This is a genomic window from Frankiales bacterium, from assembly GCA_016125335.1.
Classification (GTDB): Bacteria; Actinomycetota; Actinomycetes; order S36-B12; family CAIYMF01; genus Longivirga.
Window position 1 is genome coordinate 1 of the sequence record WGLY01000037.1, and the last position, 40,832, is coordinate 40,832.

Here is a 40,832-nt window from a genome sequence, read left to right on the forward strand (position 1 = left end):
GGCTGCACCACCCGCGCGACCTCGCGCCTGGAGATGGACCACGCCGTCCCGTTCCCCGACGGCCCGTCCTCGGCCGCCAACTGCGGCGGCCTGTGCCGGCGCCACCACCAGCTCAAGACCGCCCACCTGGCCGACCTCACCAACTCCACCGCCGACGGCTCCGCCACCTGGACCACCGCCTGGGGCCAGACCGTCACCCTCACCCCCCGCCCCTACCTCCCCGACCCCGCCGACATCCACCCGCCCCCGCGCCCGAACCCGGCGCGCGAGCTCGAACCCGAGGACCCCGACCCGCCCGACGAGGCGCCTCCCTTCTGATTCCCGGCTCGGCCTGCCGCGTGTCGAACGGCTCATCGATCCTGAGCCTTGATCAGGAACAGGGAGGGCGCGCCCCTACGGCGTGGCGCGCAGGTTCCGGATCTGCGGGTCGAGCAGGCCGAGGCATGCCGCCGCCCCGAGCCCGGCGCACAGCCACAGGGCCCCCTGCAGCCCCAGCCAGGTCGCGAGCGGTCCGGCGAGAGCGAGGGCGACCGGGGTGAGCGCCAGCGAGCCGAACCAGTCGTAGGAGGACACGCGCGACAGGGACTCGTGCGGCACGTGCTGCTGCAGCGACGTGGTCCACATGATCTCGAAGACGTCGACGCCGACCCCGCACACGAACGACACCGCCACCAGGACCGGGAGCGAGGTCGGCACCGCCATGGCGACCAGCGGTGCCGCGATCACCACCTGGGCGAGCATCCCCACCAGCAGCGGGTGCTGGGGCTTGAGGCGCATGGCCACGACGACACCGACGAGCGTGCCGAGCGAGAACGAGACCAGCACCGCCGCCCAGCTCGACGCGCCCTCGAACGCCTCCAAGGACAGCACGGGACCGAGGACCCCGATGGCTGCGGTGAAGCCGAAGTTCGACAGGGCGAACAGCAGAACGATGAGCCACACCCAGCGCCGCGAGGTGAACTCGCGCCAGCCGTGGAGCAGGTCGCCGAGCATCGAGGTGCGGGCCTGTGCGGGCTCGCCGGTGCGCACCCCGGCGCGCACCAGGCTCAGCAGCACCGCCGACACGGCGTAGGTGGCCGCATCGACGACGAGGCCCCAGCCGGGTCCCACGACGGCGACGAGGACGCCCCCCGTGGCCGTGCCGAGGATGCCGGCGATGCTGGTCGACAGGCGCATCAGCGCGTTGGCCGACTGCAGGTCCTCGCCGGTGGCGAGGTGGGGGACCAGACCGGTGCTGGTCGGGTAGTAGACCGACGCCGCCGATCCGCCGACGAACGCGAGCACGGCGAGCGCGGGCACCGTCGCGTGCCCGCTGATGAACAGCAGGCCGGCGACGAGGTGGGCCGCCCCCGCTGTGGCCTCGGCGCCCGCCATCAGGCGTGCCCTGCTGCGGACGCGGTCCGCGATCACCCCGCCGAGCAGCAGGAACACGACTCGCGGCAGGGCGGCGCACAGCAGCACCACCCCGAGCGAGCCGGCGTCGCCACCGGACAGCGCGAGGACGCCGAACGCGAGCGCGATCGGCGCGATGCCGGTGCCGAAGTCCGAGACCAGGCGCGAGACCAGCACCAGGCCGAGGTCGCGACGGCGCAGCAGCCGGAGGTCGTCGCGCCACGCCCGTCTGGCCGGCCGGGACGCAGCCTCCCCGTCCGCCCCGGTCACGTCGTCACCCTGCCACGCCGTGGTCCCGAGCCGCCGCAGGGATTCGCCGCGGCCGGACGGACCCTCGGCGTGCAGGACCTGCGTGCGGCATCATCGCGACGAGTCGGACAGGCACGGGCCGCGCCGCGCACCGGCCCGGCGGCGGGTGCGGGCGACGTGGGAGGAACCGTGGGCGAGTACTCGGTGCGGGCGCTGGAGCCGGGGACGTGGGACGCGTTCGCGCGGATGGTGGAGCGGCACAACGGCGTGTTCGGCGGGTGCTGGTGCACGTGGTTCCACACCATGAGCTCGGAGAAGGAGCGCAGCTACGACGCCAACCGCGCGCTCAAGTGCCGCCTGGTCGACGAGGGCCGCGCCCACGCGGCGCTGGTGATGCACGAGGGCGAGGTGGTCGCCTGGTGCCAGTTCGGGTCGCCCGAGGAGCTGCCGAACATCTACCACCGCAAGCAGTACGAGCAGGAGCTCGACGTCCTCCCGGACTACCGGATCACCTGCATCTTCGTCGACAAGGCCCACCGGCGGCGGGGGCTGTCGATCCTCGCCCTGCGGGGCGCGCTCGACCTGATCGCCGACGCCGGCGGCGGCCTGGTCGAGGGGTATCCGCACGACGCGGGCGGGAAGCGGAAGTCGGTGCTCTACGACGGGACCCGGGAGCTGTTCGAGCGGGCCGGCTTCGAGTACGTCCGCAGCAAGGGCAGCGGCAACTGCGTGATGCGCCGCTCCGTGGAGCCGGTCGCGGCGCCCTGACCGCCGGGGGAGCCGGGACAGCCGCGGGACGCGGCCGGGTCAGCGGCGGCCCAGTGCAGCAGTCACGGCGGTCACCGAGTTGGCCCGGTGCGCGTGCTGCGCCGCGACGGCGGCCTCGGCGTCGCCGGAGCGCAGCGCGGCGAGCAGCGCGCGGTGCTCGTGCCGCACCCGCCGGCGGTTGGTGACGCCGGCGAAGTAGACGCTGCGGTAGACGTCGGTGGCGTCCCACAGCTGGCGCAGCGTGCGCGAGAGCCGCGGCATCGCCGCCGCGTCGAACAGCAGGAAGTGGAACTGGCGGTTGGCGACCGTCATGGCCCCGAGGTCGCCGGCGCTGCCCGCGGCGTCGACGTCGGCGGCCGCGGCGGCCAGCGCCGCGAGGTCGGTCGAGGTCAGGCGCGGCACCGCGACGCGGATGGCCTCGGCCTCGAGCAGCTCGCGCAGGCGGTAGACCTCCACGAGGTCGTCCACCGACAGCTCGCTCGCGACGTAGCCGCGGCGTGGGAGGTAGCGCACCGAGCCCTCGCCCTCGAGCACCTTGAGCGCCTCGCGCAGCGGCACCCGGGAGACGCCGAGCTGCTCGGCGAGCGCCTCCTGCCGCACGGGGGACCCGGGCGCGATCTCCCCGGTGACCAGCATGCGGCGCACGGCGTCGAGCACCGCCTCGGTCGTGGTGGGCGGGCGCACGGAGGCGGTGCTCACCCGTGCTCCCCGAGCGCGGGGGGCGGCAGCCGGTAGGCCGCCGGCGTCCCGGACAGGCGCAGCGGGTTGGCCACCTGGGCCACCTCGCTGCCGGGCACCCGCACCACGGGGTCGAGGCCGAGCGACTCCGCGAGCGCGAACGCCTCGCGCAGGTCGTTCACCGGCCCGCACGGCACGCCGGCCGCCGTGAGACGCGCCTGCCAGTGGTCGGCGCCACGGGTGCGCAGCACCTCCTCGAGGGCGGCGCGCACCTCGTCGCGGTGGGCGACGCGCTCGGGGTTCGTCGCGTAGCGCGGGTCGTCGGCCAGCGGCGCCACGCCCAGCACCTCGGCCAGGGCGCGGAACTGGCGGTCGTTGCCCACTGCCAGCACGAGCGGCCGGTCGGCCGTGGCGTAGACGGCGTAGGGCGTGATCGAGGGGTGGTCGTTGCCGAGGATCCCCGGCACCACGCCGCCCGCGGCGTAGGCCGAGGACTGGTTGACCATGGCGGAGAGCAGCGACGAGAGCAGGTTGACCTCGACGTGCTGCCCGCGACCCGTGCCGACGCGGTGGTGCAGCGCGGCGAGGATGCCGTAGACCGCGTGCAGCCCGGTGACGACGTCGACGAGTGCCACGCCCACCTTCGTCGGCTCGCCCGGCGCCGGCCCGGTCACCGACATGAGGCCGCCCATCGCCTGCACGAGCAGGTCGTAGCCGGGCAGGTCGCGACCGGCCCCGGAGCCGAAGCCGCTGACCGAGCACAGCACGAGGCCGGGGTTGTCCCGGGCGAGGTCGTCGTAGCCGAGGCCGAGGCGCTCGAGGGTGCCGGGCTTGAAGTTCTCGACCATCACGTCGGCCCGCAGGGCGAGGTCGCGCGCCCGCGCCAGTCCCTCGGCGGTGCCGAGGTCGATCGCCACCGAGCGCTTGTTGCGGTTGACGCCGGTGAAGTACGTCGCCGTGCCGTCCGCGGCGTACGGCGGCCCCCAGTGACGGGTGTCGTCGCCCGCGCCGGGGCGCTCGACCTTCACGACGTCGGCGCCGAGGTCGCCGAGCAGCATCGTGGCGTACGGACCGGCGAGCACCCGGGAGAAGTCGGCGACGAGCAGGTCGGACAGCGCGCCCGCGCCGGCGGTGCCCGTCATCAGCGGTAGGCGGCGATGCCCGTGAGCGCCTCGCCCACCACGAGCGTGTGCATCTCGTTGGTGCCCTCGTAGGTGAACACCGACTCGAGGTTGTTCATGTGCCGGATCACCGGGTACTCGAGCGTGATCCCGTTGCCGCCGAGGATCGACCGGCACTCACGCGCGATGGCCAGCGACTCGCGCGCGTTGTTGAGCTTCCCCACGCTCACCTGCTCAGGGCGGAGGGTGTGCGCGTCCTTGAGCCGGCCGAGGTGCAGGGCGAGCAGGAACCCCTTGTCGAGCTCGAGCGCCATGTCGGCCAGCTTCTTCTGGGTCAGCTGGAACCCGGCGATCGGCTTGTCGAACTGCTCGCGGTCGATCGCGTAGGAGATCGCCGTCTCGAGGCAGTCGCGGGCGGCGCCGAGCGTGCCGAACACGATCCCGAACCGCGCCTCGGACAGGCACGAGAGCGGGCCGCGCAGGCCGCGGACGCCGGGGAGCACGGCGTCGGCGGGCAGGCGCACGCCCTCGAGCACGAGCTCGGCCGTCACCGACGCCCGCAGCGAGAGCTTCTTGTGGATCTCCCGGGCGCTGAACCCCGGCGTCGACGTGGGCACCACGAACCCGCGGATCCCGTCGTCGGTGCGGGCCCACACCACCGCGACGTCGGCGACGGTGCCGTTGGTGATCCACATCTTGGTGCCGTCGAGCACCCAGTCGTCGCCGTCGCGCTTGGCGTAGGTGCGCATGCCGCCGGGGTTCGAGCCGAAGTCGGGCTCGGTGAGCCCGAAGCAGCCGATCGCCTCGCCGGTGGCCATGCGGGGCAGCCACTCCTGGCGCTGCTCCTCGGAGCCGAACGCGTGGATCGCGTACATGGCCAGCGACCCCTGCACGCTCACCAGCGAGCGGATGCCGGAGTCGCCCGCCTCGAGCTCGAGGCAGGCCAGGCCGTAGGACACCGCGTTCGTGCCGGCGCAGCCGTAGCCCTCGAGGTGCATCCCGAGCAGCCCCATGCCGCCCATCTCGCGGGCCAGCTCGCGCGCGGGGATCGACCCCGCCTCGAACCAGTCGCCCACCTCGGGGCGGATGCGGTCCTCGACGTACTGGCGCACCACGTCGCGGATCGCGCGCTCCTCGTCGTCGAGCAGGCCGTCGAGGTCGAGCAGGGCGAAGGGGGACTGCGGTGCGGGCGTCATGGCGGCTCCTCGGCTGGGTGTGCGCCCGAGGCTAGGCATATTGGATCCAATATTCAAGCCTCGGGCGCGCGCCCGTGGCTCAGCTGCCGACGCACACGTAGGTGAACGACACCGGGGCCTCGCCGCTGAGCGCCGTGACGCGGAACTCCGCACCGCTGGTGTAGCTGACCTGCACGGGGTTGAGCGCGTCCGAGGACGACACGGCGCAGAAGTACGACGACGCGCCGGTGAACGCCGCCGCGCCGGACAGCGGGACGTACGAGATGCCGGAGGGGACGCCCGTGCCCCCGGAGCCCGTGACGACGTGCTGGTCGGTGCGCAGCGTGCCCGCCGGGGCGTAGACCGGCCCCGCGGCGCCCGCCGGACCGGCCGGCCCCGCCTCGCCCGTCGCGCCGGTGGGCCCGGCCGGTCCCGACGGCCCGGTCGGCCCGGTGGCTCCGGTCTCGCCCGGCGCTCCCTGCGGACCCGCGGGTCCGGTGGGCCCGGTCGCGCCCGCCGGCCCGGCCGGTCCGGTCGGTCCGGTCGCACCTTCGGGCCCGGCGGCGCGGGTGACGGCGTACTTCGTCGCCCCGGCCGGGCAGGCGGTGAACGACCACGCGAGCGAGAGCGCGCGGCTGCCCGGGGCGGCGCACACGAACAGGGTGCCGAGCGGGTGGGCGGTGCTCGCGGCGGTGGCCGCCTCGCCGCGGGAGGCCGCGAGCGCGGGCGCGGCGAGCGCGCCGGCGGCGAGCAGCACCAGGACGCCGGCCGCGAGGCCGCGGGAGCGGGGGAGGGCGGGGCGGCGGGGGCCCGCGCCGGGGTCGGCGGGCTCGGTCCCGGGCTGCCGCAGGGGGTGGACGTGCATGACGGATCCCTCTCTGCGCCCCGCCGACGACGGTAGGGGCCGCGTCCGAGCCCGTGCGCGGCGAGTGACCGGAGGACGACGGGAAGTGACCGAACGGCCGACCCCGACGGCGCGACGGCGCGCGTCGCACGGTCCGCGCGGCACCGGCGGTAGCGTGCGCCGCATGGGCGGCGCGGACTCCGTGACGAGCGGTGCCGGCCTCGCCTCCGCCCGGCCCGGCCCGTCCGCCACGGACCCCGACCGGGACCCGGACACGCCCGGCGACCGGCGCCGGCCGGGGCGGCGCGCCGCCGCGCTCGTGCTGGCCGTGGTGCTGCTCGCGGTGGTCGGCGTCCTGGGCTGGACCTGGGCGTCCTCGCGCGGCGACGGCCCGGCGGCGCCGTCGTCGTCCGGGCCGGTGCTGCTCACCCACGACGGGCTCGCCGGCGTCGTCGCCTCCTCCGGCCACGCGGTCTACTGGGCCGGGCCGCGCGGCCTCGCGCGGTGGGAGGTCACCGTCGACGGCACCGACGTCTACGTGCGCTACCTGCCCGAGGGCGAGCGGCCCGGGTCGCGCACGCCCTACCTCACGATCGGCACGTACGAGAACGCCGACGCCTACGCCGTGGTGCAGGCGGCCGCCAAGGCCGCGGGGGCGCAGTCGCAGAGGCTCGCCGGCGGCGCGCTCGTGGTGGCCCCGGCGGCCACCCCGGACTCGGTGTTCTTCGCCTTCCCCGGCACGCCCCTGCTGATGGAGGTGTTCGACCCCACGCCGGGGCGGGCGCTCGCGCTCGTGCGCTCCGGCGACGTGCAGCCGCTGGCCTAGCCGGCCTGGTGGCCGGCGTCGGTCAGTGCCCGCCGAGGAACGGCGCGAACAGCTCGGCCCGCCGCGACGGCTTGCCCGTGCGCTCCTCGGCGCCGTCGGCCGAGCCCATGACCCGCAGGCCCAGGTTGACGCCGAGCCAGCGCAGCGGCTCGGGCTCCCACGCGGGCGAGCGGTGGTTGACCCACGGCAGCCGCGTGATGTCGCTGCGCTCGCCGCGCACGAGGTCGGCGAGGGTGCGCCCGGCGAGGTTGCTCGAGGCCACGCCGTCGCCGACGTAGCCGCCGGCCCAGCCGATCCCCGTGGTCTCGTCGAGGCCCACGGACGGGAACCAGTCGCGCGGGATGCCCAGCGGGCCGCCCCACGTGTGGGTCACGGCGTGGCCCTCGACGGCGGGGAACAGGTCGCGCAGCACGCGCCAGAGCTCGGCGAACACCGCCGGCTCGCGGTCGAACTCGGGCCGGATGCGCGAGCGCAGGTGGTAGGGCGCGCCGCGGCCGCCGAACACCAGGCGGTCGTCGGCGGTGCGCTGCCCGTAGATGATGAGGTGGCGGTGGTCGGCGAAGGTCTCCCCGTGGCGCAGCCCCACCTCGTCCCAGAACGACGCGGGCAGCGGCTCGGTGGCCAGCACGAGGGAGTACACCGGCGCGACGTCGCGGCGCGATCCCGGCAGCTGCGACGACCACGCCTCGGTGGCCCGCACGACGCGCGCGGCCACGACGTCCCCGCGCGTGGTGCGCACCACCCCGGGCTCGATCGACGTCACCCGGGTGCCCTCGTGGACGACGACGCCGAGCCGCTCCACCGCGAGGGCCAAGCCACGGACGAGCCGGGCCGGGTGGATCGAGGCGCAGTCGGGCGTGTAGGTGGCGCCCAGGACGTCGGTCGCGCCCAGCCGCGCCCGGGCCGCGTCGGCGTCGAGCAGGTCGAGCCGCTCGGGCCCGAACCCCCACGAGCGCTGCTCGGCCACCTCGGTGCGGGCCCGCTCGAGCTGCACGGGGGTGCGGGCCAGCACGACGGTGCCGCCCTTGCGGAAGTGGCAGTCGATGCCCTCGGCCGCGGTCGCGCGGCCCACCTCGTCGACGGTGTCCACCATGGCCCGGTCCAGCGCCACGGCCGCCTCGCGGGACGACGCGGCGGCCACCTTGGCCAGGCTCGTCGGGAACAGGGCCGAGGCCCAGCCCCCGTTGCGCCCGCTCGCGCCGAACCCCGCGGTCTCCGCCTCGAGCACGACGACCTTCAGCGACGGGTCGGCCTTCGCCAGGTAGTACGCCGTCCACAGGCCGGTGAACCCCGCGCCCACGATCGCGACGTCGGCGACCATGGGGCCCGGCAATGCCGGCCGCGGCGGCCCGGCGAGCTCGTCGGGCAGCGAGTCCCACCAGAACGACAGGCCGCGGTAGCCCGCTGCGCGCGCGCTCACCGCCGCCACTCCCGCACGTAGGCGGGCACCGGGAACGCCGCGCCGCGCTCGTCGGGCTCGGGCTCCCCGAACACCTCGCGCAGCGGGACGACGCCGGCCCACACCGGCCGGTCGACGTCCTCCTCGGCGTCGTCCGGCGGCCCGGCGCTCACCTTCACGCTGGCCTCGTCGAGCGGAAGGGCGAGCACCAGCGTGGCCACCCGCTCCTTGCGCGACGGCGGCCGGATGTCGTCCCAGCGGCCCGGCAGGAGGTGGTCGGAGATGAGGCGCAGTGCCGCGTCCTTCTCGGCGTCCTCCAGCACCGTGGCGGTGCCGAGCACCATGGCGCCGCGGTAGTGCATGGAGCTCTCGAACGCCGACCTCGCGAGCACCAGGCCGTCGAGCAGCGTGACCGTGAGGCACGTGGGCGCGCCCTCGGCCAGGGAGCGGAACAGCCGGGATCCCGTGCTGCCGTGGAAGAGCACGCGCTCGCCGTCGCGGGCGTAGGCCACCGGCACCACGAACGGCTGGCCGTCGTCGACGACGGCGACGTGCGCGACCAGGCCGGCGTCGAGCACGTCGTGCAGCGCCTGCCGGTCGGTGCGGGCCTTCTCCGGCAGCCGGCGTACGCGCGTGCGCTCGCTCGACCCGAGCGGCGGCGGCGTGGGGGTGCTCATGGCGTGGTCCCTCGGGTCGTGGCGTGGGCCTGCGGGTGGTGCGGTGTGCGAGAAGGGGCCCGCCGTCCTGGCGGACGCGGACCCCTTCCGGCGGGTGCTAGAGGATCCGCATGCCCTCGGTGAGCACCGAGCGCAGGATCTGCTCGATCTCGTCGAACTGCGGCTGCTCGAGGATCAGCGGCGGCGCGAGCTGGATCACCGGGTCGCCGCGGTCGTCGGCGCGGCAGTACAGCCCGGCGTCGAAGAGCGCCTTGGACAGGAACCCGCGCAGCAGCCGCTCGGACTCCTCCTCGTCGAAGGTCTCCTTGGTCGCCTTGTCCTTCACCAGCTCGATGCCGTAGAAGTACCCGGCCCCGCGGACGTCGCCGACGATGTCGAGGTCGAGCAGGCGCTCGAGGGTGGCGCGGAAGGCGTCCTCGTTGTCGCGCACGTGCTGGTTGAGGCCGTCGCGCTCGAACAGGTCGAGGTTGGCCAGCGCCACCGCTGCGGACACCGGGTGGCCGCCGAAGGTGTAGCCGTGCGGGAAGTAGGTCGTCCCGTGCCGGAACGGCTCGAACAGCCGGTCGCTGACGATCATCGCGCCGATGGGCGCGTAGCCGGAGGTCATGCCCTTGGCCGTCGTGATGATGTCCGGCGTGACGCCGAAGCGCGACATGGCGAACATCTCGCCGATGCGGCCGAAGGCGCAGATGGTCTCGTCCGCCACGAGCAGCACGTCGTAGCGGTCGCAGATCTCGCGGACGCGCTCGAGGTAGCCGGGCGGCGGCGGGAAGCAGCCGCCGGAGTTCTGCACGGGCTCGAGGAAGACGGCGGCGACGGTCTCCGGGCCCTCGAACTCGATCGCCTCGGCGATGCGGTCGGCGGCCCAGCGGCCGAAGGCCTCGATGTCGTCGGCGTGCTGCTCGGCGCGGTAGAAGTTCGTGTTGGGCACGCGGAAGGCGCCGGGCACCAGGGGCTCGAAGTACTTCTTGGCGTCCGGGATGCCGGTGATCGACAGGGCGCCCTGCGGCGTGCCGTGGTAGGCCACGGAACGGCTGATCACCTTGTGCTTCATGGGCTTGCCGGTGAGCTTGAAGTACTGCTTGGCCAGCTTCCAGGCGGACTCGACCGCCTCGCCGCCGCCGGTGGTGAAGAACACGCGGTTGAGGTCGCCGGGGGTGTAGTGCGTGAGCCGCTCGGCGAGCTCGATCGCCTTCGGGTGCGCGTAGGACCACAGCGGGAAGAAGGCGAGCTCCTGCATCTGCTTGGCCGCGGCCTCGGCCAGCTCGGCGCGGCCGTGGCCGGCCTGCACGGTGAACAGGCCGGCGAGGCCGTCGAGGTAGCGGCGGCCCTGGTCGTCCCACACGTAGGCGCCCTCGCCGCGCACGATCACGGGGACGTGGCCGCCGTTCTCGTAGACGGAGTGCCGCGTGAAGTGCATCCAGAGGTGGTCGCGCGCCCGGTCTGCCAGGGCGTCGGCGCCGGACTCGGTGACGTACTGCGGTGTGCTGGTCATCTGGTACCCCAGGTGTAGATCTGCTTGCGGAGCTTCAGGTAGACGAAGGTCTCCGTGTGGCGCACGCCGGGGATGGCCCGGATGCGGCGGTTGACCACCTCGAGGAGGTGGTCGTCGTCCTCGCACACGACTTCGGCGAGGATGTCGTGCCCGCCCGCGGTGATGACGAGGTAGTCCACCTCGGTCATCGCCGCCATGGCGTCGGCGACGGCCTCGACGTCGCCCTCGACCCGGACGCCGATCATCGCCGCGCGGGGGAACCCGACCTGCAACGGGTCGGTGACGGCCACGATCTGCATGACGCCGGACTCGATGAGCCGCTGGACGCGCTGGCGCACCGCCGCCTCGGACAGGCCCACGGCCTTGCCGATGGCGGCATAGGGTCGTCGACCGTCCTCCTGGAGCTGGTCGATGATCGCCTTGCTCACGTCGTCGAGGCCGACATGAGCCATCCGTTCGCGGGTCACCACGCCCAGCATCGTGAATCATCCGGACACCTGCTGGCAAGTGATTCCGTGGTGAACGTGTCGTTTCGTTGCGGATTCTGTCGTGCCGGGTGCTTCGGTCTATCGATAACCGAACCTCGGGGGCTAAGGTGAGGGAGCGTGCCAGCCCGCTGCGCGGACCCGCCGGGCGAGCACCACCCCGTGGCACTCGACATCGAGAGGAACACCCCCATGGCCGACTACGCCGTCGTGAACCCCGCGACCGGCTCCGTGCTCAAGGAGTACCCGACGATCGGCGACGCCGATCTCGACAGCGCCGTGGCCCGGGCGCACGCCGCCCGTGGCCCGTGGGGCCGCGACACCACCGTCGCCGAGCGCGCCGCCCTGATCCGGCGGGTGGGCCAGCTGCACGAGGAGCGCAAGCAGGAGCTCGGCGAGATCATCTCCCGCGAGATGGGCAAGCCCGTCGCGCAGGGCGTGGGCGAGGTCGAGTTCAGCGCGGCGATCTACGAGTACTACGCCGACAACGCCGAGAAGTTCCTGGCCGACGAGCCGATCGAGCTGCTCGCGGGCGAGGGCACCGCGGTCATCCGCCGCAGCCCCGTGGGCGTCCTGCTCGGGATCATGCCGTGGAACTTCCCCTACTACCAGGTCGCCCGCTTCGCCGGCCCGAACCTGATCATCGGCAACACCGTGCTGCTCAAGCACGCGCCGCAGTGCCCGGAGTCGGCGGCGGCGATCGAGCAGATCTTCCGCGACGCCGGCGTGCACGCCGACGCCTACATCAACATCTACGCGACCAACGACCAGGTCTCGAACCTCATCGCCGACCCGCGCGTCCAGGGCATCTCGCTCACGGGCTCCGGCCGTGCCGGCGCCGCCGTCGCCGAGCAGGCCGGCCGCCACCTCAAGAAGGTCGTGCTCGAGCTCGGCGGCAGCGACCCGTTCCTCGTGCTGGCCACCGACGACATGGACTCCGTCGTCGAGGCCGCGGTCACCGCGCGCATGGACAACGCCGGGCAGGCCTGCAACGCCGGCAAGCGCTTCATCGTGGTCGACGGCCTCTACGACGAGTTCGTCGCCAAGTTCACCGCCGCGGTGACGGGCATGCAGTACGGCGACCCGTCCGCCGAGGACACGGCCTACGGCCCGCTGTCCTCCGCCCTCGCGGCCGACCGGCTCGAGCAGCAGGTCGCGCAGGCGGTCGCCGACGGCGCCGAGCTCGTGGGCGGCGAGCGCGAGGGCAACTTCGTGCGCGGCGGCGTCCTCACCCAGGTGCAGCCCGGCAACTCCGCCTACGGGCAGGAGCTGTTCGGCCCGATCGCGCAGGTCTACAAGGCCGCCGACGAGGCGGACGCCATCCGCATCGCGAACGACACCGAGTACGGCCTGGGCAGCTACGTGTTCACCAACGACGCCGAGCAGGCGACCCGCGTGGCCGACCAGATCGAGGCCGGCATGGTGTTCGTCAACTGCGTCGCGGCCGACGGCGTCGAGCTGCCCTTCGGCGGCGTGAAGGCCTCCGGCTTCGGCCGCGAGCTCGGCCGCTACGGCATGGAGGAGTTCGTCAACAAGAAGCTCATCCGGATCAACGCCTGAGCGACCCGGCCGGCACGGCTGCCGGCCCCGACCCGACGCGACGCGGGCCAGCACCCTTCCCGGTGCCGGCCCGCGTGCGTGTGCAGGGGGTCAGACGCTCACGGAGTAGACCGGCTGCGTCGTCGGCTGCGGCGAGCCGCCGTCCGGCTCGACCGTGACCCCCACGGCGCCGGCCGACCCGAGGTCGCCCGCGAGCAGGGTCGCGGTGTGCTCGCCCGCGGGCACGAAGCCGGCGGGCGACGCGGCACCGGAGTCGGTGATGAACCAGATCTGGTAGGTGCGCCCCGCGGGTGCCGGCGGCAGGCCGTCGGTGACCAGCACGGCGCGGCCCTGCGAGGCCGAGGACACCACTGCGGCTCGGCCGCCCGTGGCCACCGGTGCGCTCACGGTCGTGGCGTCCGGGGCGGTGAGCACCGCGGTCACGTCGGCGGCGGCCGCCGTCACCGAGCCCAGCTGGCGGTCGAGGCTCACCGCGCGCCAGGTGGCGCCCACGGACAGGACCGCGAGCAGCGCGGCCGCGACCTGGAGCCACCGGCCGGGGCGCCGCTGCGCGCGGCGCAGGGGGACGGGCGCGTCGCCCGGCCCGGCGTCGTCGGCCGGCTCGGCCGGGCTGCCGGCCTCGCGAGGACCCTCGACGGCGGTCGTGTCCTCGGGAGCACCGGCCTCCACCACGGGCGGCAGCGGCCGCACGTCGCGGATCCCGCTGAGCACCGCGGCCCGCAGGCTGTCGGGCGGCGCGGTGGCCGCGTCCTGGGCGAGCGCCGCGGTGGCGGCGCGGAACGAGGAGACCTCGTCGCGGCAGGACGCGCACGAGCGCAGGTGGTCCTCGAACGCGGCGCGCTCGTCAGGGTCGAGCGCGTCGAGCGCGTAGGCGCCGGACAGCGCGTGGATGTCCGGGGAGTCGCCGGTCATGCCTCCACCCCCAGGGTGTCGCGCAGGCGGATCAAGCCGTCGCGCATGCGGGTCTTGACGGTCCCGAGCGGCACGTCGAGCAGCTCGGAGACCTCGCGGTGCGTGTAGCCCCCGTAGTAGGCGAGGGTCAGCGCCTCGCGCTGCACCTCGGTCAGGGTGGTCAGGGCGCGGCGCACCCGCGCCGCCTCCAGTGTCGTCTCCGCGACGCTCGCGACCACGTCGTACTCCGGTCCCTCGCCCAGGGCGGCGAACCGGGTGTCGCGCTCGCGCGCCGACTGGGCGGACCGCACCCGGTCGACGGCCCGACGGTGCACGATCGTGAGCATCCAGGCGAGCGGGCCGCCGCGGGCCGGCTGGTAGCGGGCGGCCTGGCGCCAGATCTCGAGGTAGGCCTCCTGGGCCACCTCCTCGGCCTGCGCCGGGTCGCGCACCACACGGCGTGCGACGCCGTAGACGCGGGAGCTCGTGCGGTCGTACAGCTCGGCGAAGGCCGCCTCGTCGCCGCGGCTGGAGCGGGTGAGCAGCGAGGTGAGCAGCGCTGCCTCGTCCTCCCCCGGCGCGGGGCCGGGGGAGGACGAGGCGGGTGTGGGACGCATCGGCATCAGCGTGTCAGAGGTCGGCCGGTCACTTCGGCAGCAGCACGCCGTCGATGAGGTACACGGTCGCGTTCGCCGTCTGGACGTTGCCGCACACGACCTTCGCCGAGCCGTTGACGGTGAAGCTGTCACCCGAGCCCGTGACGTCGAGCGTCGCGCCCTCGAGGGTCTTGTGCATCCCGTCGAGCTGCGACGGCGAGAGGCGGCCGGGGACGACGTGGTAGGTCAGCACCGTGGTGAGCAGGCCCTTCGGGTCGCCGAGCGCCTTGTCGAGCGTGGCCTTGGGCAGCTTGCCGAAGGCGTCGTTGACCGGGGCGAACACGGTGATGCCGTCCGCGCTGTTGAGGGAGTCGACCAGGCCGGCCTTCGACACCGCCGAGACGAGCGTCGAGAGCACCGGGTTGTGCGACGCCGCGGTCGCGACGGGGTCGACCGCCATGCCGTCGAAGCTTCCGGGGCCGGAGGCCGGCACCGCCGAGCAGGCCGACCCGAACACCGCGTCGGCGGCCGACGGCGCCGCGGACGACGTCGCGGGCGCGGGGGAGGACGACGCCGGCATCGGCGTGCTCGCGGCCGGCGTCGAGGCCGTGGTGGTGCTGGCCGACGAGCCGCAGGCGGCGAGGGTGAGGGGGAAGGCGACGGCGGCGGTGGCGATCGCCGCCCGGCGACGCAGGACGGTGCGGGTCATGAGCTGCTCCCTGTGGGGGTCTCGGGGACGCGCTGGGCGCCCGGTCCGCCCGGGTGGGCGGACACCCCTCGTTCGGAGCCGCGGCCGGTCCGGATGGGTCGGATCGGGCCGGGATCGCCGTGCGGCGCGCGTCGGCTCAGCCGGCGAGCATCTTCTGGACCGCCTGGCGCGACACGCCGAGCTCACGGGCGAGGTCGGCCTGGCTGTGCCCGCGGGCCGTGAGGGTCTCGAGCAGGCGCCGCCGCTCGGCGTGCAGCCGCTGCGCCTCGGCGTGGTGGCGCAGCGCCTCCGCGCGCACCTCCACCAGCCTGCGCAGCAGCTCGTCGTCGGAGAGTCGAGGTGTCATGCGCTCACGGTGTCAACCAGGGTTGTCATCTGTCAACCCTGGTTGTCGATCGGCGGCGTCAGGGGGAGAGCGGCGCGGCCAGGACGTCGTCCAGGCTCGTGCAGGGGACGCCGGGATACCGGTCGCGCACGTCGGTGAGCCCGGCCGGGCGGTCGCCGGCGTCCATCGCCAGGGCGGTGCCCAGGACGCGGCCCAGGCTGGGCACGATCCGGCCGGCGCTGCCCGCGACCACGCGGATCACCGCGGGGGGCACGGTGCGCGGCGCGGCGCTGCGGCCGGCCGAGCGCTGCACCGCTGCGGCCAGCTCGAGCAGGGTGAGGTTCTCCGGGCCCGTCACCGGCAGGGTGCGCCCCCGCGCGTCCGGGTCCGACACCACCGCGTCGACCAGGGCCGCGACGTCGAGCACGGAGACGAAGTTCACCCGCGAGCGGCCGCGCCCGAGCACCACGGGACGGCCGCCGCGCCGGGCCGACGTGGCGAGCAGGTCGATCCACATCTCGAGGTAGGCGGTCGGGGCCACGACCGTCGCGGGCACGCCGCTGGCGCGCAGGTGCGCCTCCGCGGCGTGCTTCATGCGGAAGAGCTCCACCGGGCTGTCCGGCGCCGCCCCGAGCACCGAGACCAGGACGACGTCGGCGCCCACCTGCGCGGCGGCGTCGACGAGGTGGCGGTTGCCGTCACGGTCGACCGCCCGGGGGCCGCCGGGGGAGGTGAGGCCGTGGACCGCGGACACCACCACCTGGGCGCCGTCGAGGCCGCGCCTCACCGCGGTGGCGTCCCGCACGTCGGCCGCGACCAGCTCGACGCCGTCGTCGAGGCCGGAGACCCGTCGCGGGTCGCGGGTGAGCACGCGGACCCGCTCGCCGCGGGCGGCCAGCCGGCCGACGAGCAGCCGGCCCAGCCGGCCCGTGCCGCCGGCCACGACGATCACGGTGCGGCCCGCCCCGCGACCGTCGTGCGCACGACCTCGTCGATGCCCGGGCCGCCCGCCACCACCGGCTCGAGGTAGAAGCGGGCCCATGTCGCACGGGTGTCCGGCACGCCGAGCACCAGGACGCCGCGCATGAGGTGCGGCGAGCCGTCCGGGCGCGTGCCGCGGTGCTCCATCTCCGCCCACACGGTGTCGCCGTCGACGGCGCTGCGGATCACCTCCGCGTGCACGTCGGGCACGGCGGCGAAGATCTGGGTCCAGTTGCGCCGCACCTGGTCCGCGCCGGTGAAGCCCCGCTCCGGGTGCACCGGGGTCTCGTTGACGTAGTCGGGCGCGAAGCAGTCCACCAGCGCGTCGAGGTCGTGGGCGTTGGTCGCCGCGGTCAGCCGCTCGAGCAGCGCCGCGGGGCGCGGGTCCGTGGTCATGGTCGGGATCCCCTCCAGTCGTGTGTTACTGTTCGCTGTATCGGATACAGCACTATGGAACAGAAGGAGGACGCCGTCAACCCCCCGCAGGAGAAGGCGTCGCCGGGCCCCCGCCGCTACGACTCCCGGGGCCGGCGCGCGCAGGCCGAGCGGACTCGGGCGCGCATCGTGGAGGTGGCGCGCGAGCGCTTCCTGCGCGACGGCTACGCGACCACCACCGTGGCCGCGATCGCCGGCGACGCGCAGGTGTCGGTCGAGACCGTCTACAAGGCGTTCGGCGGCAAGCCGGGGCTGGTGCGCGCGATCGTGGCGGCCGGGCTGGAGGGCGCCGGGCCGGTGCCGGCCGAGCGGCGCTCCGACCACCTCACCGCCACCGAGGCCGACCCGCGCCGGATCATCCACGGCTGGACCAGGCTGGCGATGGAGGTGGCGCCGCGCGTGGCCCCCGTCGAGCTGCTGGTGCGCGACGCCGGCGTCGGCGACCCGCAGATGGCGGACCTGTACGAGGAGATCGAGCAGGCCCGCCTGGACCGCATGACCGACAACGCGCGGCGCTTCGCCGAGGGCGGCCACCTGCGCCCGGGCCTGACCGTGGACGACGCGGCCACCGTCATGTGGACCTACACCGCACCGGTGCTCTACGAGCTGCTGGTGCTGCGGCGCGGCCTGACCGTCGAGCAGTACGCCGACTTCACCGAGTCGGCCCTGGTGTCGGCGCTGCTGGCCCCCTGACGCGCCGGAGCTCAGGAGACGGTGACGACGATCTCGTGCCAGCCCTGGGCTCCGCTGGGGAAGGGCGTGAGCCGGGCCTGCGGCTGCGTCGTCCCGGTGGCGTCGGTGGCCCGGGCCCGCAGGGTGTGGCGCCCGGGGGTGGCGTCCCACGCGATCGCCCACTGCCGCCACGTGTCGTCGCTGGGCACCGCGCCGAGCCGGGCCGGCCGCCAGTCGCCGTCGTCCACCTGCACCTCGACGCCGTCGATGCCGCGGTGCTGGGCCCAGCACACGCCCGCGACGGCCACGCGCCCGGCGGGCACCGTCGACAGCGGCCGCGGCACGTCGATCCTCGCCATCGTGCGCACCGGGGCGTCGGTGGCCCAGCCGCGCTTGGTCCAGTACGCCTGGTCCGCGGCGTACGTGGTGGCGGTGAGCCCGGTGAGCCACTTCGTCGCCGAGACGAACCCGTAGAGGCCCGGCACGACCAGGCGGGCGGGGAACCCGTGCTCGGCGGGCAGCGGCTCGCCGTTCATACCGACGGCGACGATGGCGTCGCGTCCGTCGGTGGCGGCAGCCATGGGGGTGCTCGCGGTGAAGCCGTCCGAGGAGCGGGAGAGCAGCATGTCCGAGCCGGGGCGCACGCCGGCGCGGGAGAGCAGGTCGGTGAGCCGGACGCCGAGCCAGCGCGCGTTGCCGGCGTACGGGCCGCCCACCTCGTTGGACACGCACGTGAGCGTGAGGTCGCGCTCGATCATGGGCATCGCGAGGAGCTCGTCGAACGAGATCGTGAAGGGCCGCTCGACCATCCCGTCGACCTCGAGGCTCCAGCTGCCGGGGTCCAGCGTCGGCACCACGAGGGCCGTGTCCACCCGGTAGAAGTCCGCATTGGGCACGCGGAACGGCGTGACGCCCGGGACTCCGACGTCCACGCCCGCGGGCAGGGGCCGCTCGGGGTCGACGGGAGCGGGCAGGCGCACCGCCGCCCGCGCGGCACCGACGTCGGACCGGCGGCGGCCGACGACCTCGCCCAGGCCGCCCACGAGGAGCGCGGCGCCGGCCAGTCCCAGCACCCCGGCGAGCACGGAGCGCCGCCCCGGGGTGGGCGCGTCGCCCACGCCGCTGGGGTCGTCGCGCAGGGGCGTGCGCCTCGGCCGGGTGAGCCAGGCCAGCGACGCAGCGGCGATCGCGGCCCCGGCCAGCGACGGCAGGGTGTCGGCCGGGCTCGCGCCGGGACGGCTCAGCGCGGCCACCGCCGGCACCGCGCCGAGCGCTGCCGCGAGGACGACGGCGGTGCGACGTCGCCATGTCGCCAGCAGGCCCACCAGCGCGGCCGCGGCCAGGAGCAGCACCGAGATGGTGGCGAGCAGCACCGTCTTGTCGGCGGTGCCGAACGTGGCGACGGCGAACTCCTTGAGCCACGTCGGCGTCAGGTCGATGAACGCCGCCCCCACCGCCACGAGCGGCGAGCTCGCCGGACGGGTGAGGGCCGCGAGCAGGTGGGCCGCCGCGACACCCGCCCCCACGGCGGCCACCCCCGCCCCCGCGGCCGCCCACCGCGACAGCGCCGGCAGCGGTCCGGTGGGCACGACGGCACTGGGTTCGGTGCGGGTCCAGGTCCTCATGACCCGGGTTCGGAGCCGGCGGCCCGGCGGATGGGGAGGAGCCCGCGGGAGGTGGACGTCCCGGAGGCGTCAGCGCCGGAGCGAGTCGAGGCCGAGCAGGGCGACGTGCAGCGACAGGCAGGACTCCACGGAGTCGAGGTCGACCGAGAGCACCCGCTCGATGCGGTGCAGCCGCTCGTAGAACGACGGCCGGGACAGGTGCGCGGCGTCCGCGGCCGCGGACTTGTTGCGCCCCGCGGCGAGGTACACGCGCAGCACGCCCACGAGGTCGCTGCCGTGCTGCGCGTCGTGCGCGAGCAGCGGACCGAGCTCGCGCTCGACGAAGGCCTGGAGCCGGTCGTCGTCGCGCAGCAGGTGCAGCAGCCCGCGCAGCCGGACGTCGGGCAGCCGGTAGTACGCGGGCGCCGCCCCCGGGCCGCCCGAGGGCGCGGCGTCGGCCACCTGCGCCGCCTCGAGGAACGCCCGCCGCACGTCGCGCACGTGGGCCACCACGGAGCCCACCGCCATCACGCGCCCGTCGTCGGGGACGCCGGCGCCCGCCGCGCGCTTGGTGAGCGCCGCGGAGAGCCGGCTCAGCGTGCGGTCGACGTCCTCGCGCGGGGGCAGGCTCAGCAGCACGCCCACCGTCGCGTCGTCGACGGCGCCGACCAGCGCCGGCACCCGGGTGTCGCGCACGGCCGCCGACACCGTCTCGGTGAAGTCGCGCAGCCGCTCCTGGGCGGCCAGCGCCGGCCCCTCGTGGCCTCCGGCCAGCCGCACCAGGACGCACACCAGCGCGCGCCCCTCGAGCGGCACCCCCAGCGCGGCGGAGCGCGCCGCGGTGTCGGTCAGCGCCATCGACCCGGAGATGACGCCGGTGAGCAGGGTGCGGTGGGTCTGCCGCTCGAGGCTCTCCCGGTCGCGCTCGACGAGCCGCGAGAGGGCCACGGTGGCCGCGCCGCGCTCGAGCAGCATCGAGTCGCGCACGGACGGGGCGACGTCGGTCACGAGCACCAGGCGGCCCCAGTCCTGCCCGCGCGCGCCCACCGCCGTGTGCAGCCAGTCGGTCGCCTCGTCGTAGGCCGTGCGCTCGGCGGCGCGCACCGCGCGGCTGCGGTCCTCCCAGCCGTCGAGCACGGAGGAGAGGTCCCGGCCCGCGGCGTCGACCGCGAGCACCTGGTGGGCCAGGTTCTCCAGCACCACGGGACGTCCGGCCATCCGGGCCACCTGGCGGACCACCTCCGTGGGCGGCGCCCCCTCGACCGCGAGGCCGGTGAACGCGGCGTGCACCTCGTCCGAGGCGCGCAGCTCGGCGAGCTGCGCGTCCACGATGCGCGCGTGCACCGCCTCGGTGATCGCCGCGAACCGCGACTCGCGGGTCAGCTCCACGAGCACCAGGCCGCGACGCTCCGCGGCCCGGACCATCGAGTCGGGGAGCCGGTCGAAGCGCCGGCCGGTCTCCACCATCACGCCGGTGACGCCCGCGTTCGCCAGCCCCTCCACCCAGTCGGCGAGGCCGGCGTCGTCCTCGGGCAGCAGCACCCCGGTCGTGAGCAGCAGCTCGCCGCCGTGCAGGAGCCGGGCGACGTCGGCGACCTCCGCGGCGTGGGTCCACCGGACCGTGCGCTCGAGGGCCGCGGCGCCCGCGCGCACCACCGGCCCGGCGTCGTGCACGACGGGGAGCAGCAGGATCTCCGACACCGAGGGGTAGATGTCGTCGCGCCGGTCGGGGGAGGCCACGGCGGAGCAGGCTAGCGCCGGGGCCGACAGGCCGTCAGGCATCGGCCCGCTCGCCTGCCAGGCTGTCGGTTGCCTGCGCCGGTGCCGCGACCGAGGGTGGGGCCACGCCGGGCGCTCCCCGGCGTCCGCGCGATACCGCGGAATCGGCCCGGCTGTGCAACGGGAAGCGCAGCCTTGCGTTACAAATCTGATGCAATTCGTCGTCAACGCTGCCGACGGCCACGGAATCCCTTGTCCTGGGCCGGGGAGCGTGCGAGGATCCCCCCGGTTTGGGCGGACGCCGCGGTCCGGGGGCTCGCGGAAGGCAGGAGGAGAGCCGGTGACGGAGCAGGGTCATCAGTACGTCGACGGGCGCCTGCGCACCGGGAGCTCCGGCGAGACGCACGACGTGCTGAACCCGGCGGACGGCAGCGTCGTCGCCGTCGCCGACCTCGCCGGCCCGGCCGACGTCGACCTCGCCGTCGCCGCCGCCACCCGCGCGCAGGCCGAGTGGGCCCGCGCGACCCCGGGGGAGCGCGCCACCGCGCTCAACGCCCTGGCCGCCGCGATGGCGGAGCGGGCCGAGGAGTACGCCCAGGTCGAGACCGCGCAGGCGGGCAAGCCCATCAAGCTCTCGCGCGAGTTCGACGTCCCCGGCTCGATCGACAACGTCTCGTTCTACGCCGGCGCCGCGCGCAACCTCGAGGGCCGCGCGGCCGCGGAGTACGACGGCGCGCACACCTCGATGGTGCGGCGCGAGCCGGTCGGCGTGGTGGGCTCGATCGCGCCGTGGAACTACCCGCTCCAGATGGCCGTGTGGAAGGCGCTTCCCGCGATCGCCGCCGGCAACGCCATCGTGCTCAAGCCCGCCGAGCTCACCCCGCTCACCTCGCTCATGCTCGCCGAGGACTGCACGCGCGCCGGGATCCCCGACGGCGTCGTCAACGTCCTCACCGGCGCCGGGCGCGTGGTCGGCGAGGCGCTGGTGAGCCACCCCGGCGTGCGGATGGTGTCCTTCACCGGGTCGACCCCGGTCGGCACCCGCGTGATGGAGCTCGCCTCGCGCACGGCCAAGCGCGTCCACCTCGAGCTCGGCGGCAAGGCCCCGTTCGTGGTGTTCGACGACGCCGACCTCCAGGCCGCCGTCGAGGGCGCCGTCGCGGGCGCCCTGATCAACACCGGCCAGGACTGCACCGCCGCCACCCGCGCCTACGTGCAGCGGCCCCTCTACGACGCGTTCGTCCAGGGCGTGGCCGACCTCATGGCCACCGTGCGCCTCGGCGACCCGACCGACCCCTCGACCGACCAGGGCCCGCTGGTGTCGACCCGCCAGCGCGACTCGGTCGCCGGCTACGTCGACCGGGCCCGCGGCTACGGCGCCAAGGTGGTCGTCGGCGGCCGCGCCCCCGGCGGTGCGCTGGCCTCGGGCGCCTACTACGAGCCCACCCTGGTCGTCGACGTCGCCCAGGACTCCGAGATCGTGCAGGAGGAGCTGTTCGGGCCGGTCCTCGTCGTGCTGCCGTTCGACGGCGACGACGAGGGGATCGCGCTGGCGAACGACACGCCCTACGGGCTGGCGGCGTCGGCGTGGTCGCGCGACGTGGTGCGCTCGATGCGGGCGAGCCGCGAGATCCAGGCCGGCTGCGTGTGGATCAACGACCACATCCCGATCATCAGCGAGATGCCCCACGGCGGCTACAAGGCCTCCGGGTTCGGCAAGGACATGAGCCAGTACTCCTTCGACGAGTACACCCAGGTCAAGCACGTCTCCATCGACACCACCGGCGAGGTGCGCAAGGACTGGCACCGAACGATTTTCGGAGATCGAACGTCATAGTCAGGTAGCACGACCACCGTCCCGTCCGCAGCACCACCAGAACGAGGAGTCCGCACGATGGCCCAGCGCCCCCTTGACCCGATGACCCAGGCCGTCCAGGCCGCCGCACGCGCCGGTGTCCCCCGTCGTCGACTCCTCCAGGCCGCGGCCATGGGTGGAGCCGCGGTGGCGGCCTCGCCCCTGATCGCCGCGTGCGGCACCAAGGGCACGGCCAACACCAGCGACAGCGGCAGCCCGAGCGCCGCGCCCACCACCCCGGACAAGTCCGACACCGACAAGACGCTGAACTTCAGCAACTGGCAGCTCTACATCGACGTCGCGGACAACAACGAGAACGACCACCCGACGCTCGACCAGTTCAAGGCGAAGACCGGTGTCACGGTGAAGTACACCGAGGACATCAACGACAACGACACCTTCTACGCCAAGATCCTCCCGGCGCTCCAGGCCGGCCAGGACACCGGCCGCGACCTGTTCGCCCTCACCGACTGGATGGCCGCGCGCCTCATCCGCCAGGGCTACGTCCAGAAGGTCGACAAGACCCTGCTGCCCAACGTGTCGGCCAACCTCATCGACTCGCTCAAGTCGCCCACCTGGGACCCCAACCGCGACTACTCCGCGCCGTGGCAGTCCGGCGTCACCGGCATCGCCTACAACTCGGCGAAGGTGCCCGAGGTCAAGAACATCACCGAGCTGTTCACCCGCCCCGACCTCAAGGGCAAGGTCACGGTGCTCACCGAGTGGCGCGACACCATGGGCCTGATCCTGCTCGAGCAGGGCAAGGACCCGGCCAACTTCACCGCCGACGACTTCAACGCGGCGATCGACATGCTCCAGAAGGCCAACGACTCCGGCCAGATCCGGCAGTTCACCGGCAACGACTACTCGCAGCTGCTCACGAACGGCTCGGCGTACGCCTGCATGGCGTGGTCCGGCGACGTCGTGCAGCTGCAGGCCGACAACGACAAGATCAAGTTCGTCCAGCCCGAGGCGGGCATGATGATCTGGGCCGACAACATGCTCATCCCGAACATGGCCCAGCACAAGAAGAACGCCGAAGAGCTCATGAACTTCTACTACGACCCGGCGATCGCGGCGGAGCTCACGGCCTACGTGCAGTACATCTGCCCGGTCAAGGGCGCGCAGGAGGCCATGGCCAAGGTCGACAAGACCCTCGTCGACAACCCGCTGATCTTCCCGGACGACGCGTTCCTGTCGAAGACCCACCTCTTCATGGGCCTCGAGGAGGCCACCGAGTCCACGTACGCGAACGCGTTCAACAAGGTGAAGGGCGCCTGACGCAGATGTCCAGCTCCCCGTCCGGCGCAGACCTGCGCATCATCGACGTCACGAAGCGCTTCGGCGACTTCGTGGCGGTGGACGACCTCACCCTCACCATCCCCGCGGGCTCGTTCTTCGCCCTGCTGGGGCCGTCGGGGTGCGGGAAGACCACGACGCTGCGCATGGTCGCCGGTCTCGAGGAGCCCACCGCGGGCTCCATCCTGATCGGCGACGAGGACGTCACGTGGGCCAAGCCCTACAAGCGTCCGGTCAACACGGTGTTCCAGAGCTACGCGCTGTTCCCGCACCTGGACATCTACGAGAACGTCGCGTTCGGTCTGCGCCGGCGCGGGGTCAAGGACATCAAGAAGACCGTCGAGGACATGCTCGCGCTCACCGAGCTGTCCGGGCTGGCCCGGCGCAAGCCGACCCAGCTCTCCGGCGGTCAGCAGCAGCGCGTGGCGCTCGCCCGCGCGCTCATCAACCAGCCGGCGGTGCTCCTGCTCGACGAGCCGCTCGGCGCCCTCGACCTCAAGCTGCGTCGCCAGATGCAGCTCGAGCTCAAGGGGATCCAGACCGAGGTGGGCCTCACGTTCGTGCACGTCACGCACGACCAGGAGGAGGCCATGACCATGGCCGACACCATCGCGGTCATGAACGCCGGCAAGGTCGAGCAGCTCGGTGCGCCGGCCGACCTCTACGAGAACCCGAGCACCACGTTCGTGGCGAACTTCCTCGGGCAGTCGAACTTCTTCGACGGCGAGGTCACCGACCGCGGCGGCGAGTACGCCTCGGTCACCGTGCAGGGCCGGCGCGTCGGGATCCCGACGTCTCGGTTGCACACCGACGGCAGCGCCGTGCACGTCGGCGTCCGCCCGGAGAAGCTGCGCATCCAGTTCCGCGACGACGCCCAGGTGCGCGACGACGAGAACCGGCTCGAGGGCGTCATCAGCGACGAGTCGTTCATCGGCGTCTCCACGCAGTACCTCGTGGACATGCCGTGGGGCCAGGAGCTGACCGTCTTCGCGCAGAACACCCACCGCGACCCGCGGCTGGTGCCCGGCGCCGAGGTCGTGCTCAGCTGGTCGCACGACCACACCTTCGCCCTCGACGCCTCGCAGGACGTCGACGCCGGTGTGGACACCGACGACGAGGCCGCCAAGCCCGACCCGGTGGGGGCCGGCTCGTGAGCGGCGGCGCCGTCGCCGCCACCGCCGCCGAGCAGTCCGACATCCGCTCGCACAAGGGCGGAGGGGGTTCCACCGAGGCCAAGGCCGTCGGCACCTCGCGGTGGACGCCGTACGCGCTCTTGGCGCCCGGCCTGTTCTGGCTGCTGGCGTTCTTCCTGATCCCGACGATCGTCCTGCTGCTGTTCGCGCTCTACAACGGCACGCTCGAGTCGGGCTACACCTTCACCTTCCCCGGCAACTGGTCGAGCTTCTCGGCGGTGGTGGAGTACTGGCCGCAGTTCGTCCGCTCGTTCGTGTTCGCCTCGCTGGCCACGCTGTTCTGCCTCGCCCTCGCCTACCCGCTCGCGTACTTCATCGCGTTCCGGTCGGGCAAGTGGAAGGCCACGCTGCTGGTGCTGGTGATCGCGCCGTTCTTCACCAGCTTCCTCATCCGCACGCTGGCCTGGAAGACGATCCTGGCCGACGACGGCTGGGTGGTGACCTTCCTCAACTGGTCGCACATCAACTCCGTGCTCACCTGGCTGCACCTCACCGAGACCGACCGCGTGCTCAACACGCCGCTGGCGGTCGTGCTCGGCCTCACCTACAACTTCCTGCCCTTCATGGTGCTGCCGCTCTACGCCTCGCTCGACCGCATGGACCCCCGACTGGTCGAAGCCGCCCAGGACCTCTACAGCTCTCCGTGGACGGCGCTGCGCAAGGTCACCTGGCCGCTGTCGCTGCCCGGTGTCGTCGCGGGCACCCTGCTCACCTTCATCCCGGCGGCCGGCGACTACATCAACGCCGAGCTCCTGGGCACGCCCAAGGTGGCCATGATCGGAAACGTGATCCAGGACCAGTTCTTCGTGGTCCGCGACTACCCGACCGCCTCCGCGCTGTCGTTCACCCTCATGTTCGCGATCACGGTGCTGGTGTTCTTCTACGTACGCCGAGCCGGGACGGAGGAGCTGGTCTGATGGCCGCCGTCACCACCGCCGCCACCCCGGCGCCCGCGCGGGCGCCCCGCAGCAGCAAGCGGCCCGGGGGACCGGTCCGCTGGGTCCGCGAGCGCATCATCCCGATCATCGGGTCGCTGGTGCTGCTCTACATGTTCGTGCCGATCTTCGTCGTGGTCCTCTTCTCGTTCAACGACCCGGCGGGCCGCACGAACTACGTGTGGCAGGGCTTCACCACCAACGCGTGGACGAACCTCTGCGACGTCGGCGGCATGTGCGACGCGCTCAAGCTGAGCCTGGTCATCGGCGTGCTCGCGACGCTCGGCTCGGTCGCGCTCGGCACGCTCGTCGCCTTCGCGATCGGCCGCTACCGCTTCCGCGGCCGCTCGGCGACGAACCTGCTCATCTTCATGCCGATGGCGACCCCCGAGGTCGTCATGGGCTCCTCGCTGCTGACCTGGTTCGTCACGCTGTCCTTCGCCCGCGGCACGGTCACGATCCTCATCGCGCACATCATGTTCTGCCTGAGCTTCGTCGTCGTCACGGTCAAGGCCCGCATCGCCAGCCTCGACCCGCGCCTGGAGCAGGCGGCCATGGACCTCTACGCCAACGAGCGCACGACGTTCTGGCGGGTCACCTTCCCGCTGGTGATCCCCGGCATCGTCGGCGCCTCGCTGCTGGCGTTCTCGCTGTCGTTCGACGACTTCATCGTCACGAACTTCAACTCCGGGTCCACCGTGACGTTCCCGATGTTCGTGTGGGGCGCCGCCCAGCGCGGCACCCCGCCGCAGATCAACGTCGTCGGGTCGCTGATGTTCTTCGTCTCGCTCGCCATCGTGCTCATCGGCCAGATCGTCCAGCGCCGCCGGGCCCGCAAGGCCTGACCCCGACCCACCCCGTCGTTACTGCCGGAACGACCGGAGATCGGCCGGTTCTCCGCGCTTTCGGGCAGTAACGACGGGGGCGGGTGCTGACTGGCGGTTCAGGATCTGCGCTACCCTGGTGCGGTCACGGGAGGACGTGGCGGATCCCTCCGCCCGACCGTGACGGCCGTATCGTCCGGAGGACCCGGGGCGGCCGCCTCGCGGAGCACTGAGAGTCGTGCCGTTCGCACGCCACCCCCGCCCCTCGTCCTACGCCGCCGTCGCCGACGCCGCCCCACGCAGCTTCTGGCTCGACGACGCCCGCCGGCCCGACGCGCTCGCCCCGCACACCGGCTCGACCGAGACCGACCTGCTCGTGGTCGGGGGCGGCTTCACCGGCCTGTGGACCGCGCTGCTCGCGAAGGAGGCCGACCCCGCGCGCGACGTCGTCCTCCTCGAGGGTGCGCGGATCGGGTGGGCGGCCTCCGGGCGCAACGGCGGGTTCTGCGCCGCCTCCATCACGCACGGCCTGGCCAACGGGCTCAACCGCTGGCCCGACGAGCTCGCCACCCTGGTGCGCCTGGGCAAGGAGAACCTCGAGGGCATCGAGCGCACGGTGGCGCGCTACGGCATCGACTGCTCGTTCGAGCGCACCGGCGAGCTGGACGTCGTCACCGAGCCCTACCAGCTCGTGGAGCTCGACGGCCTGCCCGAGCTCGCCGCGGAGCACGGCGTCGAGCTCGAGGTGCTCGACCGCGACGCGGTGCGCGAGCGGGTCGACTCGCCGCTCTTCCTCGGCGCCGCGCTCGACCGCGACGGCGTCGCGATGGTCGACCCGGCCCGCCTGGCCTGGGGCCTGCGCGACGCCTGCCTCGCCCTCGGCGTGCGCATCCACGAGGGCACGCGCGCGACGGGCCTGGCCGACGGACCGGGCGCCGGTGTCGTCGTGACGACCGAGTCCGACGCCGGCCCGGGCCGGGTGGAGGCCCGGCGCGTGGCCCTGGCCACCAACGCGTTCCCGCCGCTGCTGCGCCGGCTCTCGCACTACGTCGTCCCCGTCTACGACTACGTCCTGGTCACCGAGCCGCTCGACGACGACGCCTGGGGCGCGATCGGGTGGAAGGGCCGGGAGGGCATCGGCGACGCCGGCAACCAGTTCCACTACTTCCGCCGCACCGACGACGACCGGATCCTGTTCGGCGGCTACGACGCCATCCACCAGCGGCGGGTGTCCGCGCGGCACGACCAGCGCGAGGAGTCCTTCGCCCTGCTCGCAGAGCACCTCGTGGAGGTCTTCCCGGTCCTCGAGGGCGTGCGGTTCTCCCACCGGTGGGGCGGCGCGATCGACACCTGCTCGCGCTTCGCGCCGTTCTTCGGCACCGCGCGCGGCGGGCGGGTCGCCTATGCCGCCGGCTACACCGGGCTCGGGGTGGGGGCCAGCCGGTTCGGCGCCGCGGTGGTGCTCGACCTGCTCGACGGTCGCGACACCGAGCGCACCCGCACCGAGCTGGTGCGCACCATGCCGCTGCCGTTCCCGCCGGAGCCGCTCCGCTCGGCCGGCATCGCGCTGACCACCTGGTCGCTCGCGCAGGCGGACCGCAACGAGGGACGCCGCAACCTCTGGCTGCGCACCCTCGACCGGCTCGGGCTCGGCTTCGACTCCTGATCCGCGCCGATCGCGGCGCCGCCGGGAGACGGGCGGCCACGGCGCCTAGCCTGGTGCCGAAGGCGAGGTGAGACGCCATGTCCACGACGCCCGCCCCCGAGGCACCCGCTCCCGCGCTCGCGACCGCGCTCGACCGGCTGGTCGGCCGGGGGGTGATCACCCCCGAGCAGGCCGCCGCGGTGCTGGCCGAGGTCGGTCCGCCGCCCGACGCCGGCCCCCCGGCGCCCGCCTCACCGCACGCCTCGCCGCCCGCCGTCGCCACGCAGCGGCCGGCCACGACGGCGCGGGCCCATGTCGTGGAGGCCGCCGCCTACCTGGGCGGGGTGCTCGTGGCCGCGTCGGCCGTGGCCTTCCTGGCCCAGTCGTGGGAGGACATGACCGAGTCCACCCGGCTCCTGCTGCTGGGCCTCATCGGCGTCCTCGCGTACGCCGGCGGCCTGCTCGCGGCCCGGACCGCCGGTGGGCGGGTCGAGCTGCGCCGGCACGAGCACGCCTCCCGCCGCCGGGTGTCGGGCACGCTGATGGCGCTCGGCTCCGTGCTGCTCGCGCTGCTCACCACGGAGGTGCTGCACCTGCAGGACGAGCGCGCCGCGCTGGTCGGCGGCCTGACGGGGCTCGCCCTGCTGGCCCTGGCCGAGGTGCTCGCGCCGAGCGCGGTGACCGAGATCGGCCTGCTCGGCGCGACGCTGCTCGTCGTCGGGGTCGGCACCAGCCTGCTGATCCCGGACCGGGCACCGCAGTTCGACCCCTACGGCACCGGGACGTACCAGCCGAGCCTGGAGGAGGTGGTGGTGCCCGTGGCGCTGGCTGTGGCCGGGGTGCTGTGGGGCGCCGTCGTCGCCCGGTGGCTCACGCTGCCGGTGCTGGCGGCCGCCCTGGGCTCGGCGGCCTCGCTCGTGGCCGGCGCCGTCCTGGTGACGAGCGCGGGTCCGCTGACGCCCGGCGTGGTGCTGCTCGGGTCGCTCGCGGCCGCGGGGACCGTGCTGTTCCTCGTCTCGCGGTCGTGGCCGTGGATCGTGCTCGCCGTGCTGGCGGTGACCGTGCTGGTGTTCAGCGTGGTCGCCGAGCAGTCCGCGCCCGCCCTGGCGTTCCTCGTGGCCGGGCTCGTGCTGCTCGCGGGCGCCGTCGTGGCGGCGCTCCTCGGCCGTCGCGCCCGTCCGCCCGGGGCCGGGACGCCGGTCGCCTGACACAGTGCAAGGCGTCGCGCCGCTCGTCACGACAGGTTGCGGCTGGAACGTCGGCGTCCCGTGGCGCAGGATGGGCCCCATGACCGAGCCCACCCGCATCACCCACTGGATCGACGGCAAGCCCTTCGGTGCCGTCGCCGAGCGCACCGGCGAGGTCCACGACCCCGCGACCGGAGCCCTCACCGGACGGGTCGACTTCGCCACCGCCGAGGTGATGGACGAGGCCGTCGCCGCCGCCAAGGCCGCCTTCGCCGAGTGGTCGCGCACCTCGATCACCAAGCGCGTCTCGGTGCTCTTCGCCTTCCGCGAGCTGCTCAACGAGCGCAAGGAGGAGCTCGCCGCGATCATCACCGCCGAGCACGGCAAGGTGCTCTCCGACGCCCTCGGCGAGGTGACCCGCGGCCTCGAGGTGGTCGAGTTCGCCTGCGGGATCCCGCACCTGCTCAAGGGCGGCTACAGCGAGGGCGTCTCCTCCGGCGTCGACGTGTACTCCATCCGCCAGCCGCTGGGCGTCGTCGGGATCATCTCCCCGTTCAACTTCCCGGCCATGGTGCCCATGTGGTTCTTCCCGATCGCGATCGCGGCGGGCAACACGGTGGTGCTCAAGCCCAGCGAGAAGGACCCGTCGTCGGCCAACTTCATGGCCGCGCTGTGGGCCGAGGCGGGGCTGCCGTCGGGCGTCTTCAACGTCGTCCACGGCGACAAGGTGGCGGTCGACTCGCTGCTGACCCACCGCGACGTCAAGGGCATCTCGTTCGTCGGCTCGACTGCGATCGCCAAGTACGTCTACGAGACCGGCACCGCGCACGGCAAGCGCGTGCAGGCGCTCGGCGGGGCGAAGAACCACATGGTGGTGCTGCCCGACGCCGACCTCGACCTCGCTGCGGACGCGGCGGTCAACGCCGGCTTCGGCTCGGCGGGAGAGCGCTGCATGGCGATCTCGGCCCTCGTGGCGGTCGGCGACGTCGCCGACCCGCTGGTGGCCAAGATCGAGGAGCGCATGGCAGGGCTGCGCACCGGCGACGGCCGTCGCGGCTGCGACATGGGCCCGCTGGTCACCGCGGCGCACCGCGACAAGGTGCGCTCCTACGTCGACGCCGGCGAGGCCGCGGGCGCGACGCTCGTCGTCGACGGCCGCGACCCGCAGGTCGACGGCGAGCCCGGCGGCTACTGGCTCGGGCCCACGCTCATCGACCACGTCACCCCGGACATGAGCGTCTACACCGACGAGATCTTCGGCCCGGTGCTCTCCGTGGTGCGGGTGGACTCCTACGACGAGGCGCTCCGCCTCGTCAACGACCACCCCTACGGCAACGGCACGGCCATCTTCACCAACGACGGCGGCGCCGCCCGGCGCTACCAGAACGAGGTCGAGGTCGGCATGGTCGGCGTCAACGTGCCGATCCCGGTGCCCATGGCGTACTACTCGTTCGGCGGCTGGAAGTCCTCGCTGTTCGGCGACACCCACGCCCACGGCACCGAGGGCGTGCACTTCTTCACCCGCGGCAAGGTCATCACGAGCCGCTGGCTCGACCCGAGCCACGGCGGGATCAACCTGGGCTTCCCGACGCACGGCTGACCCGGACTGCACCGAGATCGCCGAGGGCCCCCGTCGGGCCCTCGGCGATCTCGCTGTTCGACGCGAAGCGAGGGGCCGCGCGCCGGTACCGTCGCGAGCATGAGGCTCAACGTGGTGCTGGACTGCCACGACCCGGACTCGCTCGTCGAGTTCTGGTCGGTCGCCCTCGGGTACCGGCTCGCCGACTCCCTGGACGAGTACCGCGTGCTCGTCCCCGAACCCGGCCGCGACGCGTCGCCGGCCGAGGTCCACGCCCCCGTGTTCGTCCTCGCCGGCGTCGACGAGGTCAAGCAGGTCAAGAACCGCATGCACCTCGACACCCACCCGGCCGACCCGGAGGCGCAGATCACCCGCCTCCAACGGCTGGGCGGCACGGTCGTGGGCGAGCGCGTCGAGCGCTTCGGCCACTGGTGGCAGGTGATGGCCGACCCGCAGGGCAACGAGTTCTGCGTCGTCGCGGGGGCCGAGGGGCCGGACGAGGGCGACGCCAGCTCCGGCTGACCGGCCCCGCGCGATCAGTCGCGTGCGGGGACGCCGTAGCCCGAGCCGCGCCGGTGCGGCGGGCTCGGCTCGGCGCGCTCGACCGGGCAGCGCGCGTCCGGGCAGGCCAGCTCGTCGCACATCCGGCACATGAACTCGCTCGTGAGCAGCGTGTCCGCGAGCGCCTCCAGCATGGCCCCGGCGGCGTCGGCCAGGGCGAGCACCTGGTCGTCGTCGAGGGCCGACACCGCGCGGTCGAGCACGTCGCGCCGCGCGGCGAGCACGGCGAGCGCGGCGTCCTCGCCGACGGCCGTGAGCGCGAGCAGCTTCGTGCGGCCGTCCGCGGCCGGCACGCGCTCGACGAGCCCGTCGCGCTCGAGCCGGTCGACGAGCTGCACGGCGCCCGGGTGGCTGATGCGCAGGCGCGCGGCCAGGAACGCGATCGGCCGGTCCGGGTACCAGAGCAGCGTGACGAGCGCCGCCGGGCCGTTGGCGCCGTGGCGGGTGGCCCGTGCGGCGCCGAGGGAGACGCGGTCCACCACGGTGAGGGCGAGGGTGCCGAGCACGTTGGCGGTGAACGCGCGGTCGGCCGCCGGCCCCCGGCTCGGCGGCCGCGGGGCGTCGGGCGGGACGGCGATCCAGCCCTCGCCCCAGGCGCGGCGCGGCTGCGGGGACGTCATATAAGCACCTTATGCCTTAGCGTGCCGTGCAGGAGGCCGGGACACCGTGTCGCGGCCGCACCAGAACAGGAACCTCCCCATGCGGGTCCTCTGCGTCGGCGCCGGCGGCGTCGGCTCGTCCGCCGCCCTCATCGCCGCCCGTCGCGACTTCGTCGACACCTGGGTCGTGGCCGACTACGACCTCGGCCGGGCCGAGGCGCTCGTCGCCCGGCTCGACGACCCCCGGTTCGTGGCCGCCCAGGTCGACGCCGGCGACGCGGACGCCGTCGCCGCCCTCGTGCGCGCCCACGGCGCCACCCACGTGCTCAACGCGGTCGACCCGCGCTTCGTGCTGCCGATCTTCGACGGCGCGTTCGCGGCCGGCGCCGACTACCTCGACACCGCGATGTCGCTGTCCTCGCCGCACCCGCAGCGGCCGCACGAGCTGCCCGGCGTGAAGCTCGGCGACGACCAGTTCGCGAAGGCCGCCGACTGGGAGGCCGCGGGGCGCCTGGCCATCGTCGGCATCGGCGTCGAGCCCGGCCTGGCCGACGTCTTCGCCCGCTACGCCAGCGACCACCTGTTCTCCGAGATCGACGAGCTCGGGGTGCGCGACGCCGGCAACCTCGTGATCGAGGGCTACGACTTCGCCCCGTCGTTCTCCATCTGGACCACGATCGAGGAGTGCCTCAACCCGCCGGTCATCTGGGAGGAGGGCCGCGAGTGGTACACCACCGCGCCGTTCTCCGAGCCCGAGGTGTTCGACTTCCCCGGCGGCATCGGTCCGGTCGAGTGCGTCAACGTGGAGCACGAGGAGGTGCTCCTCATGCCGCGCTGGCTCAAGGCCAAGCGCGTCACGTTCAAGTTCGGCCTCGGCGACGAGTTCATCGACGTGCTCAAGACCCTGCACAAGCTCGGCCTCGACCGCACCGAGCCGGTGACCGTGCGCGGGGTGCAGGTGTCCCCGCGCGACGTCGTGGCGGCCGCCCTGCCCGACCCGCTCACGCTCGGCGACAAGATGACCGGCTCGACCTGCGCCGGCCTGTGGGTCACCGGCACGGGCACCGACGGGAAGCCGCGCGAGGTGTACCTCTACCACGTGGCCGACAACGAGTGGACCATGCGCGAGTACGGCGCCCAGGCCGTGGTGTGGCAGACCGCCATGAACCCCGTGGTCGCGCTCGAGCTGCTGGCCACCGGCGCGTGGTCCGGCTCGGGCGTGCTGGGCCCGGAGGCCTTCGACTCGGTGCCGTTCCTCGACCTGCTCCGCGACGGCTACGGCCAGGCGTGGGGGATGCAGGAGCGCGACCCGGTCACCCACGCGGTGATCAGCGGCTGACGCCGTCAGGCCCCGTACGCCGAGGGGTCGTAGAGCTCGCCGGCCTCGACCGGCACCGTCAGCACGTTGCCGGGCGGGGCGAGCGGGCACGCCCACGCCGGGTCGTAGGCGCACGAGGGCTGGTAGGCGAAGTTGAGGTCCACCACCAGGTGCGTGTCGTCGCCGCCGAGGTCGGCGCCCTTGGCCGTGTCGAGCAGGTAGCGGCCACCGCCGTACGTGGTGCGCCCCGCGGTCGCGTCGCGCAGCGGCACGAACAGGCCGCCGGCGTACTGCCGCAGCCACCACACGTCGAGCGACCCGCGCCCGTCCGGCAGCTCGAGGCGGCCGATCCGCCGGAACCCCACCACGCCGTCGGTGCCGGTGGGCACGTCGAGGTCCTCGGGGTCGGCGGGGAGCAGCGGCAGCGTCCAGCGCAGCGCGGGGTCGTACGGCGCGTACGGCAGGCCGCGCAGCGCCGGTCGCGCCGCGGGCGGGACGGGCGAGTCCGGGTGGCTGGCCATGAGCGCGTCGCGCCCGCGCCGCCACAGCGCGTGCGCGCCGCGCGGGTCCTGGCTCGCACGAACGGCGGCGTAGAGCGACGCGACGTCGCGCCGCCAGCCGAGCAGCGTCAACGACATGCGTCCATCATCCCGCCGGCCGGCGACGGACGCCCGGCCGCGGGAGGCCGCCCTCCGCGGGGTCAGACCCCGGCTGCGGCGAGGAACTGCTCCTCGAGCACGGTGAGCGCCTCGTCGAGCAGGTGGTCGGGCATGGTGAGCGGCGGCAGGAAGCGCAGCACGTTCCCGTAGGTGCCGGCGGTGAGGACGACGACGCCCTGGGCGTGGCAGGCCTTCGCCACGCGCCCGGTCAGGTCCGCGTCCGGCTCGTCCGTGCCGGGCTTCACGATCTCCACCGCGATCATCGCGCCGCGGCCGCGGATGTCGCCGATGACGCCGGTCTTGTCGGCGATCGCCTGGAGGCGCGGCTTCATCGCGGCCTCGATGCGGCGGGCCGCGGCCGGGAGGTCGAGCTCCTCCATCGTGGCGATGGCGCCGAGAGCAGCCGCGCAGGCGACCGGGTTGCCGCCGTAGGTGCCGCCGAGGCCGCCCACGTGGACGGCGTCCATGATCTCGGCGCGACCCGTCACCCCGGCGAGCGGGAGGCCGCCGGCGATGCCCTTGGCGGTGGTGATGAGGTCCGGCACGACGCCCTCGTGCTCGCAGGCGAACCAGTCGCCGGTGCGGCAGAAGCCGGTCTGGATCTCGTCGGCGACGAACACGATGCCGTTGGCCCGCGCGTACTCGGCGAGCGCCGGCAGGAAGCCCTCGGCGGGCACGATGAACCCGCCCTCGCCGGCGATGGGCTCGATGACGATGGCGGCGACGTTGGCCCCGCCGATCTCCTTGTCGATGCGGCTGATCGCGTCGGCCGCGGCCTTGGCGCCGTCCCGCCCGTCGTGGAACGGGTACGAGAGCGGCACGCGGTAGATCTCGCTGGCGAACGGCCCGAACGACTGCTTGTAGGGCATGTTCTTGGCGGTCATCGCCATCGTGAGGTTGGTGCGGCCGTGGTAGCCGTGCTCGAAGACGACGACGGCGTCGCGCTTGGTGTAGGCACGCGCGATCTTGACGGCGTTCTCCACCGCCTCGGCGCCGGAGTTGAACAGGGCCGAGCGCTTCTCGTCGTCGCCGGGCGTCAGGCGGTTGAGCGCCTCGCACACCTCCACGTAGCCGGCGTAGCTGGTGACCATGAAGCACGTGTGCGTGAAGCGGGCCACCTGCTCCTGCACCGCCTCGACCACCTTCGGCGCGGAGTTGCCCACGCTCGTGACCGCGATGCCCGAGCCCATGTCGATCAGCGAGTTGCCGTCGACGTCGAGGAGCACGCCGCCGCCCGCGGCGACGATGTAGACGGGCAGGGTCGCGCCGACGCCGGCGCTGACCGCCGCGGTGCGCCGCGCCTGCAGCTCCTGCGAGGCGGGGCCGGGCACGGCCGTGACGAGGCGGCGCTCCTGGGGGAGGTCCGCGGCGACGGGGGAGGTGGTGGTCGTCATGGCGACGAGGCTAGGGCGCGACGGGCCTCGCGCACCCTGGACCTGCTGTCCAAGCCAGGCGCTAGCCTTGTCCGAACCGGACACCTGACGCGGATCCCCTGGAGGTCCCGTGCCGCCCCGCCTGCGCGACGTCACCGCCATCGCCGACCTCGGGCTGGTGGTGCGCGCCGCACCGTCCGGGCTCGACGAGCCGGTGCGGTGGGTGGCGGTGAGCGAGCTCGAGGACCCGCGACCGTTCCTCGAGGGCGGCGAGCTGCTGCTCACCACCGGCATGCGCCTGCCCCAGCGCGCGGCCGGCGCGACCGCCTACGTCACCCGGCTGGTCGACGCCGGCGTCGTCGGCCTGGGCCTGGGCATCGGGCTCTCGCACGCCTCCGTGCCCGCCGCTCTCGTCAGCGCCGCCGAGAAGGCGGGCCTGCCGCTGCTCGAGGTGCCCGAGCGCACGCCGTTCATCGCCGTCACCAAGGCGGTGTCGCGGCTGCTCAGCGCCGAGGAGTACGACGCGGCCGCCCGGAGCTTCGCCGCGCAGCGCGACCTCATCCGCGCGGCGCTCACGTCCGACGACGGCGTCGCGGCCGCGGTGGTGGCGCGCCTGGCCAAGCACGTCGGCGGGGCGGTGCTCGTGCTCGACCCCAGCGGGGCGGTCGTGCAGGCCAGCCCACCGTCGGCGGCCGCGCGCGCGCTCGACCTCGCCGACGAGATCGCCCGGCTGCGCCCCCGGGGCCTGCTGGCCTCCGCGGTGCTCTCGGCCGCGGACGACTACGTCGTCATCCAGCCCCTCGGCGTGCGCGGCCGCGCACGCGGCTTCCTCGCGGTGCGCGCCTCCGCGCCCATCCGGGCCAACGACCAGGCGGTGGTCAACCTCGCGGTGTCGCTGCTCTCGCTCGCCCTGGCCCGCAGCGAGGGACGCACCGCGGCCGAGCGCGGCGTGCGCGCCGCGGCGCTGCGCCTGCTGCTCGACGGGCACGGGCGCACGCTGCCGCTCGAGCCACTGGGCTGGACGGGCCTGGCATCGGGATCGGTGCGCGTGCTGGTCGCCCGGCCCGCGCGCGGGTCCTCGCCCGCGGCGCTCGAGGACCGGCTCACCGACGCGCTGCCCGGTGCGGCGGTCGCGTCGGGCCTGGTCGAGGACGACGCCGATCTCGTGGTGGCCGTGGCGCCCGCGGCGTCTGCGCGCGAGGGGGCACAGTCGGCGGCCGAGGACCACGACGTGGTGGCCGGCGTCGGCATCGGCGACCCGGCCGACGTGGCTGACGCCGACGGCCTGGCGCGCTCGTGGGGACGGGCGCGGCGCGCGCTGGGGCTCGGAGGCGCTCCCGTGCGCTCCTACGACGACGTGGGCGGGGGGCTCGACGCGCTGCTCGACCCGGTGGCCGCCGACGCCTGGGCCGGGGCGCTGCTGGCCCCGCTCGAGGAGCCGGGGGAGCGGGCCGACCTCGCCGCCACGCTCGCGGCCTGGCTGGCCCGGCACGGGCAGGTGGACGCCGCGGCCGCGGACCTCGGCGTGCACCGCCACACGGTGCGGCACCGCCTGCGCCGCGCAGAAGCCCTGCTCGGGCGCTCGCTCGACGACGCCGGTGTGCGCGCGGAGCTGTGGCTCGCGCTCTCGCGCCAGTCGCGCTGACCCTGCCCGGCCGGTGTACGACCTGGACGGTCCGCGTCGGTGATGCCCTCCTGACCGGAGCATGGCCGGGCACGGCGTCCGCCTACCGTCGTGGCCATGAGCGATGTCCGTCCCGTGTGGGTCGCCGGCCGGCCCGAGTCCTCCTCCGTCACCGCCGAGGTGGTGCACCCCTACGACGGCTCCCTCGCGGGGGCACACGCGGTGCCCTCCGCCGACCAGTTCGAGCGGGCGGTCGCCGCGGCGTGGGCGGCGCGCCGCTCCTTCGCCACGACGCCGGCGCACGTGCGCGCCGACGCCCTCGCGCACGTCGCGGCCCGGCTGGCCGAGCGCCGCGACGAGGTGGCCGAGCTCATCACCGCCGAGAACGGCAAGCCGATCATGTGGGCGCGCGCGGAGGCGGGCCGTGCGGCGTCGACCTTCCGGTTCGCCGCCGAGGAGGCGCGCCGGTTCGGCGGCGAGGTGCAGCGGCTGGACACCGACCCCTCCGGCGAGGGCCGCGTCGGCCTGGTGCGCCGGTTCCCCCACGGGCCGGTCCTGGCCATCGCGCCGTTCAACTTCCCGCTCAACCTGGTGGCGCACAAGGTGGCCCCGGCCCTCGCGGTCGGTGCCCCCGTGATCGTGAAGCCGGCCCCGGCCACGCCGCTGTCCTCGCTGCTGCTCGCCGAGCTGCTGGCCGAGACCGACCTGCCCGAGGGCTCGTGGTCGGTGCTCGCCGTCGACAACGACGTGGCCCCCTCGCTGGTGGCCGACGAGCGTCTGCCGGTGGTGTCGTTCACCGGTTCGGACCGGGTGGGCTTCGCCATCGCCCGCTCCGTGCCGCACAAGCACGTGACGCTCGAGCTCGGCGGCAACGCGGCAGCCGTGCTGGCCCCCGACTGGTCGTCGGAGGCCGACCTCGACCTCGCCGCCTCCCGGATCGCGACCTTCGCCAACTACCAGGGCGGCCAGGCCTGCGTGTCCGTGCAGCGGGTGCTGGTCGACCGCAGCCTGTGGGACCGGTTCGTCCCGCGGGTGGTCGAGCGCGTCGCGGCGCTGCCCACCGGCTCGCCCTGGGACGAGGCCACCGTCGTCGGCCCGCTCGTGAACGAGGCGGCGGCCGTGCGCGTCGAGAGCTGGGTGGACGAGGCCGTCGCGGCCGGCGCCCGGGTGCTCACCGGCGGCGTACGCGACGGTTCGTCGTACGCGCCCACGGTGCTCGTCGACGTCCCCGCGGACGCCAAGGTGGTGTGCGAGGAGGTGTTCGGCCCGGTGCTCGTGCTGGCGCCGGTCGACGGCGTCGACGAGGCGTTCGCCGCCGTGAACGACAGCCGCTTCGGCCTCCAGACGGGCGTGTTCACCCACGACGTGCAGGTGGCCTTCCGCGCCCACGCCGAGCTCGAGGTGGGCGGGGTGGTGGTGGGCGACGTCCCGTCCTACCGCGCCGACCAGATGCCCTACGGCGGGGTCAAGGCCTCCGGCGTCGGCCGCGAGGGTGTGCGGGCCGCGATGGAGGACCTCACCCACGAGAAGGTGCTCGTCCTCACCGGCCTCACCCTCTGACCCGAGGCTGTCCGGGCGGTGGTCCGCCCCGAACGTCGACGCGGTGCGACAGTCTGGGGGCGTGAACCGAGGGCCCGGGCCGGCGCGGTGACACTGCTCCGGCCGATGACGCACGGGTGCCTGGACGTGCTGATGGACGTCCAGGCCGACGGAGCGCGGCGCGGCCTCGCCGAGGTGTTCCCGCAGGACCTCTATCCCTTCCCGGTCGGCGCGGTGCGCGCGAGGTGGGAGCAGGAGCTCACGGATCCGACGATCGACTGCTTCGTGATCGTCGAGGCGGCCCGGCTCGTCGAGGGATTCGTCGCCCTCCAGGGCGACCAGCTCCTGCACTTCGGGACCGCGGTCCACACATGGGGCACCGGCTTGGCGGATCGCGCGCATGACGACGTCGTCGCCCTCTGGCGCGCTGCCGGCCTGAGCAGCGGCTGGCTGCGAGTCTTCGAGGGCAACGCCAGGGCGCGCTCGTTCTACCAGCGACACGGATGGCGTCCGACCGGGGAGCGCAGCGCGTCGACCTTCGCGCCGTTCCCGACGCTGCTCAGGTATGAGCTGGACCTCTCCCGAGGTGCCTAGGCATCCGTGACACCGGGTCCCGCCATCTCCGCCATGGAGGTGCACCCACCTCGCAGTGCCGGACCCACGCCGCGCGGGCACCGGCATAGGAGCTCGCCTGGCCGACGGGCAGCCCGCGGTCAGTAGGGCGGTCGCTCCGGGTCGTCGGTGTCGGGGCGTGCCTGCACGGCACCGGGCGGCGCGGGCGGTGCGGTGGGGGCTGCGGGTCGCGGTGGTTCCGGTCGTGGCGGTGGTTCGAGGACCGGTTGGGCCGGGATCCGGATGCGTTGCCGCCATCGGGTGACCCAGGTGCCCGATCCGTCGGCGGCGGAGTCCTCGATGGTGGCGTGCCCCGCGGTCTTCACCTGGTGGCAGCGCGAGCACAGCCCGCCGCAGTTCGTGGTGTCGCTCGCGCCTTCGGGGAACGGGAGCGCGTGGTCCATCTCCTGCGCCCGCCGCGTGCACCCGGGTCGCCGGCACATGGGGTCGCGGTGCAGGACGTGCTCGCGCAGGGCTGCGGGCAGGTACTGGCGGGTGCCGTAGTCGAGCAGGTGCCCGTCGACCGGGTCGACGACCAGTCGCCGCCAGGACTCCGCGACCCCGGCGACCTCGCGCGCGATCGGCGCGGGGATCGGCGTGCCGTTCAGCAGTGCCAGGCCGTCGCGCTCGCCGCGCAGGGTGTCGAGGTCCATCACGACGTGCAGCTCGGTCTGGGTGCGGGAGGCGTCATAGACGAGGGCGCCCTCCTCGTCGCGGGTCCCGAGGACGAGGGCGGCCAGCGCATCGGCGCGGCACGCACCAGAGGCGGCGTCCTCGTTCCCGGCCCGCAACGCCTCGGCCCCACCGCGCTGGGCGCGCAGTGCCTTGCCGGCCGCTTCGATCGCGTCGAACACGGCGTCGATCACGGGAGCCTGGTGGGTGACGCCGAGGAAGGCCATGCCGTCGCCGATCGGCTGGCGGTACACGTCCCGGGTGGCCGCGGCCTTGTGCGCGCGGACGGTCGAGTCGGGGTCGTGGCGGGCGATGAGCTTGTCGAGGTGCTTGCGCAGCTCTGAGGCGGTCAGTGTGCGGGCCTTGTCCAGCGCCTGGGTCTCGATCGTCGCGAGTACCTCGGTGTCGGTGAGGTACCGGGTGGCGTCGACGAGGGCGGCGCAGTGGCGCTCGGTGATCTCCCCGGCGGCCAGCGCGGCACGGAACCCCGCGAAGGTCTCCTTCAGCGCGAGGGCGCGTTCGATCTCCTTCGACGCCCCGTACGCGCTGGTGCGGGTGGCGTAGGCGACCTCCTGCTCGGCCGCTGCCTCCGCGTACGAGCTGCGCACCGTCGGGTCCGGGCACGCTTTCGCCGCGAACGCCGCCTCCGCGGCCAGGCGCAGGGACGCCAGCCGGGCTTCGAGCCGCCCCACCACCGACAGGTAGTCGATCAGCTCGGCCGGCTCGGTGATCGCCTCGACGTCGACCTGCTCGAGCA

The 40,832-nt window shown here is 74.2% G+C and carries 38 protein-coding genes; 17 read left to right on the top strand and 21 right to left on the bottom strand.

Translation table 11 applies throughout. The features are described from left to right. Positions 1–393: 393 nt before the first annotated feature. Entirely contained in the window at positions 394–1,737 is a 1,344-nt protein-coding gene (locus GC157_17460) for an MFS transporter (protein MBI1379244.1), read from the bottom strand. Positions 1,738–1,830: 93 nt separating this feature from the next. Between GC157_17460 and GC157_17465 the strand changes: the two genes are divergently transcribed. Continuing rightward, on the top strand, positions 1,831–2,409 hold the full coding sequence (locus GC157_17465) for a GNAT family N-acetyltransferase (GenBank protein MBI1379245.1): 579 nt from the start codon (positions 1,831–1,833) through the stop codon (positions 2,407–2,409). Positions 2,410–2,448: 39 nt separating this feature from the next. Here GC157_17465 and GC157_17470 read toward each other — a convergent pair whose 3' ends face one another. From GC157_17470 to GC157_17485, 4 genes are all read right to left on the bottom strand, one after another. Further along, complete coding sequence (locus GC157_17470; protein MBI1379246.1) at positions 2,449–3,108, bottom strand: FCD domain-containing protein; 660 nt, start codon at positions 3,106–3,108, stop codon at positions 2,449–2,451. Next, positions 3,105–4,229: a CoA transferase gene (locus tag GC157_17475; protein ID MBI1379247.1), complete on the bottom strand. Its 1,125-nt coding sequence runs from the start codon at positions 4,227–4,229 to the stop codon at positions 3,105–3,107. Before GC157_17475 ends, GC157_17470 begins: the two co-directional genes overlap by 4 nt. Continuing rightward, a complete protein-coding gene (locus tag GC157_17480) occupies positions 4,229–5,404 on the bottom strand; it encodes an acyl-CoA dehydrogenase (protein ID MBI1379248.1) in 1,176 nt (391 codons plus the stop codon). Before GC157_17480 ends, GC157_17475 begins: the two co-directional genes overlap by 1 nt. Positions 5,405–5,483: 79 nt before the next feature. After that, a complete protein-coding gene (locus GC157_17485) occupies positions 5,484–6,248 on the bottom strand; it encodes a hypothetical protein (GenBank protein ID MBI1379249.1) in 765 nt (254 codons plus the stop codon). Between the two features lie 163 nt (positions 6,249–6,411). Between GC157_17485 and GC157_17490 the strand changes: the two genes are divergently transcribed. Beyond that, on the top strand, positions 6,412–7,053 hold the full coding sequence (locus tag GC157_17490) for a hypothetical protein (protein ID MBI1379250.1): 642 nt from the start codon (positions 6,412–6,414) through the stop codon (positions 7,051–7,053). Between the two features lie 22 nt (positions 7,054–7,075). Here GC157_17490 and GC157_17495 read toward each other — a convergent pair whose 3' ends face one another. From GC157_17495 to GC157_17510, 4 genes are all read right to left on the bottom strand, one after another. Further along, positions 7,076–8,374, bottom strand: coding sequence for an FAD-dependent oxidoreductase (locus GC157_17495; protein ID MBI1379251.1), 1,299 nt, complete (start codon positions 8,372–8,374; stop codon positions 7,076–7,078). A gap of 95 nt (positions 8,375–8,469) precedes the next feature. Continuing rightward, positions 8,470–9,129 (bottom strand): pyridoxamine 5'-phosphate oxidase family protein, encoded by a 660-nt coding sequence (locus GC157_17500; protein MBI1379252.1) that lies wholly within the window; start codon positions 9,127–9,129, stop codon positions 8,470–8,472. A gap of 97 nt (positions 9,130–9,226) precedes the next feature. After that, positions 9,227–10,624: an aspartate aminotransferase family protein gene (locus GC157_17505; GenBank protein ID MBI1379253.1), complete on the bottom strand. Its 1,398-nt coding sequence runs from the start codon at positions 10,622–10,624 to the stop codon at positions 9,227–9,229. Further along, entirely contained in the window at positions 10,621–11,103 is a 483-nt protein-coding gene (locus GC157_17510) for an AsnC family transcriptional regulator (GenBank protein ID MBI1379254.1), read from the bottom strand. The genes GC157_17505 and GC157_17510 overlap by 4 nt, the downstream gene beginning before the upstream one ends. A gap of 198 nt (positions 11,104–11,301) precedes the next feature. Between GC157_17510 and GC157_17515 the strand changes: the two genes are divergently transcribed. Beyond that, a complete protein-coding gene (locus tag GC157_17515) occupies positions 11,302–12,669 on the top strand; it encodes an aldehyde dehydrogenase family protein (protein MBI1379255.1) in 1,368 nt (455 codons plus the stop codon). Between the two features lie 90 nt (positions 12,670–12,759). Here GC157_17515 and GC157_17520 read toward each other — a convergent pair whose 3' ends face one another. The 6 genes from GC157_17520 to GC157_17545 form a co-directional block, all read right to left on the bottom strand. Then, the gene (locus GC157_17520) at positions 12,760–13,581 is read right to left on the bottom strand and encodes an anti-sigma factor (GenBank protein MBI1379256.1); all 822 of its coding nucleotides are present in this window, start codon (positions 13,579–13,581) and stop codon (positions 12,760–12,762) included. Beyond that, positions 13,578–14,177 (bottom strand): sigma-70 family RNA polymerase sigma factor, encoded by a 600-nt coding sequence (locus GC157_17525; GenBank protein MBI1379257.1) that lies wholly within the window; start codon positions 14,175–14,177, stop codon positions 13,578–13,580. The genes GC157_17520 and GC157_17525 overlap by 4 nt, the downstream gene beginning before the upstream one ends. A gap of 28 nt (positions 14,178–14,205) precedes the next feature. Further along, complete coding sequence (locus GC157_17530) at positions 14,206–14,865, bottom strand: fasciclin domain-containing protein (protein MBI1379258.1); 660 nt, start codon at positions 14,863–14,865, stop codon at positions 14,206–14,208. A 136-nt stretch (positions 14,866–15,001) separates the two neighbouring features. After that, positions 15,002–15,211, bottom strand: a complete 210-nt coding sequence (locus GC157_17535) for a MarR family transcriptional regulator (protein MBI1379259.1) — start codon at positions 15,209–15,211, stop codon at positions 15,002–15,004. A 58-nt stretch (positions 15,212–15,269) separates the two neighbouring features. Further along, entirely contained in the window at positions 15,270–16,232 is a 963-nt protein-coding gene (locus tag GC157_17540; GenBank protein ID MBI1379260.1) for an NAD(P)H-binding protein, read from the bottom strand. Next, on the bottom strand, positions 16,139–16,567 hold the full coding sequence (locus GC157_17545; GenBank protein ID MBI1379261.1) for a DUF4440 domain-containing protein: 429 nt from the start codon (positions 16,565–16,567) through the stop codon (positions 16,139–16,141). Before GC157_17545 ends, GC157_17540 begins: the two co-directional genes overlap by 94 nt. A gap of 54 nt (positions 16,568–16,621) precedes the next feature. Here GC157_17545 and GC157_17550 point away from each other — a divergent pair, with 54 nt between their 5' ends. Then, complete coding sequence (locus GC157_17550) at positions 16,622–17,299, top strand: TetR family transcriptional regulator (GenBank protein MBI1379262.1); 678 nt, start codon at positions 16,622–16,624, stop codon at positions 17,297–17,299. A gap of 11 nt (positions 17,300–17,310) precedes the next feature. On the opposite strand, the gene GC157_17555 is transcribed toward GC157_17550, so the two are convergent. Further along, positions 17,311–18,903, bottom strand: coding sequence for a molybdopterin-dependent oxidoreductase (locus GC157_17555; GenBank protein ID MBI1379263.1), 1,593 nt, complete (start codon positions 18,901–18,903; stop codon positions 17,311–17,313). A 69-nt stretch (positions 18,904–18,972) separates the two neighbouring features. Further along, a complete protein-coding gene (locus tag GC157_17560) occupies positions 18,973–20,595 on the bottom strand; it encodes a PucR family transcriptional regulator (protein MBI1379264.1) in 1,623 nt (540 codons plus the stop codon). A 217-nt stretch (positions 20,596–20,812) separates the two neighbouring features. Between GC157_17560 and GC157_17565 the strand changes: the two genes are divergently transcribed. The 9 genes from GC157_17565 (at position 20,813) to GC157_17605 (ending at position 31,640) form a co-directional block, all read left to right on the top strand. Continuing rightward, positions 20,813–22,438, top strand: a complete 1,626-nt coding sequence (locus GC157_17565; protein MBI1379265.1) for an aldehyde dehydrogenase family protein — start codon at positions 20,813–20,815, stop codon at positions 22,436–22,438. 81 nt (positions 22,439–22,519) lie between these two features. After that, a complete protein-coding gene (locus tag GC157_17570) occupies positions 22,520–23,737 on the top strand; it encodes an extracellular solute-binding protein (GenBank protein MBI1379266.1) in 1,218 nt (405 codons plus the stop codon). 5 nt (positions 23,738–23,742) lie between these two features. Further along, positions 23,743–24,909, top strand: a complete 1,167-nt coding sequence (potA, locus tag GC157_17575) for a polyamine ABC transporter ATP-binding protein (GenBank protein MBI1379267.1) — start codon at positions 23,743–23,745, stop codon at positions 24,907–24,909. 41 nt (positions 24,910–24,950) lie between these two features. Further along, the gene (locus GC157_17580; protein MBI1379268.1) at positions 24,951–25,865 is read left to right on the top strand and encodes an ABC transporter permease subunit; all 915 of its coding nucleotides are present in this window, start codon (positions 24,951–24,953) and stop codon (positions 25,863–25,865) included. Then, positions 25,865–26,728, top strand: coding sequence for an ABC transporter permease subunit (locus tag GC157_17585; GenBank protein ID MBI1379269.1), 864 nt, complete (start codon positions 25,865–25,867; stop codon positions 26,726–26,728). Before GC157_17580 ends, GC157_17585 begins: the two co-directional genes overlap by 1 nt. A 217-nt stretch (positions 26,729–26,945) precedes the next feature. Continuing rightward, positions 26,946–28,373, top strand: a complete 1,428-nt coding sequence (locus GC157_17590; GenBank protein MBI1379270.1) for an FAD-dependent oxidoreductase — start codon at positions 26,946–26,948, stop codon at positions 28,371–28,373. A 77-nt stretch (positions 28,374–28,450) separates the two neighbouring features. Further along, on the top strand, positions 28,451–29,560 hold the full coding sequence (locus tag GC157_17595) for a DUF2157 domain-containing protein (protein ID MBI1379271.1): 1,110 nt from the start codon (positions 28,451–28,453) through the stop codon (positions 29,558–29,560). A 79-nt stretch (positions 29,561–29,639) separates the two neighbouring features. Further along, positions 29,640–31,139: a CoA-acylating methylmalonate-semialdehyde dehydrogenase gene (gene mmsA, locus GC157_17600; GenBank protein ID MBI1379272.1), complete on the top strand. Its 1,500-nt coding sequence runs from the start codon at positions 29,640–29,642 to the stop codon at positions 31,137–31,139. 99 nt (positions 31,140–31,238) lie between these two features. Further along, positions 31,239–31,640, top strand: a complete 402-nt coding sequence (locus GC157_17605) for a VOC family protein (GenBank protein MBI1379273.1) — start codon at positions 31,239–31,241, stop codon at positions 31,638–31,640. Between the two features lie 14 nt (positions 31,641–31,654). Here GC157_17605 and GC157_17610 read toward each other — a convergent pair whose 3' ends face one another. After that, the gene (locus GC157_17610) at positions 31,655–32,299 is read right to left on the bottom strand and encodes a MarR family transcriptional regulator (GenBank protein ID MBI1379274.1); all 645 of its coding nucleotides are present in this window, start codon (positions 32,297–32,299) and stop codon (positions 31,655–31,657) included. 79 nt (positions 32,300–32,378) lie between these two features. Between GC157_17610 and GC157_17615 the strand changes: the two genes are divergently transcribed. Further along, positions 32,379–33,617 (top strand): ATP-binding protein, encoded by a 1,239-nt coding sequence (locus tag GC157_17615; GenBank protein MBI1379275.1) that lies wholly within the window; start codon positions 32,379–32,381, stop codon positions 33,615–33,617. 5 nt (positions 33,618–33,622) lie between these two features. Here GC157_17615 and GC157_17620 read toward each other — a convergent pair whose 3' ends face one another. After that, positions 33,623–34,234: a DUF1684 domain-containing protein gene (locus tag GC157_17620; protein ID MBI1379276.1), complete on the bottom strand. Its 612-nt coding sequence runs from the start codon at positions 34,232–34,234 to the stop codon at positions 33,623–33,625. A gap of 62 nt (positions 34,235–34,296) precedes the next feature. After that, on the bottom strand, positions 34,297–35,649 hold the full coding sequence (gene gabT / locus GC157_17625; protein MBI1379277.1) for a 4-aminobutyrate--2-oxoglutarate transaminase: 1,353 nt from the start codon (positions 35,647–35,649) through the stop codon (positions 34,297–34,299). Positions 35,650–35,758: 109 nt separating this feature from the next. On the opposite strand from gabT, the gene GC157_17630 reads away from it, so the two are divergent. The 3 genes from GC157_17630 to GC157_17640 all read left to right on the top strand — a co-directional run bounded on the left by GC157_17630 (position 35,759) and on the right by GC157_17640 (position 39,385). After that, positions 35,759–37,273 (top strand): PucR family transcriptional regulator, encoded by a 1,515-nt coding sequence (locus tag GC157_17630; GenBank protein MBI1379278.1) that lies wholly within the window; start codon positions 35,759–35,761, stop codon positions 37,271–37,273. Between the two features lie 96 nt (positions 37,274–37,369). Beyond that, complete coding sequence (locus GC157_17635; GenBank protein ID MBI1379279.1) at positions 37,370–38,812, top strand: aldehyde dehydrogenase family protein; 1,443 nt, start codon at positions 37,370–37,372, stop codon at positions 38,810–38,812. 105 nt (positions 38,813–38,917) lie between these two features. After that, the gene (locus GC157_17640; GenBank protein MBI1379280.1) at positions 38,918–39,385 is read left to right on the top strand and encodes a GNAT family N-acetyltransferase; all 468 of its coding nucleotides are present in this window, start codon (positions 38,918–38,920) and stop codon (positions 39,383–39,385) included. A 119-nt stretch (positions 39,386–39,504) separates the two neighbouring features. Here GC157_17640 and GC157_17645 read toward each other — a convergent pair. Next, positions 39,505–40,832: DUF222 domain-containing protein (locus GC157_17645; protein ID MBI1379281.1), on the bottom strand; the 1,328-nt coding region annotated here is incomplete at its 5' end.

What these genes read in the sequence shown, in the direction of transcription:
- GC157_17475 (MBI1379247.1), bottom strand. Translation starts at nt 4,229, where the DNA reads ATGACGGGCACCGCCGGCGCGGGCGCGCTGTCCGACCTGCTCGTCGCC.
- GC157_17480 (MBI1379248.1), bottom strand. Translation starts at nt 5,404, where the DNA reads ATGACGCCCGCACCGCAGTCCCCCTTCGCCCTGCTCGACCTCGACGGC.
- GC157_17485 (MBI1379249.1), bottom strand. Translation starts at nt 6,248, where the DNA reads ATGCACGTCCACCCCCTGCGGCAGCCCGGGACCGAGCCCGCCGACCCC.
- GC157_17490 (MBI1379250.1), top strand. Translation starts at nt 6,412, where the DNA reads ATGGGCGGCGCGGACTCCGTGACGAGCGGTGCCGGCCTCGCCTCCGCC.
- GC157_17495 (MBI1379251.1), bottom strand. Translation starts at nt 8,374, where the DNA reads ATGGTCGCCGACGTCGCGATCGTGGGCGCGGGGTTCACCGGCCTGTGG.
- GC157_17500 (MBI1379252.1), bottom strand. Translation starts at nt 9,129, where the DNA reads ATGAGCACCCCCACGCCGCCGCCGCTCGGGTCGAGCGAGCGCACGCGC.
- GC157_17505 (MBI1379253.1), bottom strand. Translation starts at nt 10,624, where the DNA reads ATGACCAGCACACCGCAGTACGTCACCGAGTCCGGCGCCGACGCCCTG.
- GC157_17510 (MBI1379254.1), bottom strand. Translation starts at nt 11,103, where the DNA reads ATGCTGGGCGTGGTGACCCGCGAACGGATGGCTCATGTCGGCCTCGAC.
- GC157_17515 (MBI1379255.1), top strand. Translation starts at nt 11,302, where the DNA reads ATGGCCGACTACGCCGTCGTGAACCCCGCGACCGGCTCCGTGCTCAAG.
- GC157_17520 (MBI1379256.1), bottom strand. Translation starts at nt 13,581, where the DNA reads ATGACCGGCGACTCCCCGGACATCCACGCGCTGTCCGGCGCCTACGCG.
- GC157_17525 (MBI1379257.1), bottom strand. Translation starts at nt 14,177, where the DNA reads ATGCGTCCCACACCCGCCTCGTCCTCCCCCGGCCCCGCGCCGGGGGAG.
- GC157_17530 (MBI1379258.1), bottom strand. Translation starts at nt 14,865, where the DNA reads ATGACCCGCACCGTCCTGCGTCGCCGGGCGGCGATCGCCACCGCCGCC.
- GC157_17535 (MBI1379259.1), bottom strand. Translation starts at nt 15,211, where the DNA reads ATGACACCTCGACTCTCCGACGACGAGCTGCTGCGCAGGCTGGTGGAG.
- GC157_17540 (MBI1379260.1), bottom strand. Translation starts at nt 16,232, where the DNA reads ATGGGCCCGCTTCTACCTCGAGCCGGTGGTGGCGGGCGGCCCGGGCAT.
- GC157_17545 (MBI1379261.1), bottom strand. Translation starts at nt 16,567, where the DNA reads ATGACCACGGACCCGCGCCCCGCGGCGCTGCTCGAGCGGCTGACCGCG.
- GC157_17550 (MBI1379262.1), top strand. Translation starts at nt 16,622, where the DNA reads ATGGAACAGAAGGAGGACGCCGTCAACCCCCCGCAGGAGAAGGCGTCG.
- GC157_17555 (MBI1379263.1), bottom strand. Translation starts at nt 18,903, where the DNA reads ATGAGGACCTGGACCCGCACCGAACCCAGTGCCGTCGTGCCCACCGGA.
- GC157_17565 (MBI1379265.1), top strand. Translation starts at nt 20,813, where the DNA reads ATGCAATTCGTCGTCAACGCTGCCGACGGCCACGGAATCCCTTGTCCT.
- GC157_17570 (MBI1379266.1), top strand. Translation starts at nt 22,520, where the DNA reads ATGACCCAGGCCGTCCAGGCCGCCGCACGCGCCGGTGTCCCCCGTCGT.
- potA (MBI1379267.1), top strand. Translation starts at nt 23,743, where the DNA reads ATGTCCAGCTCCCCGTCCGGCGCAGACCTGCGCATCATCGACGTCACG.
- GC157_17585 (MBI1379269.1), top strand. Translation starts at nt 25,865, where the DNA reads ATGGCCGCCGTCACCACCGCCGCCACCCCGGCGCCCGCGCGGGCGCCC.
- GC157_17595 (MBI1379271.1), top strand. Translation starts at nt 28,451, where the DNA reads ATGTCCACGACGCCCGCCCCCGAGGCACCCGCTCCCGCGCTCGCGACC.
- mmsA (MBI1379272.1), top strand. Translation starts at nt 29,640, where the DNA reads ATGACCGAGCCCACCCGCATCACCCACTGGATCGACGGCAAGCCCTTC.
- GC157_17605 (MBI1379273.1), top strand. Translation starts at nt 31,239, where the DNA reads ATGAGGCTCAACGTGGTGCTGGACTGCCACGACCCGGACTCGCTCGTC.
- GC157_17610 (MBI1379274.1), bottom strand. Translation starts at nt 32,299, where the DNA reads ATGACGTCCCCGCAGCCGCGCCGCGCCTGGGGCGAGGGCTGGATCGCC.
- GC157_17615 (MBI1379275.1), top strand. Translation starts at nt 32,379, where the DNA reads ATGCGGGTCCTCTGCGTCGGCGCCGGCGGCGTCGGCTCGTCCGCCGCC.
- GC157_17620 (MBI1379276.1), bottom strand. Translation starts at nt 34,234, where the DNA reads ATGTCGTTGACGCTGCTCGGCTGGCGGCGCGACGTCGCGTCGCTCTAC.
- gabT (MBI1379277.1), bottom strand. Translation starts at nt 35,649, where the DNA reads ATGACGACCACCACCTCCCCCGTCGCCGCGGACCTCCCCCAGGAGCGC.
- GC157_17635 (MBI1379279.1), top strand. Translation starts at nt 37,370, where the DNA reads ATGAGCGATGTCCGTCCCGTGTGGGTCGCCGGCCGGCCCGAGTCCTCC.
- GC157_17640 (MBI1379280.1), top strand. Translation starts at nt 38,918, where the DNA reads ATGACGCACGGGTGCCTGGACGTGCTGATGGACGTCCAGGCCGACGGA.